Annotated in this window: 49 protein-coding genes and 12 pseudogenes (1 of these 61 running past the window's edge); 25 read left to right on the top strand and 36 right to left on the bottom strand. The window is 68.9% G+C overall.

What is annotated here, in order from left to right:
- Positions 1–182: 182 nt before the first annotated feature.
- From ACWCQS_RS41495 to ACWCQS_RS41520, 6 genes and pseudogenes are all read right to left on the bottom strand, one after another.
- A pseudogene (locus ACWCQS_RS41495) lies at positions 183–395 on the bottom strand (aldo/keto reductase); the annotation flags it as partial.
- A gap of 314 nt (positions 396–709) precedes the next feature.
- Entirely contained in the window at positions 710–1,843 is a 1,134-nt protein-coding gene (gene amcB, locus ACWCQS_RS41500) for a cyclophane-forming radical SAM peptide maturase AmcB (protein WP_451009310.1), read from the bottom strand.
- Positions 1,840–4,113, bottom strand: coding sequence for an ATP-binding protein (locus tag ACWCQS_RS41505; protein WP_451009311.1), 2,274 nt, complete (start codon positions 4,111–4,113; stop codon positions 1,840–1,842). The genes amcB and ACWCQS_RS41505 overlap by 4 nt, the downstream gene beginning before the upstream one ends.
- 5 nt (positions 4,114–4,118) lie before the next feature.
- Complete coding sequence (locus ACWCQS_RS41510; protein WP_451009374.1) at positions 4,119–4,412, bottom strand: winged helix-turn-helix transcriptional regulator; 294 nt, start codon at positions 4,410–4,412, stop codon at positions 4,119–4,121.
- A gap of 115 nt (positions 4,413–4,527) precedes the next feature.
- A pseudogene (locus tag ACWCQS_RS41515) lies at positions 4,528–5,765 on the bottom strand (IS701 family transposase).
- Between the two features lie 139 nt (positions 5,766–5,904).
- Positions 5,905–6,399, bottom strand: a complete 495-nt coding sequence (locus tag ACWCQS_RS41520; protein ID WP_451009312.1) for a GNAT family N-acetyltransferase — start codon at positions 6,397–6,399, stop codon at positions 5,905–5,907.
- A 255-nt stretch (positions 6,400–6,654) separates the two neighbouring features.
- On the opposite strand from ACWCQS_RS41520, the gene ACWCQS_RS41525 reads away from it, so the two are divergent.
- Both ACWCQS_RS41525 and ACWCQS_RS41530 read left to right on the top strand, forming a co-directional pair.
- Entirely contained in the window at positions 6,655–6,996 is a 342-nt protein-coding gene (locus ACWCQS_RS41525; RefSeq protein ID WP_451009375.1) for an NAD(P)-dependent oxidoreductase, read from the top strand.
- Positions 6,997–7,383: 387 nt separating this feature from the next.
- Positions 7,384–7,617 (top strand): hypothetical protein, encoded by a 234-nt coding sequence (locus ACWCQS_RS41530; protein WP_451009313.1) that lies wholly within the window; start codon positions 7,384–7,386, stop codon positions 7,615–7,617.
- 194 nt (positions 7,618–7,811) lie between these two features.
- On the opposite strand, the gene ACWCQS_RS41535 is transcribed toward ACWCQS_RS41530, so the two are convergent.
- A complete protein-coding gene (locus tag ACWCQS_RS41535) occupies positions 7,812–9,215 on the bottom strand; it encodes an MFS transporter (protein WP_451009376.1) in 1,404 nt (467 codons plus the stop codon).
- Positions 9,216–9,539: 324 nt separating this feature from the next.
- Here ACWCQS_RS41535 and ACWCQS_RS41540 point away from each other — a divergent pair, with 324 nt between their 5' ends.
- The gene (locus tag ACWCQS_RS41540; protein WP_451009314.1) at positions 9,540–10,481 is read left to right on the top strand and encodes a helix-turn-helix domain-containing protein; all 942 of its coding nucleotides are present in this window, start codon (positions 9,540–9,542) and stop codon (positions 10,479–10,481) included.
- An 876-nt stretch (positions 10,482–11,357) separates the two neighbouring features.
- Here the strand turns inward: ACWCQS_RS41540 and ACWCQS_RS41545 are convergent.
- Entirely contained in the window at positions 11,358–12,080 is a 723-nt protein-coding gene (locus tag ACWCQS_RS41545) for an ABC transporter permease subunit (protein ID WP_451009315.1), read from the bottom strand.
- 2 nt (positions 12,081–12,082) lie between these two features.
- Positions 12,083–13,003, bottom strand: coding sequence for an ABC transporter ATP-binding protein (locus ACWCQS_RS41550; protein ID WP_451009316.1), 921 nt, complete (start codon positions 13,001–13,003; stop codon positions 12,083–12,085).
- A gap of 122 nt (positions 13,004–13,125) precedes the next feature.
- On the opposite strand from ACWCQS_RS41550, the gene ACWCQS_RS41555 reads away from it, so the two are divergent.
- The 3 genes from ACWCQS_RS41555 to ACWCQS_RS41565 all read left to right on the top strand — a co-directional run bounded on the left by ACWCQS_RS41555 (position 13,126) and on the right by ACWCQS_RS41565 (position 15,802).
- The gene (locus tag ACWCQS_RS41555; protein ID WP_451009377.1) at positions 13,126–14,280 is read left to right on the top strand and encodes a sensor histidine kinase; all 1,155 of its coding nucleotides are present in this window, start codon (positions 13,126–13,128) and stop codon (positions 14,278–14,280) included.
- 14 nt (positions 14,281–14,294) lie between these two features.
- Entirely contained in the window at positions 14,295–14,957 is a 663-nt protein-coding gene (locus ACWCQS_RS41560; protein ID WP_451009317.1) for a response regulator transcription factor, read from the top strand.
- A 122-nt stretch (positions 14,958–15,079) separates the two neighbouring features.
- Positions 15,080–15,802: a TetR/AcrR family transcriptional regulator gene (locus tag ACWCQS_RS41565; protein ID WP_451009318.1), complete on the top strand. Its 723-nt coding sequence runs from the start codon at positions 15,080–15,082 to the stop codon at positions 15,800–15,802.
- A gap of 441 nt (positions 15,803–16,243) precedes the next feature.
- On the opposite strand, the gene ACWCQS_RS41570 is transcribed toward ACWCQS_RS41565, so the two are convergent.
- The 5 genes from ACWCQS_RS41570 to ACWCQS_RS41590 form a co-directional block, all read right to left on the bottom strand.
- Positions 16,244–16,534, bottom strand: coding sequence for a recombinase family protein (locus ACWCQS_RS41570; protein WP_451009319.1), 291 nt, complete (start codon positions 16,532–16,534; stop codon positions 16,244–16,246).
- 175 nt (positions 16,535–16,709) lie between these two features.
- On the bottom strand, positions 16,710–18,137 hold the full coding sequence (locus ACWCQS_RS41575) for an MFS transporter (protein ID WP_451009320.1): 1,428 nt from the start codon (positions 18,135–18,137) through the stop codon (positions 16,710–16,712).
- A complete protein-coding gene (locus ACWCQS_RS41580; protein ID WP_451009321.1) occupies positions 18,134–18,790 on the bottom strand; it encodes a TetR/AcrR family transcriptional regulator in 657 nt (218 codons plus the stop codon). Before ACWCQS_RS41580 ends, ACWCQS_RS41575 begins: the two co-directional genes overlap by 4 nt.
- Positions 18,791–18,932: 142 nt before the next feature.
- Positions 18,933–19,589 (bottom strand): CatB-related O-acetyltransferase, encoded by a 657-nt coding sequence (locus ACWCQS_RS41585; RefSeq protein ID WP_451009322.1) that lies wholly within the window; start codon positions 19,587–19,589, stop codon positions 18,933–18,935.
- 262 nt (positions 19,590–19,851) lie between these two features.
- A complete protein-coding gene (locus tag ACWCQS_RS41590) occupies positions 19,852–21,321 on the bottom strand; it encodes an MFS transporter (RefSeq protein WP_451009323.1) in 1,470 nt (489 codons plus the stop codon).
- 150 nt (positions 21,322–21,471) lie between these two features.
- Here ACWCQS_RS41590 and ACWCQS_RS41595 point away from each other — a divergent pair, with 150 nt between their 5' ends.
- The gene (locus ACWCQS_RS41595; RefSeq protein WP_451009324.1) at positions 21,472–22,038 is read left to right on the top strand and encodes a TetR/AcrR family transcriptional regulator; all 567 of its coding nucleotides are present in this window, start codon (positions 21,472–21,474) and stop codon (positions 22,036–22,038) included.
- Positions 22,039–22,790: 752 nt separating this feature from the next.
- Here ACWCQS_RS41595 and ACWCQS_RS41600 read toward each other — a convergent pair.
- The 8 genes and pseudogenes from ACWCQS_RS41600 to ACWCQS_RS41635 all read right to left on the bottom strand — a co-directional run bounded on the left by ACWCQS_RS41600 (position 22,791) and on the right by ACWCQS_RS41635 (position 29,722).
- Complete coding sequence (locus tag ACWCQS_RS41600) at positions 22,791–23,060, bottom strand: hypothetical protein (RefSeq protein ID WP_451009325.1); 270 nt, start codon at positions 23,058–23,060, stop codon at positions 22,791–22,793.
- Positions 23,061–23,081: 21 nt separating this feature from the next.
- Positions 23,082–23,657: a hypothetical protein gene (locus ACWCQS_RS41605; RefSeq protein WP_451009326.1), complete on the bottom strand. Its 576-nt coding sequence runs from the start codon at positions 23,655–23,657 to the stop codon at positions 23,082–23,084.
- A gap of 754 nt (positions 23,658–24,411) precedes the next feature.
- On the bottom strand, positions 24,412–25,290 hold the full coding sequence (locus ACWCQS_RS41610) for a metallophosphoesterase family protein (protein ID WP_451009378.1): 879 nt from the start codon (positions 25,288–25,290) through the stop codon (positions 24,412–24,414).
- Between the two features lie 323 nt (positions 25,291–25,613).
- Positions 25,614–25,811: pseudogene (locus ACWCQS_RS41615) on the bottom strand (IS5/IS1182 family transposase); the annotation flags it as partial.
- A 140-nt stretch (positions 25,812–25,951) separates the two neighbouring features.
- Positions 25,952–27,274: a protein-L-isoaspartate O-methyltransferase gene (locus ACWCQS_RS41620; RefSeq protein WP_451009327.1), complete on the bottom strand. Its 1,323-nt coding sequence runs from the start codon at positions 27,272–27,274 to the stop codon at positions 25,952–25,954.
- Positions 27,271–28,260, bottom strand: a complete 990-nt coding sequence (locus tag ACWCQS_RS41625; RefSeq protein WP_451009328.1) for an NUDIX hydrolase — start codon at positions 28,258–28,260, stop codon at positions 27,271–27,273. The genes ACWCQS_RS41620 and ACWCQS_RS41625 overlap by 4 nt, the downstream gene beginning before the upstream one ends.
- Positions 28,261–28,599: 339 nt before the next feature.
- A pseudogene (locus tag ACWCQS_RS41630) lies at positions 28,600–28,978 on the bottom strand (fic family toxin-antitoxin system, toxin component).
- A gap of 273 nt (positions 28,979–29,251) precedes the next feature.
- Positions 29,252–29,722 carry a hypothetical protein gene (locus tag ACWCQS_RS41635; RefSeq protein ID WP_451009329.1) on the bottom strand — a complete coding sequence of 157 codons (471 nt, stop codon included), beginning with the start codon at positions 29,720–29,722 and terminating at the stop codon, positions 29,252–29,254.
- Between the two features lie 155 nt (positions 29,723–29,877).
- Here ACWCQS_RS41635 and ACWCQS_RS41640 point away from each other — a divergent pair, with 155 nt between their 5' ends.
- The 4 genes from ACWCQS_RS41640 (at position 29,878) to ACWCQS_RS41655 (ending at position 33,106) form a co-directional block, all read left to right on the top strand.
- Positions 29,878–30,114 carry a hypothetical protein gene (locus ACWCQS_RS41640; RefSeq protein ID WP_451009330.1) on the top strand — a complete coding sequence of 79 codons (237 nt, stop codon included), beginning with the start codon at positions 29,878–29,880 and terminating at the stop codon, positions 30,112–30,114.
- Positions 30,115–30,597: 483 nt separating this feature from the next.
- The gene (locus ACWCQS_RS41645) at positions 30,598–31,839 is read left to right on the top strand and encodes an acyl-CoA thioesterase/BAAT N-terminal domain-containing protein (protein WP_451009379.1); all 1,242 of its coding nucleotides are present in this window, start codon (positions 30,598–30,600) and stop codon (positions 31,837–31,839) included.
- A gap of 256 nt (positions 31,840–32,095) precedes the next feature.
- Positions 32,096–32,599: a hypothetical protein gene (locus tag ACWCQS_RS41650; RefSeq protein ID WP_451009331.1), complete on the top strand. Its 504-nt coding sequence runs from the start codon at positions 32,096–32,098 to the stop codon at positions 32,597–32,599.
- A 78-nt stretch (positions 32,600–32,677) separates the two neighbouring features.
- Positions 32,678–33,106: a hypothetical protein gene (locus tag ACWCQS_RS41655; protein ID WP_451009332.1), complete on the top strand. Its 429-nt coding sequence runs from the start codon at positions 32,678–32,680 to the stop codon at positions 33,104–33,106.
- Positions 33,107–33,116: 10 nt separating this feature from the next.
- Here ACWCQS_RS41655 and ACWCQS_RS41660 read toward each other — a convergent pair whose 3' ends face one another.
- Both ACWCQS_RS41660 and ACWCQS_RS41665 read right to left on the bottom strand, forming a co-directional pair.
- The gene (locus ACWCQS_RS41660) at positions 33,117–33,419 is read right to left on the bottom strand and encodes a hypothetical protein (protein ID WP_451009333.1); all 303 of its coding nucleotides are present in this window, start codon (positions 33,417–33,419) and stop codon (positions 33,117–33,119) included.
- Positions 33,420–33,432: 13 nt separating this feature from the next.
- The gene (locus ACWCQS_RS41665; protein WP_451009334.1) at positions 33,433–33,708 is read right to left on the bottom strand and encodes a LexA family protein; all 276 of its coding nucleotides are present in this window, start codon (positions 33,706–33,708) and stop codon (positions 33,433–33,435) included.
- A gap of 72 nt (positions 33,709–33,780) precedes the next feature.
- Here ACWCQS_RS41665 and ACWCQS_RS41670 point away from each other — a divergent pair, with 72 nt between their 5' ends.
- The 3 genes and pseudogenes from ACWCQS_RS41670 (at position 33,781) to ACWCQS_RS41680 (ending at position 36,985) form a co-directional block, all read left to right on the top strand.
- Positions 33,781–34,218 (top strand): DUF6233 domain-containing protein, encoded by a 438-nt coding sequence (locus ACWCQS_RS41670; protein WP_451009335.1) that lies wholly within the window; start codon positions 33,781–33,783, stop codon positions 34,216–34,218.
- Between the two features lie 160 nt (positions 34,219–34,378).
- Complete coding sequence (locus ACWCQS_RS41675) at positions 34,379–35,656, top strand: MFS transporter (RefSeq protein ID WP_451009336.1); 1,278 nt, start codon at positions 34,379–34,381, stop codon at positions 35,654–35,656.
- Positions 35,657–35,708: 52 nt separating this feature from the next.
- Positions 35,709–36,985 (top strand): annotated as a pseudogene (locus ACWCQS_RS41680) (IS701 family transposase).
- 93 nt (positions 36,986–37,078) lie between these two features.
- On the opposite strand, the pseudogene ACWCQS_RS41685 reads toward ACWCQS_RS41680, so the two are convergent.
- Positions 37,079–37,869: pseudogene (locus tag ACWCQS_RS41685) on the bottom strand (class I SAM-dependent methyltransferase).
- Between the two features lie 159 nt (positions 37,870–38,028).
- On the opposite strand from ACWCQS_RS41685, the gene ACWCQS_RS41690 reads away from it, so the two are divergent.
- Together ACWCQS_RS41690 and ACWCQS_RS41695 are read left to right on the top strand one after the other, a co-directional pair.
- A complete protein-coding gene (locus ACWCQS_RS41690; protein ID WP_451009337.1) occupies positions 38,029–38,481 on the top strand; it encodes a hypothetical protein in 453 nt (150 codons plus the stop codon).
- A 299-nt stretch (positions 38,482–38,780) separates the two neighbouring features.
- On the top strand, positions 38,781–39,317 hold the full coding sequence (locus ACWCQS_RS41695; RefSeq protein WP_451009338.1) for a hypothetical protein: 537 nt from the start codon (positions 38,781–38,783) through the stop codon (positions 39,315–39,317).
- A 30-nt stretch (positions 39,318–39,347) separates the two neighbouring features.
- On the opposite strand, the pseudogene ACWCQS_RS41700 reads toward ACWCQS_RS41695, so the two are convergent.
- Both ACWCQS_RS41700 and ACWCQS_RS41705 read right to left on the bottom strand, forming a co-directional pair.
- Positions 39,348–40,293: pseudogene (locus ACWCQS_RS41700) on the bottom strand (winged helix-turn-helix domain-containing protein).
- Between the two features lie 154 nt (positions 40,294–40,447).
- On the bottom strand, positions 40,448–41,566 hold the full coding sequence (locus ACWCQS_RS41705; protein WP_451009339.1) for an FAD-dependent oxidoreductase: 1,119 nt from the start codon (positions 41,564–41,566) through the stop codon (positions 40,448–40,450).
- 53 nt (positions 41,567–41,619) lie between these two features.
- Here ACWCQS_RS41705 and ACWCQS_RS41710 point away from each other — a divergent pair, with 53 nt between their 5' ends.
- On the top strand, positions 41,620–42,312 hold the full coding sequence (locus tag ACWCQS_RS41710) for a TetR/AcrR family transcriptional regulator (RefSeq protein WP_451009340.1): 693 nt from the start codon (positions 41,620–41,622) through the stop codon (positions 42,310–42,312).
- A gap of 101 nt (positions 42,313–42,413) precedes the next feature.
- On the opposite strand, the pseudogene ACWCQS_RS41715 reads toward ACWCQS_RS41710, so the two are convergent.
- A pseudogene (locus ACWCQS_RS41715) lies at positions 42,414–42,545 on the bottom strand (transposase domain-containing protein); the annotation flags it as partial.
- Positions 42,546–43,629: 1,084 nt separating this feature from the next.
- On the opposite strand from ACWCQS_RS41715, the pseudogene ACWCQS_RS41720 reads away from it, so the two are divergent.
- A pseudogene (locus ACWCQS_RS41720) lies at positions 43,630–43,943 on the top strand (IS5-like element IS4811 family transposase); the annotation flags it as partial.
- Between the two features lie 156 nt (positions 43,944–44,099).
- On the opposite strand, the gene ACWCQS_RS41725 reads toward ACWCQS_RS41720, so the two are convergent.
- The 3 genes and pseudogenes from ACWCQS_RS41725 to ACWCQS_RS41735 all read right to left on the bottom strand — a co-directional run.
- On the bottom strand, positions 44,100–45,350 hold the full coding sequence (locus tag ACWCQS_RS41725) for an MFS transporter (RefSeq protein WP_451009341.1): 1,251 nt from the start codon (positions 45,348–45,350) through the stop codon (positions 44,100–44,102).
- 147 nt (positions 45,351–45,497) lie between these two features.
- A complete protein-coding gene (locus ACWCQS_RS41730) occupies positions 45,498–46,325 on the bottom strand; it encodes a maleylpyruvate isomerase family mycothiol-dependent enzyme (protein WP_451009380.1) in 828 nt (275 codons plus the stop codon).
- 90 nt (positions 46,326–46,415) lie between these two features.
- Positions 46,416–46,685: pseudogene (locus ACWCQS_RS41735) on the bottom strand (IS701 family transposase); the annotation flags it as partial.
- A 417-nt stretch (positions 46,686–47,102) separates the two neighbouring features.
- Between ACWCQS_RS41735 and ACWCQS_RS41740 the strand changes: the two are divergent.
- On the top strand, positions 47,103–47,357 hold the full coding sequence (locus ACWCQS_RS41740; protein ID WP_451009342.1) for a DUF6332 family protein: 255 nt from the start codon (positions 47,103–47,105) through the stop codon (positions 47,355–47,357).
- Between the two features lie 43 nt (positions 47,358–47,400).
- A protein-coding gene (locus ACWCQS_RS41745; protein ID WP_451009381.1) for an IS5 family transposase occupies positions 47,401–48,200 on the top strand; the annotation gives its coding sequence in 2 pieces (ribosomal slippage) (positions 47,401–47,749 and positions 47,749–48,200; 801 coding nt in all).
- Positions 48,201–49,399: 1,199 nt separating this feature from the next.
- Here the strand turns inward: ACWCQS_RS41745 and ACWCQS_RS41750 are convergent.
- Both ACWCQS_RS41750 and ACWCQS_RS41755 read right to left on the bottom strand, forming a co-directional pair.
- Positions 49,400–50,245, bottom strand: coding sequence for a hypothetical protein (locus ACWCQS_RS41750; protein ID WP_451009343.1), 846 nt, complete (start codon positions 50,243–50,245; stop codon positions 49,400–49,402).
- A 97-nt stretch (positions 50,246–50,342) separates the two neighbouring features.
- The gene (locus ACWCQS_RS41755) at positions 50,343–50,792 is read right to left on the bottom strand and encodes a peptidase inhibitor family I36 protein (protein WP_451009344.1); all 450 of its coding nucleotides are present in this window, start codon (positions 50,790–50,792) and stop codon (positions 50,343–50,345) included.
- A 400-nt stretch (positions 50,793–51,192) separates the two neighbouring features.
- On the opposite strand from ACWCQS_RS41755, the gene ACWCQS_RS41760 reads away from it, so the two are divergent.
- Both ACWCQS_RS41760 and ACWCQS_RS41765 read left to right on the top strand, forming a co-directional pair.
- Positions 51,193–51,906: a helix-turn-helix domain-containing protein gene (locus tag ACWCQS_RS41760; protein WP_451009345.1), complete on the top strand. Its 714-nt coding sequence runs from the start codon at positions 51,193–51,195 to the stop codon at positions 51,904–51,906.
- Between the two features lie 87 nt (positions 51,907–51,993).
- Positions 51,994–52,782, top strand: coding sequence for a helix-turn-helix domain-containing protein (locus tag ACWCQS_RS41765; protein ID WP_451009346.1), 789 nt, complete (start codon positions 51,994–51,996; stop codon positions 52,780–52,782).
- On the opposite strand, the gene ACWCQS_RS41770 is transcribed toward ACWCQS_RS41765, so the two are convergent.
- Positions 52,688–53,281 carry a transposase gene (locus ACWCQS_RS41770; protein WP_451009347.1) on the bottom strand — a complete coding sequence of 198 codons (594 nt, stop codon included), beginning with the start codon at positions 53,279–53,281 and terminating at the stop codon, positions 52,688–52,690. The two genes, ACWCQS_RS41765 and ACWCQS_RS41770, sit on opposite strands and share 95 nt — an antisense overlap.
- A 171-nt stretch (positions 53,282–53,452) precedes the next feature.
- Here ACWCQS_RS41770 and ACWCQS_RS41775 point away from each other — a divergent pair, with 171 nt between their 5' ends.
- Together ACWCQS_RS41775 and ACWCQS_RS41780 are read left to right on the top strand one after the other, a co-directional pair.
- On the top strand, positions 53,453–53,980 hold the full coding sequence (locus ACWCQS_RS41775; RefSeq protein ID WP_451009348.1) for an SDR family NAD(P)-dependent oxidoreductase: 528 nt from the start codon (positions 53,453–53,455) through the stop codon (positions 53,978–53,980).
- Positions 53,977–54,213: an SDR family oxidoreductase gene (locus ACWCQS_RS41780; protein WP_451009349.1), complete on the top strand. Its 237-nt coding sequence runs from the start codon at positions 53,977–53,979 to the stop codon at positions 54,211–54,213. The genes ACWCQS_RS41775 and ACWCQS_RS41780 overlap by 4 nt, the downstream gene beginning before the upstream one ends.
- A gap of 260 nt (positions 54,214–54,473) precedes the next feature.
- Here the strand turns inward: ACWCQS_RS41780 and ACWCQS_RS41785 are convergent.
- Positions 54,474–54,870 (bottom strand): annotated as a pseudogene (locus ACWCQS_RS41785) (transposase); the annotation flags it as partial.
- A gap of 237 nt (positions 54,871–55,107) precedes the next feature.
- Positions 55,108–55,555 (bottom strand): annotated as a pseudogene (locus ACWCQS_RS41790) (transposase domain-containing protein); the annotation flags it as partial.
- Between the two features lie 96 nt (positions 55,556–55,651).
- Between ACWCQS_RS41790 and ACWCQS_RS41795 the strand changes: the two are divergent.
- A protein-coding gene (locus ACWCQS_RS41795) for a hypothetical protein (RefSeq protein WP_451009350.1) crosses the window boundary here: on the top strand, positions 55,652–55,724 show its 5' portion. It continues 140 nt past the right edge of the window; only the first 73 of its 213 coding nucleotides appear in the window; it begins with the start codon at positions 55,652–55,654; the stop codon falls past the right edge of the window.

Here is a 55,724-nt window from a genome sequence, read left to right on the forward strand (position 1 = left end):
CTCCGGCGGATAGTTCTTCATGACCACGAGATGTCCGTTCTCAGATCCTCAGGATCCAGTGTCTCGTGTGTCCAAGATCAGGGGTCAAGGCCCGAAGATCGGTCCGGCGTAGGATCAACGACCGACGCGAGTATGCGGTGAACGGTGAACAACACGCCCGCTTCTCCTACTTCACGGCGATGTCATGCAGCCGGCCGAGGCGCGACAACTGGTGGGTTGAGGCGGGCGAAGCCTTCCTCGCGCTGGTATGGGAAGTACGGGTAGGGCGCTGTCCTGGCGCTCGCCGCATCGAGTTTCGCCGTCTGGTCGGGCGTGAGCGTCCAGCCGACGGCATCGAGGTTCTGGCGAAGCTGGTCCTCGTCGCGGGCGCCGATGATGACCGATGCCCGCGCCGGAAACCTGCCGTTCGGCAGCCGGCATCGACACCGACGGGATGACGACCCGGCCAGTGCCGCGCGAGGCCTCGATGCCAGCAGCCCGCTGCTCCCTGCGCGGCGCCACCCTGATGGGCGCGGTGATGTGGACGCCGCCTTCCGCGCCTGAGGTGGCGCGCGACATTCAGGAGTCACGCACCTGGGGGATGTCCGTCCCGCCCGAGAAGAGGGTGCCGGGGTGTGTGCATACGGCGTCGCCGCAGTCTGCGCAGACCGGGTCCGCGTCGGCGTCCGGCACAGCGAGCAGTTCCGCTCGCAAGGAGCGTATCCGGGCCTCAACGCCCGTAGTCTTCCCTGGCAGTTCGTTCCGCATCGCGCATCAGTCCTTCCATCAGAAGTTGCCTGCTGTTGCGGCAGAAGACGGTCTCGGTGACGTCCAGCCGTCCGGTCTCGAAGTATTTGTTGGCAGCCTGCCCGCCCCGGCAGTAGGCGAACAGATCGCATACGGCGCGACAGGCGTCGATTCCGGCGAGGGCCTCGGCGACCCAGGGGGTGTCTTCGGCCCGCGCCAGGCAGCCCGCGAGCCCGTGCTCCCGCACGTCGCCGACGGTGAAGCGGCCGTGGCGCGCGGAGGAGAACCCTGCGAGGTCCGGTCCGACGGGCACGACCTGCCCGTCCCAGGTGACCATCGGCAGCGGATCGACCGGCTCACCTGCCCACTGCCCTGCTGTGCCGGCGAGCTCCGCCCTGACGTACCGACGGGCGTGCTCCACATCGCGCAGGCGCATGCGCGGGTCAGCGCGCCCGCACGCGGCCAGCGCGGCCCAGAAGTCCGCGAGGTTCTCTTCGTCGTGGACGGCCCGGGTGTTCAGGCCCTTGCGTTCCACCAGGTTCACGCCCAGAACGCGGCAGCCGAGGTCGGTGAACCACTGGTGCAGTTCGGCCGCCCTGTGAGGGGTCGGGTCGGACACGACGGCGATGGCGCCGAACGCGATGCCGTGCTCCTTGAGCAGCCCGATACCGCGCAGCGCGCGGCCGGTGGCGTCCCGGCCGCCGCGGTCTACCCGGCTGCCGCCGGGGCCGGGACCGTCGACACTGACGGAGACCTCGATCCCCCGCTCGCGGAACAGCCGGCACCACGCTTCGTCGATGAGCGTGGCATTGGTCTGCACGGCGTGTCGTACGGGATGCTCGCGGCCTGAAGGGAACCGGTCGAGCAGCGCTGTTAGGCGGCGCACGCCCGTGGCGAGCGGCTCCCCGCCATGCCACAGCACGGTGACCGAGTGGCGTTCCGACCAGGCGCCGACGGTCTGCGCGACGGCGTCGGCGACCTCGTCGGACATGACGCGGGCGAGACCTCGGGCGGGCAGGTAGCAGTAGCGGCAGTCGAGGTTGCACAGCGGGGTCGGCTGGAGGAGGACGAGCGAACTCGTCCTCGCCAGCCGGGCGCGCGGGAACGGCGACGTCATCGGTTGCCGGCTTCCCCGAGCGGTTTCCCTTCTCGGTACCCGGCGGCGGTGAGGAGTTTCAGCGTCTCGCTCTCGCCATAGCGGTCGGCCAGCTCACGGTAGAGGCGCAGGGCCTGGAGATGCGCCTCGACGGCCTCCTCTCGGCGGCCCGCACGCCCGAGGGTGACGCCGAGGTCGTTGGCCGCGATCGCCTGACCGTGCCGATGGTCGAGATCCCGCTGCTCCCGGAGCGCGATCCGATGGGCGTCGACGGCCTCGTCGAACCGGCCCAGCACGGAAAGGGCGACACCGAAGTCGTTCCACGACGTGGCGAGGCGTTCGCGCTCCTCCAGTTCCTCGAAGACCGCACGGGCGGTGGTGTGCGCCGCCAGGGCCTCCTCCAGGCGCCCGGTCTCGCGGAAGGCGCGCCCCAGGTTGTTCCGCGCGGTGGCCTCGCGGGACCGGTCGCCGACCGAACGGAACATCGCGCAGGCCCGGGAGAGGGCGACGATCGACTCGTCGAACCGGCCGAGCTTGAACAGGGCGCGGCCGAGGTTGTTCCAGGTCGACGCCTCGAGCTGCGCGTCCTCGACCGCGTGCGCCAGCTCACGGGCGCGTTCGTGGGCCTCGATCGCCTCGTCGAACCGGCGCGCTTCGGTCAGGGAGACGCCCAGCATGTCCCAGGCCTTCCCCTCCTCGAGCCGGTCGCCGCGCTCCCGGTGGATGCCGCAGGCGCGGGTGTGCGCCGCGATCGCCTCCTCGAGCCTGCGGTTGTTGCGCAGGGCGAGACCGAGATAGCGCAACGCCCTGCCTGCGGCGGAGCCGTCGCACAGCGCGAGCGCCGCCTCGGCCGCGCACCGGTAGACGGACACGGCGTCGTCGAAGTATCGCCGCCGGTTGAGATACCCAAAAAGGCCCAGTGCCAGTCCCAGCCCGGCCCGGGCATGGGCCGGGCTGGCAGCCCACAGAGCGGCGGAGATGAGGCCGGTGCGCTCGCGATCGAGCCAGTTCAGCGCCTCCTCCCGGGTGCCGAACCCCGGGGACGGGACCCGGCCGGGAAGGTTCTGCGCATACCAGTCGGCCGCCTCGGTCCGCTGCTGGTAGTGCGCGAGCAGCCGGGCTCGCGCCGCCGTGCCCTCCGCGCGCAGCAGCTCCTCCCGCGCCACCTGGTCCAGAGCGTAGGCGCGGACCAGGTCGTGCATGCTCCAGCAGCCCCGCACACTGCCGGGGCCGACCAGATGGGCGCGCACCAGGACGTTCAGCTCCCGCCGCGGCGGAGTGTCGGCGCCGGATAGCACGGTGAGCGCCTCATCGCTCGTCTCCGACCCCGGTGCGAGCGCCAGGAGGCGGAAGAGGCGTGCGGGGTCCGGGCCGAGGCGGCGGTACGACAGGTCGAAGGCGGCCCGCACACCGCGCTCGCCGTCGTCCAGGTGATCGAGGACGGTGGCGGAGTCGGCCAGCTCCGCCACCAGTTCGGCCACCGGCTTGCCCGGATCGGAGATGAGCAGCGCGCCCGCGATCTGCAGCGCCAGCGGCAGATGCCCGCACAGCTCGCACAGCCGCTCGGCCCCATCGGGGTCGTCCAGGACGCGTGGGTCGCCGGTGGCGGCGGTGCGCAGGGCCACGCACAGGACGTCCCGTGCCACCTCGGGCCGGAGGATGTCGAGGTGGAGCAGATGGGCGCCGAGCTGCGGCATGGTGTCGCGCGAGGTGACGAGGACCCGGTGGGCAGGGTGGCCGGGCAGCAGCGGTCTGACCTGCCCGGGATGCGAGGCGTTGTCCACCACGATCAGCACACGGCCGCCGGTGCGGGCCCGCTCGGCGAGCACCGAGCGGTAGAGCCCGGCACGCTCGTCCAGCGTGCTCGGCACATGCGCGGCGGCCACTCCCAGGGCGCGCAGCAGGGCCTCCAGGAGCTGCTCGGGTCCCGCGGGCGTCTCGTCGTAGCCGTGGCAGTCGACGAAGAGGGCGCCGGCCGGGAACCAGCCGCGTTCGCGTGCCGTGTGGGCGGCCCGTACGGCCAGCGCGGTCTTGCCCACGCCGCCCAGCCCGGCCACCGCGAAGACCGGCGCCGCGGCGTTGTGTGCGCCGTCGGGGGCTAACGCCGCGAGCAGCGCGGCCAGTTCGTCCTCGCGCCCCGTGAACTCGACCGCCGCCGGCGGGAGCGCGTCCTCTACGTGAGGCATGGGTCCGTAATGGTGATGATGCTCCACCTTCTTCCCGATCGCCTCGCCCCGGAACGTGCCGTTCCTGAAGTCGATCCGGTCCCCGCCGTATGTGTCCCCACTCACACGGCTCATCCTGCCCGCGCGCTCGCGGGCGTCAACGAGTTCGCCCCAGTGTTCGGCGGGCCAGGCGTAGACGTCCAGGAGGACGCCGAGGAGGCTTTGCCCGAGTGGAGTGAGGCAGTAGCGGGGGCACCGGCGTCATGGATGATGAATCCATCGCGGTCACGTGACCGAAGTGCCTGGGTGAGCTCTTTGGGGCTGGCCCTCGGTAGCGCCCTGCGCAGCTCGCTGAACGGCTCCCTCGCGCTGAGCAGGCGCATGACCAACGGCGCCCATTTGTTCTGCATCCTGATCGGCAGCATCGAGGAGGGACACAGTTCGTCAAACGTCTCGGGCTCGAGCCGGCGCAGAACCCAAGTGTAGGTACCCAATTGGTAACCGGGGCCCGCCTAGTACTCCAGCCGTAGATCGTGATCTTTATGACTGATTCGCGGCTTGCCGGCGGTAATGGCTAGCTTGGGCTCGGGCTTGGTGGCGGCGGCGCCAGGCGGACCAGGCGAGCCGGTGGGCCGCGTCGTGCACGGGCTGGACGGCCAGCGTCGTGAATAGCCGCTGGATCTCGTTGCAGGTGAGCGGGATGAGCCCGTCAGGTGCGGGGTGCCGGGCGCGTTCGTCGGCGCGGACAACGGCGAGAAGGGGCTGGGCGAGCATGGCCAGGGTGACCCAGCGGGACCAGGAGATGTAGCGGCGGACCTGGTGCTCGTCGAGTCCGGCCAGGCCCTTTCCGGATTGGAAGGTCTCCTCCACTCGCCACCTTGATCCAGAGACGCGGACCAGGGAGGCCAGGGACACTGGGGCGGGTGAGAAGCAGCGGGAGTAGGCGAGTTCACCGGTAGTGCGGTTGCGGCGGATCAGCAGCTGACGGCTGCCCGGGCGGGGTTCGGCCGGGTCGATGACGGCCCAGTCATAGAGTCGGTGCCCTTGGCACCGGCCCCGGCCGACAGCTTCTGCCAGGCCCGCTTGGGCACCTTCGCGGTCAGGGCATCCGTGCGGAACTTCCTTGCGCTGGTGGTGACTTCATGTGAGCTGGCAACGGCGAGCACGTAGCCGACCTGGCGCTCTTCCCACGCGGTTCGCAGCTTCGGGTTGCCGCCGTAGACCTCGTCGCCTGCGACCCAGCCCACGCGGTGCCCGGCGTCGAAAAGCCGGCCGATCATGCGGGCGGCCAGTTCGGGCTTGGTTGCGAAGACGGTGTCCTCGCCCAGTCCCGCGGCCCGGCAGCGGTGCGGATCGCACGTCCACGAGCGCGGGACGTACAGCTCCCGGTCCACCGCCGCGTGCCCGCCCAGGCCCGCATAGACGAGGTAGACGGCGACCTGGGAGTTTTCGATCCTCCCGGCGGTGCCGGTGTACTGGCGCTGGACACCCACGGTGTGCGTGCCCTTCGTCACGTCCCCGGTCTCATCGACCACCAGCACCGCATCCTCGTCGTGCAGGTGCTCCAGGACGTATGCGCACACGTCGTCGCGCACGTCATCGGCATCCCACCTGGCCCGACCGAGCAGATGCTGCACGCCGTCCGGCGTGGCCTGTCCGGCCCACTCGGCGATGCTCCAGCAGTTCTTTGGCGGCAAGTCCGTCAGAAGCCCCAGCACCAAGTCCCTCACCCGGCGCCGGGGTTCAACTCCTGCGAATCGGACCGCTATCCGGCTCATCAGGACATCGAATGCTTGCTGCCAGCGGGCAGGGTCTACGCTGGGACCTGCGGCCGCCGCAAGATCGTTAGTCTTCACACCCCGATGATCAGCGGTGGCCGCAGCCTTCCTGCAGCCGGTCCAGCAGCAAGGTCACGGTCTACGGCTGAAGGTCGCGCTGGTACCAGGTGCCTGACTTGCCGCCGAGATCGGAGGGGGCGGCCGGGCCAACCGGGACGAACCCGGCCTTGGTCAACACCTTCTGGGACGCAACATTGTCGTGGGAGGTGGCCGCCCGTAGTGTGCGCAGCCCGTGCCGCGCCGCCGCCAGCTGGCAAAGCTCCTGGACGGTCGCGGTCGCCACGCCGCGGCCGGCGACCTGCTGCGCGACCCGGTAGCCGAGTCTCGCAGTGCCGTCCTCCAAGTCGTACAGGTTGAACCTGCCGAGTACCGAGCCGTCCTCGGCGACGAGCACGTAGAAGGCGCAGATGCTGGCCTCCTGCTCGGCCAGCGCGGCGTTGTACCGGTTCGTGAACTGGTCGAAGAAGTCGTCGCCGCGGTCGGAGATCGAGGCAGCGAAGTAGGTGCGATTCGCCAGCTCGAAGGCCAGGACCGCCGGGGCGTGGTCGGCATGCAGCCGCTTCAGCTCGGGCATTGCCCGACTCTACCCAGATCGTTCGCTGAGGCCACCTGAGTTTCCGCCAGCGGCAGACACCCCAAGGCCAAGGCACATAACGATCTACGGCTGGAGTACTAGCGTCGAGCGTATGACGAGGATCGTGATCTTTGGAGCAGGCGGCAGGACCGGCAGCACCGCCGTAGCCGAGGCGACCGCACGTAGGCACCAGGTGACGTCATTAAGAAGCGTGGATGCGGATATCACCAACCCGGAAGCAGTGGCACGGGCCGTATCGGCCACGACGTCACCATCGCGGCCGTGGCGCCCGCTGAGACTGACCCGAGAGACCTCTTCCAGGCTGCGGCCAACGGCTTGGTGACCGGCCTGCAGAACGCGGCGGTTACCCGGCTGGTCTGGGTGAGCGTCGCCTCGTTGCTGCCCAACGCCTCCGTCCCGGCCCTCAACATCGATGGCTTTCCGGAGGAGTACCGGCCGTTCTCCCTGGGACACCGTATTGCACTGGAGACGATCAAAGCCTCCGCCCTGCAGTGGACAGCCGTGAGCCCTGCAGGGAACTTCGACCCGGACCCATCACCCATCGGCGGATACGCCTTCACCGGAGACGGGACCTGACCAGCCGAATCACCCGCGCTGACCATGCCCGGGCGCTGGTCGACATGGCTGAGCGGTCCGACCTGGCGAACGGCGAGCGGCCAGCTTTCGGCCGGCTCGACGGCATGCGGGCCGGTGCTCCTCCCTACCCTCGAGCAGATGTTCCCCACCTGACTGCGTCCCTACCGCGCGGGGGCCGGCGCCAAGAACCACTGGGGCAGTAACCGCCCGCCAGCACCGCCTCTCCGGGCCTCCGGCACTGGGCCCAAGGACCCGCGCGTCGCCCGCGGCCTCCTGCTGCTGAAGGCCGCCGGCGTCGCCTCAGCCGAACTCGTCGCGCACCGCGACACCTGGGAGTGGCTCGCCGCGCTCGCCGTCGACCGCGGGCACTTCCGCACCCCGCCCGCGGTGGAGGACATCAAGGAGGGCCGCGTCCAGACGGTCCTGTCCGGACGGTCCCTCATCCCCCTGCTGATCGAGCTGTGGAACAGCCGCTCCGCCGCCACCCCGTTGGAAGGCGACTGGGCCCTGGCGACGACCTCCTGCAACCGCATCGAGGCCGAACTCGCCGACGTCACCGGCCAGGGCCAAACCATCCGCATCGTCCTGGACGTCGGCATGGCCCACGGCGCCGACGACTGACAACAGGACGGGCGAGAACACTCAAGGGCGGCCCAGTTCCTTCTCTGGGCCGCCTCCCCACGCGGACCATCAGGACATACGCCGGGGCAGAGTGGCCCGCACCGCCCCCGGCTTCCGCACCACGTCCTGGGCGCCCGGCCCATCCGGGTGAAGCCACGCCGGTTTCGTTTCCGCCACGTTCCGACTGTAGGGCGTCAACCACGGGGCAGGAGGAGTCGGGAAAGGACGGCGGTGGCGAGGAGGAGGGCTGCGACGGTGAGGAGGCCGATGCGCATGCCCGAGAGGGAGAAGCCCCCGCTGCCGGAGAGCAGGCTGCCGAAGAAGGCGACGGCAAGCGCACCGCCGGTCTGGCGGAACGAGTTGAGTAGCCCCGACGCTGTCCCCGCGCGCTCTCCCGGGACGGCGTCCATCAGCAGCGCGGTCAGCGCGGGCACCACGAGCGCCCCGCCGACGCTCAGCGGGAGCAGCAGGACCAGCACCAGCCACACCGGGGTGTGCGCGGCCATCGGCAGCATGGCCAGCATCGCACCGGTGAAGATCAGCTGGCCGGCGACGATCACCGGCCGCCGCCCGATCCGTTCCGCCAGGCGCGGCGAGACCAGGTTGGTCGCCGTCACCACCGCCGACATCGGGACGAACATCAGCCCGGCCGCGATCCCCGACATTCCACGCAGCTGCTGGTAGTACAGCCCGAGGAGGAAGATGCCTCCGTAGAAGGCCGCGTTGACGGCGAAACCGACCGCCAGCGGGACGGCCACCCGGCGGTCCATCAGCATGCCCAGCGGGACCATGGGCTGGCGGTGTCGGGCCTCCACCAAGCGGAAGGCGCACCCGGAGGCGACGGCGAGGGCGGCGGCGGCCAGCACGGGGCCGCTGGTCCAGCCCAGGTGGCCGCCCTCGATCACCGCGAAGGCCAGCCCGGCCAGGGCCAGTATGGCGGTCAGCTGGCCGCCGCCGTCCACCGCGGCGGGCCGGCGCGCGGAGCGCGGTACCCGGACCAGCAGGCCCAGGATCACCGCGCCCACGGGGAGGTTGAGCAGGAAGACCGCCCGCCATCCGGCCGAGTCGGTGAGCAGGCCGCCCAGCACAGGACCCACGGCCATCGCCACCGAACCACCGACCGTCCACAGCGCGATGGCGCGGGCACGCGCCCCGGCGTCCTCGTAGGCCTGCCGGATCAGCGCCAGTGAGGCCGGCATCACGACCGCGGCGGCGCCGCCCTGCGCTACACGCGCGCCGACCAGCACGCCGATGCCCGGCGCCAGTGCGCAGCCGAGGGAGGCGAGGGTGAACAGGGCCACGCCCCAGGCGTAGGCACGGCGAGCGCCCGCACGGTCGGCGAGGGCGCCGGCGGAGATCATCAGCGCCGCGAACATCAGGGTGTACGCGTCCACCACCCACTGCAGTCCGGTCATCCCGCCGCTGAGGGACTTTCCTATCGCGGGCAGGGCGATGTTGACGGCCGAGACGTCAATGGTGATCACCGTGAAGCCGAGCAGCGAGGCGACCAGCGCGACGCCGCCGCGCCGCGGCACGGTAGGGGCGTCGGCGGCCGGCGCGGCTGGTCGGGACCGGTACGGCTGTCGTCGCCAGAGCATGGGCGCCGACGACTGCTGACCGTGGCCGTGGGCGGCCGCGGTGGGCGCGGACGGGGAAAGGACAGGGGTGGACCGCATGACGAACTCCAATAGAGCGAGCGGAATCGACTGAAAATCGGAGGGAGTCAGCGGGCGGTTCCAGCCTGCCGGTGCCGCGGTCCTGTGCCTCGCACCCCCTGGGTCCCAACGGCCAGGCCGCCCGCTGTGGGCACAACTCTCCGCCCCCACGCGGCCGCCTGGCAGACCGGGCTGTTCCCGGGGTGCCGCGTTCCAGGACCTGACACGGCCCCCCACGTTCGCCGTCCAGCTGCCACAATGGGCGGAATGGCAGCAGCAGACGCACGGGGTACCGAGCTCGGCAGATATCTGAAGGCCCGCAGGGCGCAGGTCCGCCCGGAGGACGTCGGCCTCCCGGCCGGCGCGGGACTGCGCCGTACTCCCGGACTGCGCAGGGAGGAGCTGGCCGCGCTGGCCGGAGTGAGCGTCGACTACTACATCCGCCTGGAACGCGGCCGGGAGACCAACCCCTCCCCCGCCGTCGTGGACGCCCTCGGCCGCGCCCTGCGACTGCGCGGCGATGCTTACGAACGCCTGCACGAGCTCGTGGAGTTGGCCTCCGGTCGACTCGGTGAGCTGCCCGCCTCCTCCGATCACACTGTCCGCGACTCGGTGCTGCGGATGCTGGAGTCGGTACGTCCGCTCCCCGCCTACGTGGTGAGCCGCTACAACCGCATACTGGCCGCGAACCCGCCCGGTCGGCGACTGCTGCCCGGACTCTGGGACTGGCCGCAGGACCAGCGCAACCTGACCCGCTATCTCTTCCTCCACCCGGTCGGCCGGACGCTCTACCAGCCGTGGGAGGAGACGGTCGCGCTCTCGGTGGCGCACCTGCGGGCGGTCGCCGGAGCCGACCCGGACGACCCCGAGCTGACCGCACTCGTCGGTGAACTGGTCCTGAAATCACCCGAGTTCGCGCGCCTGTGGGAGCGGTACGACGTCTGCGAACGCGGCGGCGGGCAGAAGTCCTTCCGACATCCGAAGGTCGGACCGATGACCCTGACCTACGAGGTCATGCAACTCGCTCGGACGGGCGGCCAGCGAATGGTGGTCTACCAAGCAGCCCCCGGCACCCCGGACGAGACGGCCATGCTCCGACTGGACTCCGCGGACGCCCAACCGGAGTCGGCGCCCTCGGACCACCCGGAGCCGACCGCTGAGCCATGCCCCGCCAGCATGCTTTTCCCGACCCACGCCTCCGCCAGCTGAAGCTGGACCACCACCCTCGTCTTCTTCGGGAACATCTGGTGCATGGCGTGCGCATCGGGTCCTCGGGGTCGTCGGGAAGGCTTTCGCCCTGGCCAGGGTGTCGGTAAGAACCGTGTCATCAGCCGCAAACGGTGCGGCGGCCACTCCTCCAAGCCCGCACTCTCCCCCTCCGGGGTCGGCGGCTGCCGCAACGTCCGGATCGCCGCCGCATGGAAGTTGAACCGCGCCATGTTCGCCCGGGCCAACACCGGGTGCCACTCGTCCCAGTGCGGGCAGGTCGCGCCGCTCAGCGCTTGAGTTGTGGTCACGTCCTGCATCTCGCGGAAGGCGTCTTCCATCGCCCGTAACGCCAAGTCGATCCGCTGCGGGCCCAACAACTCCACCCGCTCGAGATCCCTACGGACCGCGCCCCATGCATCTCCCATCAGACGACTTGATGTCTCAGCCGGGTCTTCCAGTCGGTCGCCATGCTCGTACTCCCTTGCCCATAGCTCCCAGGACCGCTGCAAGCCCTGAAGGCTCTCTACCGCCGTGTCCCACGTGTCGACGTTCATCGCCCTCTCCCAGCTCCTGGGCCACTTGCGAGAGGCGACCCAGGAAGTCCGTGCCGATGTCCTGCAATGTCCCCAGTAGGAGAGCCCCGTGCGCAGTGAGGTCCTGGAGGCTCTGGAGCGAGTCAGGGCTGCGCGGGCACAGCTGAACACCTCGGCCAACTCACCCGATCCAGGACCCCGTTCGAACCAGACCGAGCACACGAACGCATAGAGAACGGCCAGTTACACACCCAACAACGTGACGGCGCCCGTCGATGAGGGCGATGTGCTGCGCGATACTCAAGGTCAAGCAGACCCGTCGCCACTGGCAGTTGGCGCACCGTCATGCGTCCCGGCGCCGGACGCTCCACGCTCCCGCGCCCAGTGCCGCCGCCGTCCAGAGCGCAGTCACGGCGAGCCCGCTCCAGGGCCCCAACGTCCCCTCCCGGTTCCCGTGGAGCACCACCTGGCCTGCGCGGTCGGGTAGAAAGTCGGCGACGCCGCCCGACATGTCGCCGATCACGAAGGACACGATCAGGAGGAACGGTACGAGGATACTCAGGGTGGCGACTCCGCTGCGCAGCACGGCACTCAGCCCGGCGGCGAACAGCGCCATCAAGGTCAGGTAGATCCCGCAGCCCACGACGCCCCGCACCCCCTGGGCCCAGGTGATCCCGTCACCGGCGGCCCCGAGCACCGCCTCCCCCACCGCCAGGCTTACGAACCCGGTGAGCAGTCCGACCGCCAGGACCGGTGCCGCGATCGCCGTCGCCTTGGCCGCGAACCACCGCCCGCGCCGCGGCACCGCCGCCAGCGAGACCCGCAGCGCCCCGCCCTGGAAGTCCGACGAGACGGCCGTCGCACCGAACGCTATCGCCGCGACCTGTCCGAAGCTGATGCCGAAGAATGCCGCGAAGAGGGGGTCGCCGGTGCTGCTGCCGGGGTCCGTCGAGGCGAGGGCGGAGAAGACGGTGGTGGCGAGCAGGACGGCGCCCAGGCCGCCGGTCAGCGACCGCAGCGTACGGATCTTGATCCACTCGGAGTGGAGCACGGGCGTGAAGGACATGGTCAGGCCTCCTGGGGCTGTGCGGCGAACTCGGCTTCGGTCGCGGTCAGATCGAGGTAGGCCTCCTCCAAGGTGCCCGCCTCCGCAGCCAGTTCGAGGATCGGCACGCCCGCTGCCGACGCGAGGCGGCCGATGTCGTCCACGCGCGCGTGGGGCACGGTCCAGTGCCCGTCCTCGTGTTGCTCGGCTTCATGGCCGTGTCGGGCGAGTGCGCTCCGGAGGGCGTCGGTGTCGGTCGTGCGGATCCGTACGCGGGGCTGCACGCGCGCGTGGATGAAGTCCCGCATCGGGGTGTCGGCCAGCAGGCGGCCGCGGCCGAGGACGACGAGATGGTCGGCGAAGGACGCGGTCTCGTTCATCAGATGGCTGGAGACCAGGACCGTACGGCCCTCCTCGGCCAGTCGGCGCAGCAACGCGCGGATCCAGACGATGCCTTCGGGGTCGAGGCCATTGGAGGGCTCGTCGAGCAGGACCACCTCGGGGTCGCCGAGGAGCGCGGCGGCGATGCCGAGCCGTTGCCGCATGCCCAGGGAGTACGTCTTTACCCGGCGCCGCGCCGCCGGCGCGAGGCCCGCCTCCTCCAGCACCTCGTCGACGCGGCGGAGCGGGATGCGGTTGCTCGTCGCCAGGGCCCGCAGATGGTCGCGGCCGGTGCGGGAACCGTGCGCGGCCTGCGCGTCGAGCAGGGCGCCCACATGGCGCAGGGGTTCGGTGAGCGTGGCGTAGGGGCGGCCGCCGACCGTGGCGGTCCCGAATGTGGGCCGGTCCAGGCCGAGGACAAGCCGCATGGTGGTGGACTTTCCGGCGCCGTTGGGGCCGAGGAAGCCGGTGACGCGGCCGGGGCGGACGGTGAAGGTGAGGTGGTCCACGGCCCGTCGCGTGCCGTACTCCTTGGTGAGGTCTCGTACGTCGATGCTGGTCATGGAAACAGCCTGGCCGTTCAAGGTCGTTGGCTCCTCCCCCGCTGGTGGAGATCGTCTCCCCCGCGCGGGGGAGGTCCGTTGTCAGTGGCGCCTGTCACGATGACGGAATGGACGATGTCGGAATGGCCCGCTTCCTCCGTCCGCTGCTCCGGGGGACGACGTACACGCGCTTGCTGCACCTGTGGGTGCCGATGCTGATCGTCAGCGTGTGGCTGTTCATCGACATGTCGAGGCCGTGGGTGCCCGCGCTCCTTCTGCTTCCCGTGGGTCTGATCCCGGCGGTGCGGATGGGCGAGGGCGTACAGGCGCGGCTGCTGCTCACGCCGGGCGAACCGGAGTCGGGGATCTCCGTGGCTCCGTCGGCGACCTGGCGGGACCGGGGGCGCACCATGCTGTGGCTGGAGGTGCGCATGGCCCTCGGAGTGCCGGCCACGTTCGCCTGCGTGTGGCTGCCGCTGATCGCCTTTGAGCTGGGCCGGATCGCCTTCGGACACGTGCCCGCCGAGATCCCGGTCCTGGGGGAGGCGCAGCCCCACTGGGCGTACGCCCTCCTGATCCCGCTCCCCCTGGTCGCGCTCTACGCCGTCGTCGTCGGCCTGGGCGAGCTGGTCACCGCCGTCGCCAGGCAGCTGCTCGGCCCATCGGCCGCGGAGCGGCTGGCTGCCATGGAAGAGCGCACGGAGCAGCTCCTGGAGCGCAACCGCATCGCGCGCGAGCTGCACGACTCGATCGGGCACGCCCTGACGGTCGCGGTGGTCCAGGCCGGCGCGGCGCGCGCGGCCGGCGATCCGGAGTTCACCGACCGGGCCCTGGACGCCATCGAGGAGACCGGCCGCGCGGCCCTGGAGGACCTGGAGCGGGTGCTCGGCATCCTGCGCGAGTCGGAGCGGCCGGTGAGCAGCAGGCCGACGCTGGCCGAGGCCGATCGGCTGCTGGAGTCCGCGCGCGCGTCCGGCGCGAAGGTCGACGCCGAGGTGACCGGAGCGTTGGAGACGGTGCCGGGTCCGGTGTCCCGCGAGGGGTACCGCATCCTCCAGGAGGCGCTGACGAACGTGTTGCGGCACGCGGGCGCGGTGCCCGTCCGGGTCCGCGTCACGGTCGGCGGGGGCAGCCTCGACCTGGAGGTGCGCAATCCGCTGAACGCGGCCACACCCGGCCCGGGCCGGGGCAGCGGCCTGCGCGGCATACGCGAGCGGGCGGCCCTGCTCGGCGGGCGGGCGCACACCGGTCCGCACGAGGGCGACTGGCAGGTGCACGCCGAGCTGCCGCTGCGCTGATCTACGCTTACCGGATGCCGGTCACCGTTCTCCTAGTCGACGACGAACCTCTCGTACGCGCCGGTCTGCGGGCCGTCCTGGAAGCGCAGCCCGACATCGAGGTGGTCGGGGAGGCGGCCGACGGAGCCGCGGTGATCCCGCTGGTGCGGCAGCTGCGGCCGGACGTCGTCGCCATGGACGTCCGCATGCCGCTCCTGGACGGGATCGAGGCGACGCGCGCGGTGCTGAAGACCGTCGACGAGCCGCCGAAGATCCTCGTGGTGACGACGTTCGAGAACGACGAGTACGTGTACGAGGCACTGCGCGCGGGCGCCGACGGGTTCCTGCTCAAGCGGGCCCGGCCCGCCGAGATCGTGCACGCCGTGCGGCTGGTCGCCGAGGGCGAGTCGCTTCTGTTCCCGGCCTCCGTGCGGCAGCTGGCCGCGCAGTACGCCGACGGGGGCGGGAACCGGGCGGCGCGCGCGGTGCTGGAACGGGCCCGGCTGACCGAGCGGGAGGCCGAGGTACTGCGGCTGATGGCGCGCGGGATGTCCAACGCGGAGATCGCCGCCCGCCTCGTCGTCGGCACCGAGACCGTGAAGTCGCACGTGAGCGCCGTCCTGGCGAAACTGGGCGCACGGGACCGGACGCAGGCGGTGATCGCGGCGTACGAGTCGGGATTCGTGGCGCCGGGCTGATCCGGCAGGGGCACAGGGCAAGGGCGCCCGGGGCGTTGTCAAGTTGTTCGAGCGATGACTGGCTGACGGTACGTCTGGTTGTGGGGGCCGTTGCTGCCCTTGGGTTAAGCCCTGGTGGGCATGTGCGACCGGCCGCCGAGTCGGAGGTCGGTGCGGCCGCTCGCGAGCCGGTCCGGCAGCGGGTGGTCGACGCCGCGGCGGACTTGCTCGCGCGCGAAGGGCGCGACGCGGTCACCACCCGCGCGGTGGCGGCGGCGGCCGGGGTGCAGGCGCCGGTGATCTACCGCCTGTTCGGCGACAAGGACGGCCTGCTCGAGGCGGTGGCGGACCACGGCTACGCCACCTTCCTCGCGGCCAAGCAACTGGTAGGCGAGGAACTGGACCCGGTAGAGGACCTGCGCGCGGGCTGGGACCTCAGCGTCGAGTTCGGACTAGCCAACCCCGCGCTGTACGTGCTGATGTACGGCGAACCCAAACGCGGCACGACATCGGCCGCCTTCCAGGCCGGCATGCAGATCCTGATGGGGCGCATCCGCCGCCTGGCCGCCGGCGGCTGGCTACGCGTCGACGAGAAACTCGCGGCCGCCCTCATCCACGCCACCGCACGCGGCGCCGTGCTGACCTGGCTCTCACTGCCCGAGGACGAGCGCGACCCCGCTCTGCTCACCGCCATGCGCGAATCGATGGTCACCGCCGTCACCCACCAGCAGCCTGCCGTGCAAGGCGCAGGCCCCGCCGATGCCGCCCGGACCCTGCGCGCTCTGCTGCCCGAGCAGACGGCACTGAGTGGCGCAGAACAACACCTCCTGGGCGAGTGGCTCGACCGCCTCTCATCGCATGGTTAGACGTCAACTGGTCCGCCAGCCAGGATGCTTGCGGTCGGTGCACAGCCAGGGCCGGGTCGCGGGTCCAGCCGCGCATGACCTGCCCACTCCAACCGGCAAGGGATGCTACACCCGTGTACTCACTTACGCGGGGGCCCGATCCGCTGTTCTCCCGAGGCGGCAACAAGGCGCCGAGGACGATACTCGTGTCCCGCAGGTCTTCGGGGAGATGAGCCGCCGGCCCCACACCGTCGACCACGCCCAGCTTTCCCAGCCGGCTCCAGCTGAGGCCGAACTCCCCGCTCAGCTGGGCGCCCTTCACGAGGGCGAGCAGGAACAGCATGTGCGCATCCAGCGGACTCTCGCCCTGGCAGACGGCCTGCCGGTGGCCGATCAGCGCATCGCGGACGGGCGAGTTCGGGTGGTGGCGCGGCCTCCTGAGAATCGTGCTGTGTCCGGGGCTCAGCTTCCGTACCCGAACATTGCGCGGCCCTCCATCGTGGCGGTGTCGATGCCCTGCTCAATGACGTGCAGCCCGATGCCGCGCTCGCCCGTCACCAGGTGCAGCACGGAGCGGGAGAGCCGGTCGAGCCGGGTGACCTTCAAGGTGTCGCCCTCGCGCAGCAGCTGCATGACGAGGTCGAGCTCCGGGCGGGACGACTTCGCGCCGCTGGCGACGTCGACGTGGATGTTGTCGCGGTCGACGCCGTGGCGGAGTAGTCCGTCGATCTGACGATCGGGGTCGATGAGCATTGTCGGAAACGAGCCGAAGAACCGTTCTCCGACGTTGATTTCCGAAGCGAGTTACCGACACTGCTCACCTGCGGGTTCGTGAGCACGGGCCGAAGTGTCGGCAGACGGTAGTTTGCCGACACTGAAGACCGGTCTGGCATGTGACCGGATCAGCCTGGGTATGGACGGCGGTTGTTCAATTGTTTGTGTGTCGAGCCGGTGACGCCTGCGGTGTTGGTGCTTGCGTCGGGCACGTGGAGGTCGTGCCGTGTCCTTCCTGGTAGGCCGGGCGCCGGGGTAGCTGCGACGCAGGGAGCAGGCCGAGGGCGGCGAGTGCGGCCAGGACCAGCAGGGCAGGGCTCATCGTTGAAACAGCGGACCCGGTTGCGCTGGCCGCGACGGCGATACCGAGGGTCGGCCCGATGTTCATGGCGGTCTGCTTGAGCCCACCGACGACCCCGGCGTACCCGGGCGGCGCGTCGCCGACGACGGTCCCGGTGGCAGTGACCATCACGGTGGCGAACCCGGCACCGATGACGGCAAAGGTTGCGGTCATGGCCATCCACGGGCTGGTCGGACCGAGCCGGGACAGCCCCGCGATGCCGACCGCAACGAGTGCCGTACCGGCGATCGCGGTGCGGCGCGCACCGTACCGGCGCAGTGCGGCGACCGCGGTTGGTGCGCCGAGGACCATGAGCGCGGTCAGTGGAAAGACGCGCAGACCGCTGGCGAGCGGGTCGAGGTGAAGTGTGTCCTGGAGGTAGAACGTGGCCCTGAACAGTGCTCCGAACAGGCCGGCGGTGGTGACCAGCAGGATTGCCATCGACGCGGTCACGGGTGCGGACTGCGCCACGGCCGGCGGAATGACCGGGTGCGTGGTGCGGCGTTCGTGCCAGGCGAGGACCGTTGCGATGCCTGTGACGGTGAGGAGTTCGAGCAGCGTCGGCGGGGCGGTCCACCCCCGCGCGGGTACGTTGGCCAGGGTGTGAACCAGGAGTGCGAGTGCGATCGCGAGCAGGCCCGCACCGGTGAGGTTGAGCCGCGAGGAGTTGGCATGTTCAGGTGTCGGCGTCCGCAGGGCGAGGACGAGAGCGGCGATGACGAACGCGACAGGCACGTTGACCCAGAACACGGCGCGCCAGCCCAGATGTGCCACGAGCACACCGCCGAGGATCGGACCGGACCCCCCCGCCACCGCGATCGCGCTGGTGCGGATGGCGATGGGCGTGCTGAGCCGGTCCGCGGGATACGCCAGCCGCAGCAGCGCCAGCGTCGCAGGCTGCAGGAGCGCGCCGAACCCGCCCTGCACCGCGCGCAGGACGATCACCCAGCCGACGGTCGGCGCGAGCGCGATCCCGGCGGAGGCGGCCCCTAAGCCGAGGACGCCGACGAGCAGCAGGCGCGGATGCCCGTACCGATCCCCGAGGCGCCCGGCGATGACGAGCAACGCGGCCACCGCGACCAGATAGCCGGTGCTCGTCCACTGGATCTGCGCCATGCTCGCGCCGAGATCACGCTGCAGGCTGGGCTGTGCCACGAGCAGGAGGGTGCCGTCCAGCGCGACGATCATTGCGCCGGCCACGCTGACCAGAAGTGCGAGCTGCCGCTGTACGAACGCTGTCATGAGGCCACCGGGCCAACATGCGCGTCCAGAACTGCCGTGATGAGCCGCTCGCGTTGGTCGTCGCCAGGGTCACCGCCCAGCGGTGTGGCCCCGAGGGCGAGTTGCAGACTGCCCCAGGCCCACAGCTGGGCGATGCCGTGCAGGTTCGACCACAGGGCGGCGGCGGTCACGGCAGGCGGCGGTGCGGCCTCGTCCTGCCCGTCGGTGCGTTGCGTGGCAGCCCGCTCCGATCGGCATCGGGCGACGAGTTCGGTGATGTGTCCGAACAGCGGGAGGGTCGACTCGCGCAGCCGCGGTTGGTCAGGTGGCTGCGGCGCGCTGTCGAGCAGGTCGTGCCGCCACATGAGCTCGAACATGCCGCGGCGTTCCAACGCGTACCCGACGTACACGCGCGCGAGGGCCTCCAGCTCGCCGCGCGGTGTGGTCGTGCCGGCGACCGCGGCCTCGAACCGGGCTCCGAGGTCCTCGAAGCCGCGACGGGCGATAGCCGACAAGAGCGCGTGGTGCGTGGGGAAGTACCGACGCGGCGCCCCGTGCGACACCCCCGCTCGACGGGCTATTTCCCTCAGGCCCACGGACGCGGAGCCCTCGGTCAGCACGAGGTTGACCCCGACATCGATCAACCGCTCCCGAAGGGAGCCCTCATCAGTCATAGACAGTGTCTACCATCGCCCGTAGACGCTGTCTACTTGTCTTGTGCGTGCAGGGCGCCGTCCGGTCCCGTGGTAAGCGCGTAGGGTCCGGCCGCATGGTCGGCCACTGTGTGCTGTTCGATGGATGTCTGGGGCACGTGGTTCAAAGGGATTTCCCCTGTCCGTGCTCGGTGGCGATGCGCGCGATGTCGGCCGGGGTTCCGGCCATGATGGTGCGGACGTGTTCGGTGACCAGCTCGGCGGGCCAGTCCCACCAGGCTGCGCGCCGCAGCCGCTCGACGTCGGCGTCGTCGAAGCGCTGCCGGATCGGTTTGGCCGGGTTGCCGCCGACGATCGTGTACGGCGGGACGTCGGCGGTGACTACGGCGCCAGCCGCGATGATGGCGCCGTCGCCAATCCGTACGCCGGGCATGACGGTCGCCCGGTACCCGAACCAGACGTCGTTGCCGACGACTGTGTCGCCGCGGCTGGGCATGCCGGTGACAATGTCCAGCGTCTGCTCGGCCCACCTGCCGCCGAACATGGTGAAGGGGTACGTCGAGACGCCCATCGCCGGGTGCTCGGCGCCGGCCATCAGGAAGGTGGTTCCGGTGGCGATCGCGCAGTACTTGCCGATGGTGAGGCGCTCCGGCCCGTAGGCGTAGAGGACGTTGCGGTCCTCGAAGTCCGTGGCGCCATCCGGGTCGTCGTAGTAGGTGTACTCGCCCACGGAGATGTTCGGTGAGGTGACCAGCGGGTTGAGGAACACCACGCGGTCGTGAGCGGGCAGCGGGTGCACGGTGGTCGGGTCAGGGGACAAGGTCGAGGTCCTTTGCGTGGTTGCGGGATGTCGCACACGGCCCTGGTGGGGCGTCGGCGGGCCAGAGTCGGATCACCCTGGCCCGGTGGGCTTCAGGTGTTATCGGGGCTGGGCGGGGTGACCCACTCGATGAACTGGACCATCGCACCGCTGGGGTCGGTGACCTGGAAGTCGCGTTCGCCCAGGGGTCCTCGGCAGCGGCATGGTGATGTCGACGCCCTCGGCGCGCAGCCGCTTCTCCCGGCCAAGGCGGTTGTTACTGTCAACGGCTGTTCACGGATGCCTCGTTCGAGGTGGTGGCCGCACCTGGATCATTGGAACGTTGCGGCGCCGCGGAGCCTGCCGCGGGCTTGGACCTCGCCAGCCACAGGCCGGTGAACACGGCGGTGGCCAAAGTGATGGCGCCGGCAGCGAGGAAGGCGCTGTTGAGGCCGGTCTCGAAGGAGGCGCCGCCGGATTGCCGGGTGCGGACGATGGCTCCGAGCACCGCCACGCCGAGCACCGCACCGATCTGCCGGGTGGTGCTGCTGATGCCTGAGGCGAGGCCGCCTTCCTGCGGGCTGACTGCTTGGATGGCGGCGCCTGTCAGTGGGGACATGGCCAGTGCGAAGCCGATGCCGACGAGTCCCAGCCGCCACCACACGCTCCCGTAGCCGGTGTCGGCGTGCACCATGCCGAGCGCCAGCAGTCCCAGGCCGGCCAGGGCCAGGCCGGTAGTGACCACGATTCGGAAGCCGTACCGGGCGGCGAGTCGGCCCGCGTACGGGCTGACGATCACCATGGCGAGGGATACCGGCAGGGTCTGCAGTCCGGCGAGCAGGATTGAGCTGCCCTGGACATACACGAAGAACTGGGAGAAGAAGAACGACGAACCCATGAGCGCGAACCCCACCACGACCATGGCGGTGTTGGACACGGTGAACAGGCGCTGCCCAAACAGCCGCAGCGGCAGCATCGGAGCGGAACGACGGGCTTCGACGGCGACGAAGGCGGCGAGGAGGATCACCGCGGCGGCGAAGCTGCCCAGGATGACCGGTGAGGTCCAGCCGCGGGCACCCCCCTCGATCAGCCCGTAGGTCAGTACCCCCACCGCCAGAACGGACAGCACCGTGCCCGGGATGTCGATCGCGGGGGCGCTCGGGTTGCGGGACTCGCCGAGGTCGCGCAGGCCGACCAGCAGCAGGACCACGCCGATGGGCAGATTGACCAGGAAGATGGCGGGCCAGCCGAAGGCTTGTGCCAGCACGCCCCCGGCCACGGGGCCTGCGGCCAGACCGATTCCGCTGAGTCCGGCCCACAGCCCGATCGCCTTGATTCGTTCTTGCGGCACGGGATAGGCGGCGGCGAGCAGGGCGAGCGAGGCAGGGCTCAGTGCCGCGGCCCCGATGCCCTGCAGTACCCGGCCGGTGACCAGCCAGGCGAGCGAGGGCGCGAGGCTGCACAGCAGCGACGCAGCGGTGAACACCGCCACGCCGGTCAGGTACACCCGCTTGCGGCCGAATCGGTCGGCGAAGACACCGCCGGACAGCAGCAGCATGGCGACCAGCAGTACGTACGCGTCGACGATCCATTGCAGTCCGGTCAGCTGAGCGTGCAGCCGGTGCTGCATATCGGGCAGTGCCGCCCCAACGATCGTGTTGTCGAGCAGGACCATGAATTGGCCTAGGCAGGTCACCGTGAGCAGCACGGCCCGGTTTGATCGACTGCCTACGGTCGCATGCGATGCAGCCATGGGATCCCCCTCATTCGTTAGTTGCGCCCGGTCGCGGTCGAAGCGGGTGGCGATACACCTGAGCGCCCTAAAGCAGTCAGTGACTGCGTTAGGCGACTGTAGGGAGGATCGCCTCACAAACGCAAGTCTTAACTGCGTTAAGGTGGGGGCATGAACGAGCGACAGCGAGCCCGGCGGCCCGGCGGGCGCAGCGCCCGCGTCGGCGCGCAGGTGCACCAGGCCGTCACCGAGCTGATCAGTGAGCGCGGCTACGGCAACTTCACCGTCGGCGAGGTCGCAGCCCGCGCAGGCGTAGCGGACAGCAGCATCTACCGCCGGTGGGGCAGCCTGGAAACCCTGCTCACCGACGTGGCGCTCACCCGCCTCAATGCGCAGTCGCCGATGCCCGACACCGGGAGCCTCGCCGGCGACCTGCGCACTTACGCGGCCCAAGTGGCCCGCGAGATCACCGGACCCGACGGTCCAGCGGTGCTGCACCTGGCCGTCGCCCTGTCGAGCGGCGGCCAGCAGGGCCTGCAGGCTGGTGCCGACCTCCGCGCCGAACGCACCCGGCAACTGCAGTCCATGCTCGATCGCGCCCGCGACCGTGGCGAGCACGCACCCGACGCGTTCGACGTGCTGGACCACATCCTGGCCCCGATGTATATCCGCGTCTTGTTCGGCATCGTCCCGCTCACCCCGGACTACATCGACGGGCTCGTCGACCGACTGCTGTGACCTCAACCCGCTTCCCGCGATCAGCCCTCGGACGCGGTGCCAGGGCTCCGCGAGGTGCTCGCCGACACGCGCCCGGCCAGCTCAGGCAACTGGCCCTTGGCTGACTCACGCGGCCTGGCTGAATCCGCCGGTCGGTGGGCCGTCGCCGCGGATCAGAGTGAAGTCGACGTCCAGGTGAGGGTCGGAGGCGCCGGGTTCGTCGGTGGCCATCCGGACTCCAAGATCATCCCGTGGCGGGTTTCTGGCGTATCTGGGTCATTCCCCTTGTAGCGGCGCGGGGCGACTCAACTCTCGTAGCGCTGGACCGTGCTCGACGGCGCGGGATGCCGGCAGCTCAGTGGCCCCGGTCTCGGGGTGGCTGGGTCGGTCGGGCCCGGACCGGAGGATTGGGCTGGGACGGCGCGTGGAGGAGCTGTCGTTGTGCGTGGTCAGTTGGCTGACGACGCGGACGAGATGCTCGACGTCCGTCCGCAGCTGGGCGATTTCGGTGGCGTCCTTGGCGCGGGGCTCCTTCAGTCTGCCGATCTGCCGGCGCAGGCGGATCTCAGAGTCCGGCGTCTGCCCGCTCGCCCTCACTTGCGCGTAGAAGTAGTTCTTGAGGTCCAGGCGGCGTTGGGTGAGCGCGTTGCGCGGTACGCCGACTTACTGGGCCACGGCGACGATCGTCAGCGCGCCGTTGGAGTGCTGCGCGGTTCCCTGCAGGATGCGGTCCATGACCGCGCGAATACGGTCGCGTTCGTCGGGTGCGGGGCTCATGCGATGCCGTCCTGGAGGGTGGAGCGGGTGCGGTGGTGGGCGTTGGCGAGGTCGCGCAGCCGGGTGGCGTTGTCGGGCAGTCGCTCGCCCAGCGGGCCGGGGGCGTGACCAGCCTGCTGGTCAAGCGCGGTGGCGCGGCGACGGAGGCCGGCGGCGTGCTGATCGGTGCGGGCGATGTTCGCGCAGGCGGGGACGCACTGGTCGAGGCTAGGGGTGTCCTCGAGGCCGCGGTGGCACAGGGCCTTGTCGCGGTTGTAGACGCACATCAGCAGCGTGTGGGGATTGCCTTAGACGGCCAGGTGGGGGTCGCGGGCTTCGGCCTGGTCGAAGGCGGCGACGATGGTGTGCTCGGGCGGGTGGACGACCGAGCCGGTCAGCCATTTCGCCGAGGCTTTCGGCCCGGGCCGGGATCTTCGTTCGCGGCTGCGGCCCTCGGGTGGGGCGATGATGTCGTGGGAGCGGTGGGGCGCGGGATCGGCGTCGAAGACGCAGGCTAGGTTGGCCATCCGTTTGCGGTGCGGCTTCTCGCCCGGAGCGAGCCAGGTGCGCATCGCCCGCCGGGCGGCCCTGTGGGCTTTGAGGGTGGCGGGCCGCAGGGCCTCGGGCCGCATGACGATGCCCTTGCCGTCGAACTGCAGGACCAGGAGGGCGTCGGCGGTCGCCGGCAGCGGGATCTGGCGCTGATAGAAGGCGTCGATGTCCCGGGCCGCCTCGGTAACGAGGTATTCGGCCTGGCGTTTGCCCAGTACCTTCCCGCATCGCCTCTCGATCGACGCCTTGGCCTGGTCGTAGGAACCGCGGACTGCTTCGGCGACCGCCAGTCGGCGCAGGCCGTGCGAGTGGCGGCCTGCGGGCAGGGACAAGGGCCCGTTCGGCAGGGTGGACGCTGGGCAGCCCCTTCTGCCGCCAGGCGCACCGCTCGACGGTGACCGTTCCGAACACGCAGGCCAGCTCGCGGTGATGGCCCGTCTCCCAGCGCGGCCGAACCGGCCCATCCGCCCCGGTCACCACAGCCGTCGGGCGGGGCTGCGCGCGCTCCCGGCGAGCCCGCAGGTCGAGATGGCGCTGGAATAACAGGCGCTGCAGCTCACGGACCCGCTCCTCGATCAGCTCCTCCACCTCGTGATGCGCCAGCCGTGCGATCGCGGGGTCGGCCAAGTCGCCTTGCAGGCAGCCGAAGGCGCTGACTGCGGCAGCGAACTCATCGATGGCATCGAAGGGGTCGTAGGGTTCCATCGCGCTCTTCTTTCTGCGCTATGTCTTGGTTGGCACCTACGAAGGTAGAAAGAAGAGCCATTATCGTTCTGCCCTCTTCGCCGCTTTCCACCATGGCCCGGTGGGCCAGCGCGAACATCCCCTGGCTCTCTCAGCCAGCCTCGCTCCACCAGCCGCTTCAGCTTCCCCCGCGTCCCCTCGATCTTCGCCGTCACCGCCGGCAGCCCGATCCGCGGCACGATCTGCTTCGCCTGCATCGGAGTCGACGCGTCCACCACCACCTCCACGATGTCCCGGTACACATCCGGCAGCGCATCCACCGAGCCCCTCCCGCCAGTGCGGCACCATGATCGCCCCGACCCTCCGCAGCAAGCCAGTGAGCGGCGGAGCGGAGCCCTGGGCTCAGTTCGGGTTCACCGCAGAGGGGCCGAGCCTCTCGATGACCTCGCGCATCTCCTCCTCGTCGGCCTCGTAGACCGTCTCACCCATGCGCGGATCACGGACATGCAGCGTGTGGATAAGTGGCCCGTGGGGTGTTCCGAGCTGCACGAGGGAGGCTGACGGGCCGTGGACAGCACGCTCGGTGCCGGGCCGAGCCGTCAGATCGATGCGGCTGACGACGCCGGGCGTCACCCAGACGGTTGCCTGTTCCAGGTGCCCCAGAATCTGCAGGTGGAAGTGCCCGCTCAAGATGAGTTGGACGTCGGTTCCACGTATGGTCTCGGCCAGCTCTGCATCGTTCTGCAAGCCCAGCGCCCGCTGGACGTCGACGTCCAGGGCGACCGGCGGGTGGTGGAAGGCCAGGACGGTGCCCAACGGTGCCGGGCTGCTGAGTAGTTCGCGGAGCCAGTCGAGTTGACCACGGTCCAGTCGACCGTAACCCTTGCCCGGAACGAGCGTGTCCAGCGTAATCAGCCGCCATCCGTCGATGGTGCTTGCCCCTGCTCGCTCACCCGCCGCTCCCTCGTACACCGCCTCGGGCTGGACGTGGCCGCTGCCGAGTACGTCGGCGAATGCGGTGCGGTCGTCGTGGTTGCCCGTCGTGTAGAAGACGTCCGCCCCTCGTTGGCCGGCATATCTGGACAGGAGCCCATGCGCCCGCGCATATGCCTCGCGAGAACCGTCGTCCGCGACATCGCCCGTGACCACTACTGCGTCGAGGTCGCGAAGGTGGCCCAGTTCGGCAAGCAGGCAGCGGAGTGCGGCAGTGCCGTCGGCCCCGTCGGCGTCGGGACCGCCAGAGCGGTCGAGATGAGTGTCAGAGAGATGCAAGATCCGCATCATCTGAAACTAGCTTCCGGCACGCGCGCCGAGCCATGGCTTTTCCGGTCATGCGGTCGGCACCCACTGGCCGTTCCCGACTGTCCCTGATCACGAAATCGAACGGGGCCAGCGATCGGTGCCGTCCGAAGTGCTGAACAATTGCTGTCCAATCTCGCGTACAGAATCAGGTGATGGCGCGTGGTGGAGTGCAGCCAAGCAGGCCCTGCGCGGGACTGGTGAAGCGGATGAGTGAGACCTGTCCAATTCGAAAGGGGGCATGGCACCTGCTTCCTGCATCCCCGATGGTGCCCCGAGGCGAACTTCGGTCTGCCTGCAGCTGATCAATCGGCTGCCAAGAGGCTGGTGATCCAGATGGTCGCTGCGCGGAGGTGGAGTCCGGCAAGGTAGCTCGCGGGTGTCTTGTCGTAGCGGGTCGCGATGCCCCGCCAGTCCTTCATCTTGCTGATGGCCCGCTCCACCGTGTTGCGGTCTCGGTAGAGGTTGACATCGTGAGCGAGGGGTCTCCCGCAGTTCCCACCCATAAGCGCTGATCTGCGGCGCAGGACTTCCGAACAAGCCCCCCACACGCCACGGCGTTCATGGCGACGCTGGGCGCCGTGAAGGCGCCGAAGGGGGCAGCCGAGTCGTTGGCACTCGGCTGCCCCTTCAGGGTACTCGGCTACCGACGAAATGCTGTTTGCGGAGGGACGGAATGAGGCGGGGCTTCCCGTGGTGGGGCGTCCGCCTCGTGGGCGGCGGCGTGCTGCAGGCCTGCACCGACCGGGCTGGGCAGGGACCAGGCCAGCCCCGCTCGGTCGGTCCCCGCGCTGACCCACTGCTCGCCGTGAGCATCGAAGTGGAGCTGGTAGCACGTGGGTTCACCGGCCGCCCGCCAGCGGGCAGCGACGCTCTGCAGCTCGTCCCAGATGTCCCGGGGCCCGAAGGCCACGACATCCCACTCGCCGGCCCCGGCGGCGCGAGCAGTGAGCCAGGATCCGCACGCCGGCGCCCCGATCACCAGGTGTTCGGCGTTCCAGTTCCGGACCAGGCCGGGTCGCAGATGGTCAACGGCGATCCAGAAGGCGCGCGCTTCATCGGGCGGCGGCGTCTGGCGGCTGCGGAACGTGCGGCCGCCGTCGCAGGCCTCGATCCGGTCCAGGAACGCCCGCGAGATGAAGACACGCTCGAACCCGTGGCCGGGCCGGTGCCCGAACCGAACCCCCCGCAACTCGCCCCGGACCTCCCCGCTCCCACTGCGGGTGATGACCGCGAGGCCGGGCCAGGACGGCGAGGTGCCGCTGACGTTGACCAGTGTTCGTCCCCCTGGGGCGAGTTGCTCGATCCAGGCGAGCGGGACGCACGGCACCGTGTAGGAGACGAAGACGCGGTCGTAGGGACCACGCTCGGCCCAACCGGCCGCGCCGTCGCCGCTGACTGCGGTCGGCCGGTAGCCGAGGACGGCCAGGCGGGCGCGTGCCGCGGCCGTGATGTGCCGGTCCCGATCCAGCGTGACCATGCCCGCGTCGCCGCAGATGCGGCAGGCCACGGCCGCGGTCACCCCGGCGCCCGTGCCGATGTCGAGGACACGGTCGCCCGGGCGCAGCTCCAGCTCGTGCAGCAGGCCCGCGGTCATCCCGACTGTGCTGGACATCGAGGTGATCGAGCCCCCGCACCGGGGGCTTGGGATGCGGCCGAGGATCGGCTCACCGTCGTGCTGAATCAGCACGCTCTCCCCGCTGTACAGCACATCGATCAGTTCCTCCCGGTGCGAGGGTGTCGCCCAGTCCAGCAAGTCCCAGCGCGGCGGCTTCTCCTCCGGCCGGCTGCGCCGTACGTACGCCTGCGGCATCAGATCCTCCCGCGGCAAGCTGAGGAGCGCCTCGCGTACAGGGCCGGGACGCAGATCCCCCGCGGTCTCGAGCCGGGCGACCATCGCCGCCCGCGCGGCGGCGGCACGCTTCGCAGGCTGCCCCGAACCGGCGGCCAAACGACCAGGGCTCATGCCCACCCCATCTCGGTGTACCGGTGACCCTCGCGGGAGCGTTCGATAGCCGTGCGGGTGTAGGCCACGATCGGCTCCGGCAAGGCACCCGGGCTCCACCAGCGCCAGGCCAGGCACTTGTCGCGCTCGCGGATCACCGGCTGTCCCTGCCACCGCCGTACGCGGAAGACCAGCTGCAGGCGCGGCTGGGTGCCCCGCACGTCACAGAGGTGCACGGTGTGCACGAGCTCCGCGTCCTCGGGGCGAATCAGCAGGCCCGCTTCCTCGTACGCCTCCCGCACGAGGCACGCGATGGCGCTTTCCTGCTCACAATGCCCGGCCAGGAAGTGCCAGGTGTCGCCGGCGTACGCGGAGTCGGGGTGGCGCAGGCCCAGCAGGACTTCGCCTTGCACGTTCTCAAGGTAGAGATGGACCCCGACCACGTTGAGGACGGTACCGCGGTCTGTGCTCGGAACATGCCGCCGCGCCGGGGGCAGGGCAGCAGGATCCGGTGCGGCGGCCTGCGGGCCGGCCGGCTGACGCACGGCGTGGTCGCGCACCAGGTCGAGGGTCGATGGGCTCATCCGCAAACGCGTCATGATCTCCGGGGCGAACCAGCGCAGCATGATCCCTTCGGTGAGGTGAAGAGCCTCAGGGTCGCCGTTCCAGCGGGCCACGAAGACCTGAATGGGCGCGCTCGCCCCGTCGGGGCCCGCCACGCACTCCTGTCGGAAGGGCTCGAGAACCGGTACCACGAGTCCGGCTTCCTCCCACAGCTCCCGGCGGGCTGTCTCCTCCAGGGACCGATCGTCGGGCTCACGCCCCCCGCCGAGCAGGGACCACGCTCCCGGCTCCCAGATGCCAGGGACTTGATCTCGCAGGTGCAGCAGGTACTCGCTGCGATCGTTGACGATCAGGACCGATGCGTTCTCCGGCTCCGGAATGGAGGAGTCGGAGTCGAGTGGTCCGCTAGTTGCCGGTGCTTCTTCGTGAGCCGAGGCCAACATGTCCCCCAGAAGTCGCGCGAGAGTTCGACGTCGCCCAGCTCAACGACACAGCGGGTCTGCCGAACGCACGTTTTTCAGACGTGCTGAGATCCACACGTGGAAGGGAGCCGCGGGGGGTGCCGGATGCAACGCCCCTGTCCGGCGCAGCCTTGGGCGGCAGTGACGTTGGCCGAAACGACGCGACGAGTTGGCTCGAATGGAAAGGTGTCGCCTACTCATCCCCAGGTGTCACCGATGACCACGTCCGAGATCCCCCAGCCGAAGTCCCCCAGCGCCGAGATGGACGCTCCTCAAAATACCGCGCAGGATTTCGCGCAAGCCCCGCGCTCGGCTGGGGATTCAGGTCGCCCTGGGCCAGCCGCGCAGCAGGGTGGCGATCCTCGCAGCAGTGCGGGCGGGATCCCTCAACAGGTCGCGCAGGGCGATGGCATCCTCCCTGGCGGGCTTGACCGGGAACCCAGAAGCCTCCAGATACATCACGCCCGTCGCAGCGGCCACGGCCATGTTGGAGCGCTCCAGCCATCGGCAGCGGCCGAGGATGTGCACCAGGGCGGCGGCGCGGGCGTAGGGGCCGTCGTGGACATGCTGGTCCAGCAGCTCGGACCGGTGAGCGGCGACCGCGGCCACCGGCACTCCGTAGTCCTCGGGGGGCGGGATCCCCAGCCCCCGCGATCTCCGCGACCCGCAGGAGCCAGGGGACGTCGATGTGCAGGTTCATTACGCGGCGTGTGTTCCGGGGGTGTGGCCGCCTGCGTCTTCGGCTTCGTCGAGGACGCCCTGGTACTCGGTCCTGATGCGCCCACACGCCCGGCGTCTCCTGAACTCACCAACAAACGCTGCTACTGGAGGTGCACGAAGCCAACCAATCGATATATCTTCGCCGACACCACCACCGGCAACCGGATCATCCCTCCGCCTGCTCCTCCTGAAGCTTCGCGCACGGCCTGAGAAATCGTGACAGACCGGAAGCACCGGTCCGTCAGGAGCACCCTTACCAGCGCCGCAGAACCTCGTGCAGCCGGTCGTACCAGGCTCGTCGACGCTGATCGGTGTCTGACGGTTTGGCGCCGAGGGCGACCACCTGATCGGTGACGCCGTAGGTGAGGCGATACAGCAGCACCTCAGTGGCGGTCTCCAGCCACTCTTGAGTGGCCCTGGTCGGCGGCGCTGATACGAAGACGGTGACGAACCAGACGGGCAGCAGGGCCCTTTCGCTGACAGCATCTGCCAGCCGGCTACGCAGTTCCGGCGTGAGGCGCTTCTCGGCCCTCGCCGCGGCAGCCATCACCGACTGCTTGTCGGCGCGCGTCTTGGCGTCCGCGGCCAAGGCGGTTTCGGCCTCCGCCGCCAGCCGTGCCTGCCGTTCGAGGTCCTGGCGCAGCTGCCGCTCGCTGGCGAGCGCCTCACGGAGTCCTCCGGCGGCCTCGGCGTGCGCACGGGAGCCGTACCGCGTGGAGAGCAACGCGCCCACCGTGTCGATGACCCTGGTGCGCAGTGCACGGAACTTTTCGGCGCTCTCGCGGTGATACCGCAGCCGATGCTGGAAGGTGGAGCGCTCGTGGTCGCTGAGCAGGAGGCTGCGGGCCTGCCGGCCGCGTTCCTGCTGCGAGCAAGGTGATGCTGGTCCTTGGTGAAGGTGTCGAGATCCGCGTCCTGGGCACCGCCGGAGGACATGAGCTGGCCTTCAAGGAGCCGCATCTGCTGCACCGGGCGGGCGACGGTCCGCTCGGCGTCGTCGACGCGGTCGCGGAGCCCTTCGTCGACTTCCTCGACCTTGTCTTCGCAGCTTCTGATGGCACTGCGGATGCTGCTCAGCTCGTGGTCCAGGTCCTCGGTGTATCCGAACTCGCGTGAGAGGCTTCCCTGTTCGCTCTCGAGATCACCGACCCGGCCGTCGAGATCCCGGCGGCGGCGGTCGAGGTCGTCCATCACTTCGTCCCCTGCTCGCTGCTGCCTTCCGAGGCCGCGCCGACGACGATCCACGGCGAGGTCACCCTCTACACCAACGACGGCCAAGGCCACTTCATCTCCGAACGGCAGTTGCTGGCCCCGAACTCGACCTGGACCCACGCGGAGACCATCACCGCGGGTGACTTCACCGGGTCGAACCAGTTCGACCTCATGGTCCGCTGGTCCGACGGCGAGATCACCCTCTACGGCGGACGTCGGCACCAACGGCCTCAACGTGCCCTCCAAACTAGGGCGCCAACGTTTACACGAGGTACGGGGCATCAAGACTCCGCCGCCCGCGCGCCCACGTATGGGCCCCAGGGTTGACTCGGCGGACACTTCAAGATCAGTGTGGTGGATCAATTCCTGGTGGTGGTGGGGGGCAACATGTCGTTACGGCGGTTGCGGGGATCGGCCCTGGCCGTGGCCGTCGTGATCGGCTGGGGGGCGGCGGGATGCTCCTCGGGGACGCAAGCCAGTAGCAGAGCGGTCATCGGGGTCGATGCGCCGATAGCTCTGGCGGATCAGGCCGTTCACTTGAGGATCAGCGGTCTGGAGCCGCACGACGAGATCACTGTCGGGTCGTCGGCGACCGCACGCGACGGCAAGGTGTGGCACGGCCAGGCAACCTTCACCGCGGACGACCACGGCCTCGTTGACCTCTCCACGACGAGGCCGGTGTCAGGGACGTACAACACCGTCGACGGTATGGGCCTGTTCTGGTCGATGCGACCCCCTACCGGCGACCCGAACAGTGACTACTTCTCCCTCCATGCCCCTGAGTCCTCCCCCTCGTACGCCGTGAAGATCACCGTGACGGCGCATGGGCGGCAGTTGGCGAGCCGCACGCTCACCCGCGAAGGCGAGGCCAAGGGAGTCAGCGCCCGAACGCTCACCCTGGCCCACGACAAGGTCGTCGGAGAGATGTTCCTGCCCCGGCCCGGCACTCCCCGGCATCCGGCCGTGTTGGTCTTCGGCGGATCCGAAGGCGGTGTCAGCATGAAGTGGGAGGCGGCTCTGCTGGCCTCCCACGGCTACCCGACGCTGGCCCTGGGCTACTTCGGGGAGCCTGGCCTGCCCGCCACCCTGCGCAACGTCCCGCTGGAGTACTTCGCCACGGCCGCCCGCCTGCTGGCAGCCCAGCCCGGCGTGGACCCCGCACGCATCATCGCCATGGGCTACTCCCGAGGCAGCGAACCCGCCCTGCTCCTCGCCGAGGACTATCCCCGGCTGATCCACGGCGTCGTCGTCTACTCCCCGTCGTCCAACGTCAACCAGGGATTCGGCGGGGGCAACGCCTGGACCAAGGACGGGCATCCCATCCTCCAGGGCAGCATCCCGCTGGACCACCTCAGCGGACCGCTGCTGGCCATCGCCGGCGCAGACGACTCGCTATGGCCATCACCGACTTACGTCAAGGCGATCGCCGGGGAGCTGCACGCGGCCCAGGACGGGTATCCGTACCAGGCACTGATCTACCCGGGGGCCGGGCACGGTGTCGGAACCTTCCCTTTCCTCGCGGAAGGCACAGTTGACCCATCCATGGGCGGTAATCGCGTCGGCAACGCTGTCGCCAAGGAGCAGGGCTGGCCCAAGGTCCTTGCCCTCCTCGCCGACATCTCGAGGTGAGTGCCACGGTGCGCAGGTCGGAACAGGCAGCCCCTGTCAACACCACGTGCGACGGCTGACACCAGCGGCTGACACCAACACGCATCTCGGCGACGGCTGCTCCCGCACCCGCGGGGATGGTCCCTGATTTCGGGCACGATCACGCCGAGTTCGAAACTGCTCTCCCCGCACCCGCGGGGATGGTTATGAGTGTGCTCTCCGCGCCCGCGGGGATGGTCCTTGACGGAACTTGCCTGTTCACGAGGTCGCACTCCCGATGACCGCCTCGAACCTCTCCGCAGACTGGCTCACCGCCTGGCAGCAGGAGATCACCGCCGCACTCGAGACGACGCTTTGCACCTTCGAGGACACCTTCGGCTATCCGCCAGGCGACGACGAAGTGCTCCTGGCCGATGAGGAGAGCCGAGCCGCGGCGGCACGGCTCAAGGAGGTCGTGGACATGCCCCAAGGGCTGATCAGCCTCTATGCCACGATCGCCGAGCTCTCGCTACCTGATATCGACCACGGATACTTCGTGCACACACCTGCTCAGGTACTCAACGACATCACCCAGTACGGTCCCGTCCGCGTCACCGATCACGCCACTGGCGTCGTGTTCGGCAGTGACGGCGGAGGCATCCTGTTCGCCCTCGATGGTGACGGAAGAGTCCACCGGTCCACCACGCCATCCTGGTTCGACGACTTCGAGATGTCCGCACCAATCCTGATCCGCTTCCTCGAACAGCTTCACCAAGCCGTCACGGACTTCGCGAGCCGCTGAGAGCCCTCATCCATGCCCATAGGTCCCCGCATGGGCGGGGCATTCGGACAGTTCCAATACCCGACTCCACCATTAGCGGTGTTCGACGAAGACGTGATCCGGCACTATCAGAAGCACCCTGAGCATCGGCGCCAGGTCCGCCCCGCGGGCGAATACCGAGAAACCACGCCCGACGAATGGACCGAGTTCGAGGAACACTTCGACCGCCGCAAGGTCGAACTCGGCTCCTGCGGACGCCCCTACGGCACCCCCTGCCAGCTCGAGCACGCCTGCGTCCGGTGCCCGATGCTGCCCGTCAACCCCAAGGTGCTGCTCCGGCTCGCGGAGTTGGAAACTGATCTCCTCGACCGCCGCGCACGCGCCAAGGCCGAGGGCTGGGTGGGTGAGGCGGAAGGCATCGGCCTCACCCTCACATTCCTCCGTGCCAAGCGCGACGAGACCCAACGCCGAGCCAAGCGGCCGACCGTCGACCTGGGTATCCCGAGTCCACGCATGCACGGGAGATGACAACCAGGGGTCAGTCCCGAAAGCTGGCTCGCCCCTCAGTGAGGTAGATCATCCAGGGGCGAATCGGCTCACCGCCCGCCACGGGCCGCAGTTCCACACCGAGATCTCGCACAGCGGCGATCGCCCCGATCAGGTGCTGAGGAAAGTGCTGGCGTCGCGCCTCTTCTTGAGCTGCGAAGAGCGGACTGACTTCATCCCAGCCGACTCCCGGCACGAACCGACAGAGAATCCACGGTTGATCGACGCTCACGTCCCAGAGCGCCCCGATCAAAGAGTCGCCATGCCAGACCTCGTATGCGGCCGTTTCCCCCACGCGTCCTCCTCAGTCACCTGCCCGGACAGTAACCAGCGGTGCACGCGAGTCGCCAGACGCCAGCCCGCCATGAAGGCGGCCCATCCAGAACGGAGAACTCTTTGGCAAAACGAATACCCCGCACCACCCGTTCGGGTGAGGTGCAGAGAAGGACGCTGGACTGGCTGCGCATACCGACCGTGTCCCCGATCTCCTGCACCGTCGGTGCCTCGCCGGGGTCGGCGATCGCCTGCCGGATGCAGCGCAGGATGCGCTTCTGCGTGTGGGTGAGGTGCTCTACACGGTGCACACTGAGATTAGAGCGTGTGCTCGATTTCTGGGCAAGGCGAAACACACCGGCGCAGCGCGGAGGAACACCCAAGTGCACGACGATTCCCCGCTGACCCGTCTCGACATGCTGCGGTTCGTCCGCCGCGTCGTCGAGCAGCAGACCACGCGGCAGCTGACCCTGATCGACCGGTGGATCGCCGATGAGGAACGCCGGGAGTACGAGCGGCGGCAGGGCGAGCAGCGCCGGCCGCCGAAGCCGAAATGGCTGATCCAGTTCGGGCTCAATCGCCAGAAGTGTGGATGCCGTTCACACCGGCGGCTGCTGGGCCGCGGCCAAGAGCGGGCGGTGCCGCCCGGCGCCCCGGCAGCAGGCGCTCGACGCGCTGCGGCGTCAGGTACCAGCGTGTGTCCACTGCCGGCCGGACACCGCCCTCGGCATCCTGGACTAGCGTCAGCGCGGTCAGGCGCTGCGCGGGCGGCGGCCCGTGGTCTGCACAGCCCTGTGGTCGGGGTGACTGAACTCGGGTGAAGCCGCTGGGATGGTACGGCTATCTCCCAAAAACCGATTGCAGTCCGACGCGGGCACTGTCTACGGTTCGCGCATGTCTGTTACGCCCCGTGTTTCTTAGCTCGGGCACCAGCTTTGACGTCACTCTTGTGCCCTTGAGCTGCTACGGAGCGTAATTCCAATGAATACTCTTCGCGGTCCCGGCCTGTTCCGGAACCGGGACTTCTCGCTGCTGCTGAGCGGTCAGTTGGTCTCTGCTATCGGTGACCAGGCTCATTTCATGGCCCTGCCGCTGATCGTGCTGGCCCTCACCGGGTCGGCCACCCAAGCCGGGTTCGTACTCGGCCTCGGCACCCTTTCATTCCTGGTGTTCGGTCTGATCGCCGGCGCCCTGGTCGACCGGTGGGACCGTAAAGCCACCATGATCTGGTGTGAGCTCGGCCGGGCCGCGCTCACCGCCGGCGTCGCCGTCGCACTGTGGCTGAACAGGCTCACCATGCCCCAGCTGTATGCGACAGCGGTGCTTGCCGGGATCCTGGCCACTCTCTGCCAGGTGGCGAACACAGCGGCGCTGCCCAACGTGGTTGGTCCGCGACAGCTGTCCGCCGCGCTCGGCTACTCGCAGTCCGCCGCCAGCGCGGTGGGCATCTTCGGAGCTTCACTCGCCGGTGCGCTCTACGCCGTCGGCCGGACCGTGCCGTTCGCCGTCAACGCGGTTTCCTTCGCGGTGTCCGCAGCATCGCTGCGTTTGATGCGTGCTCGATTCCAAGTGGACCGGCAGGACCTACGGACGACGTCCCGACTCACCACCGAGATCCGAGAGGGGCTCGGCTGGCTCTGGCGCCAGCCGGTCATCCGCTTCCTCACTCTGGTCTCGGCCGCTGACAAGGTGCGTTACGGCGCGGGGTATCTGCTGATCATCACCCTCGCCCAGCAGATGGGCGCCCCGCCGCTGTGGATCGGCGTCATCTTCAGCGGCGCGGCGGTCGGTGCCATGGCGGGGGCGCTGGTCTCGGACAGGGCCACGCGCCGCTTTCCGCTGGGCCGGATCGCCGTGGTGATGCTGTGGTTGGAGGCATTGATGTTCCCGTTGTACGCGCTCGCGCCCAACCCGCTGCTGCTGGCAGCAGTCGCGGCCGCCGAGTCGCTGGTGGCTCCGGTCTATGCGGTGGCCATGACCACCCACCAACTGGCCATCACCCCCGATGAGCTGCGGGGCCGGGCAACCAGCGCGGTCTCAACGCTCACCACGGGAGCCTTGTCGATCGGCACGCTCGCAGGCGGCGCGCTGATCACCACACTGGGTGCCAAGCCGCTGGTCTGGCTCTGCGGAGCATGGCTGCTCATCCTGGCCCTCCTCACCACGGCCAACCGGGCCGTGCGGCAGGCGCCGCCAGCGGGTGCGCTTCCACAGCAGCAGACCACCAGCACGGCCGAGACCGCCGACATGACGGGCTAGTAGAACTCCGTTAGGTCTGTGTGGCGACCTTGTTCAGGGGCACGGTGAGTGTGTGGACGCACATGAAGTGAGCCGTGTTCGGGCGAAGTTGGCGCTATTCGTGGCGGACGTGTTCGCCTCGGTGCCGCGCAAGGACCAGCGGGCCAAGAGCGACTGCTATCTGCGGGGACTGATGATGGACGGTCGCCGCAAGTCCATCCAGGCCATGGCCTCGCGACTGCCGGACGGCAATGAGCAGAACCTGCAGCAGTTCGTGAACCAGTCCACGTGGGATCCGGTTCCGGTGCGTCGGCGGATCGCCGAGCGGATGGTGCCACAGGTCGGCCCGGACGCCTGGGCGGTCGATGACGTGTCGTTCCCCAAGGACGGCAGGATGTCGGTCGGTGTCGCCCACCAGTACTGCGGTGCGCTGGGCAAGCAGGCCAACTGCCAGGTCGCGGTCAGTGTCCACGCCGTCTCCGAGACGGCGTCGTGCCCGTTGAACTGGCGGCTGTTCCTGCCGCGGGAATGGGCCAAGGACACCGTCCGGCGCCGGCAGACCGGCGTGCCGGAAGACGTCGGACACCGGGAGAAGTGGCGCCTCGCACTGGACGCCCTGGACGAACTGGCCGGATGGGGACTGGTGCCGCCAGTGGTGTGGCCGATGCGGGCTACGGCCAGAACGTGGATTTCCGTGCCGCACTGACCGAGCGGGGACACGCGTACGTGGTCGGCATCCGCGGCGATCTGATCGTCCAGCCGCATGACGCAGTCCCTGATGCCCCAGCCTGGTCCGGGAACGCCCGCCGACCGGTTCCCCGCTACCGGCAGCCACCACTGACGGTGGCGGAACTGGCCGCGGCCGCCGGATGGGAAGCCTTCCAGGAGGTGACCTGGCGGGAGGGCTCCCGCTCCCCGATGACCTCCCGTTTCCTCGCGATGTGGGTCCGGCCGACCGGAGTGCGCCCGCGTCGGCTCGCCCAGCAAGCCGCGGTGGCCGAGCACGGCCGGTGGGACGGCATCCTGCCCCCCGGTGCAACTGCTGGCCGAATGGCCCGACGGCGAGGACGAACCGACCCGCTTCTGGCTGTCCGACCTGCCCGACGACACCCCGATCCCGGACCTGGTCCGCCTGGCAAAGATCCGCTGGCGCATCGAGCACGACTACCGGGAACTCAAGTACGGCCTGGGCCTGGACCACTTCGAAGGCCGCTCCTGGAACGGCTGGCACCACCACGCCACCCTGGTCACCGCCGCCCATGCCTTCCTCACCGAGCAGCGGCTGGCCCCAAAACCGACACAACGGCCTCACCCTCTAGCAGATCCTCGACGCCCTCCAGGACATCTTGAGGTGCTGGACCGGCATCTGCACCATCTGCCACCAACCCCTGCCCAGCAGGACACACACACCACCAAGATCACGACAGACCTAACGGAGTCCTACTAGTCGGCCTGCAGGACGAAGAACAGGAAGCACAGGAAGCGCGGCTTGGCCGCGATGACTTCGGGGAACAGCTCGCGGGCGGCTGGATCAGGCTCTGGCTCGCTGATGACCGTTATCCGGAAGCCGGCCCCGGTGAAGGCCTCGATCATCGCGTGCAGCGGCCTGTGCCAGATACTCATCAGCGCGGTCTGGCCGCCCATGGCCCACTCTTCCGTCCAGTTGGTGGTGTCGAAATACTTGTACTCGGCCTCGCGGCCGGCCTGGCGGTGCATGAGGTTGATGGCAAAGGGATGGTCGACAGACGCAATCAGTCGACCGCCGGGCTTGAGTATGCGTCGAAGCTCGGCCAGCGCTCGCCCCCCCAGTCCTCCAGGTAGTGCAGCACCAGGGACGCGACTACATCGTCAAACGTTTCATCAGAGTAAGGAAGCGGGCTGCCCAGGTCGGCCACCTGCAGGTCCGCACCGTCGCCGAGCCGCCGCCGGGCCAGCTCCAGCATCCCGGCACTCGCGTCGAAGCCGCTCACGATGGCGCCACGGTCGCGCAGTGCGGCGAACAGAGGCCCGGAACCGCTGCCGGCGTCGAGGATCCGTCGGTCGCCGACGTCTCCGGCGAGGGCCAGCATCGCGGGCCGCTCGTAGTAGGCATTGATGAGGTTGGTTTCATTTTCGGCCGTGTACGCCTCGGCGAAGCTGTTGTAGTCGTTGACCCGCGGCCGATCCCCAGTCACCGCGGACGACGAGGTGAGTCCGGTGGAACTCGCGTGCTCCTGGCGCTCGTTGGAGATCATGGTGCGGGAGACGTGTGCTGCATCGGTTCGGTTCCTGGCCGCTCCCGATCGTCCTCACATCCTTGAAAACCAACGAGCCGTTCGTTCAAGCGTCACGATCACCACTACGTCATGTTGACCTCAGGAACAGGCACTTAAGACCCCGGCCATACCAGGGAGATGCCCAGCTCAGAGCCTTGTGCAACACCCTTTAGCGCCGCCGGGTTCATCGCCGGCGCCTCCCTGTACCGGCAGGCCGGTTGCCGGGTGCAGCTGGTGGTCCTGGCGGTGCGCGCGGCCGATTCCCGCCAGGGCACAGCCTCCCGCTACGCCGAGGTGAATGAGCTGGACGTGCCCGCTGAATTCACCACGGCCGCGGGGCACGACAGCCACTTCGCGGTCCTGCCCGAGGTGGTATCGGCGGCCCAGCAACTACGGAACAAGACCGCCCCCTACACCCCTGAGGAGGCCGCTCGGTTCTGGACTGTCCAGCGCTGGCTACATGGGGCGATGCCTGAGTACCTCGACTACCTCATCGCGATCGCCGGGCTGGCGTGCCCGATGATGCCGGCCCAGCAACCACGCCAGCCGCACACGCACGTGCCCACGGCCGCGCTGCCCATGCCGGCTTAGGGCCATTCGCTGGACCACCGGACCGTTGGGTGGCACCGCCCCTGGTCCTGGCGGCGGCGAGGAGCCCTCTGCCGCCCCGGCCGGGGCTGGTAGGCTCCCGCTGCCGATCATGAACATGACCATTCGGTGTATATGGAGACGGAGTGGGGCCCGTGCGAGCGATTCCGATGACTATGGCACTGGCGTGTCTACTGAGCGGGGCCGTACTCACCGGCTGCGCGGCTGGTGACGGCGGTGCTACGAAGTCCGCGGCCGACTTGCTTGACGAGGCCAACAGTACAATGCGCGCACTGCGTTCCGTGACCGTGGAGACGACCAACACCACGGCCCACGGCACGGTGGCGACCCGACTCAGCACTGATCTTAAGAGCCGATGCAGGACAAAGACCACCTGGGCCAAGAACGGCAGCCTCGAACAGATCCGGATCGGTGAGACCGACTACGTCCGTCCGGACGAGACATACCTCAAGAACTGGAGCGGCATGAAGATCGGCGGCCTTCGGCTGAAGCAGTGGGTGAAGGAACCCGCCGACGAGGCGCAGCCAGGCGACGGATTGACGGCGTGCACCTGGACGTTCGCCTCGTTCGGCAACGTGACGAAGGGCGAGGCAACCCGCCTAGGTGGCCGGGAGACGGTTGCGCTGCACGTTACAGATAAGACGGACAAAGAAGGAAAGTACACCTTCTATGTGGCCACTGAGGGTAAGCCGTACCTGCTGAGGACCGTCTACAGAGGCGGCGGAATCGTCACCACCACGTCCTTCAGCGCGTTTGACGAGCCGTTCAATGTCCAGCCTCCCTCGTCAGCAGGAGTGCTGGACGCAGAAGGACGTTAAGGGCTTGGGCGTGTCTCATTGATGGGCTGATTACTGCCACTGTTGGCGTGATGTCGTCAAGGTGTGGCCGGTCTCGGCGAGACATCCATCGATGAGGTGCGCGCCCTCCGCCAGGGCCTCCGCGAGCAGGCGATCCAGTCATGAGTGTCGATGAATGCCTGCAGCCGGGCGTCTTTGTGCACGTTCAGGTTGTCCCACATGAGTACGATCGGTGCGCCGAGCTGTTGGTGGGCGGCAGTCAGCAGGTCGCGGTATTCGGTCCAGGTGAAACTGCGTCTGCCGCCCCGCTTGTGATCGGCCTGCCGCTTGGGCCGGCACATCAGGCGTGAGCGCTCGCCCCGCTTGTAGCAGGCCAGCGCGGCGATGGCGAAGCGGCGCTGGGAGCGTCCTCGCACCCGGATGACGGGTGTGTGTCCGCGCCTGGCCCACGTGCGGACGGTGGGCGGCGCCATCGAGAAGCCGACTTCGCCGTCGAAGCACAGCCAGGCCCCGAGCGCCGCCACGGCATTTCCACCCGGGCAAGGTCTCCTTCACCCAGCCGCTCACCGCTTCCTCGTCGCGCTCGATCGCGCGTCGGGCAGGGGCCTGGAGGCTGAAGCCGTGCCGGTGCAGCATCTGCGCAATGGCCGACAGAGTCAGGCGCTTGTGGAACCGGCGGCCGGTCAGTGTCATGATCCGCGACAGCGTCCAGGTCTGGTCCGGCCACCCGTGCGCCACCGGCCCCTTGACAAGCTCCTGCACCTCGAACGGTGCCTCGCTCAGTCTGGGCCTGGATGCCGGCCCCTTCGACTCCGGCGCAGCCGTTCCGCCATGCTCCCACGCCTCGCGCCACCGCTGTATTGACCGCACGCTGACACGCAACTCCGGCCGCGGCATTGTCGTGTCCCAGAGCGAACAACCCGGCTGCCTGCGTCCGGATGTGCTCGCGAAACACCCGTCGCTCTGGGGTCAGCCCGCCCCCTTGCGCATACCTCAAGCAACCGGCCACCGCGACAACCACCGCTTGTCAGCCACGACATCACGCCAACAAGGTCGGTAAGGGTGGTTTTGCCCGAAGGGACCGCGGCGGTGCCGTACTTTCCTGTGAAACCGTGACGAGCTGTTGGTCCTGGTGCTCTCGCGCTTGGCAGTCAGGATGGCTGGACTTGGTCGAAGAGGGCGAGGGCTTCGGCGGGGTTCGGGCTCACCAGGCGTTCCAGACCGGCCGTCGTGATCTTCGCCCACCTGCCGGCCCGTGCCCACATCCGTTCCTCGAAGGCGCGGACGGCCTCGTCCAGGTCTCCGGGGCCGGTGGCGATGGACTCGGCGAGTTCGGCGCCATCCAGCATCGCGAGGTTCGCGCCCGCTCCCAATGGGGGCATCAGATGGGCGGCGTCGCCCAGTAGCGTCACCCCGAAGACGTGGGTCCAGGTGTGGGTCACGGGCAGGACGTAGAGGGGGCGGTGGACGAAAGCGGTGCCGTGGTGGAGGAGGTCGAGGACGGGAGCGGCCCAGCCGTCGAACAGAGCCAGCAGGCTCGATCGCACGGCGTCGACGTCGGCCAGGTCCAGATTCGTGTGCCAGTCCAGCGGAGCGCGGAACTGGGCGTACACCTTGACATGGCCGCCGCTGTTGCGTTGGGCGACGAGCTTTCGGTTCACGCCGTACACAGCCACGGAGCCGTCGCCGATCAACCGGGCGAGGTCGGGGTGGCGGGTGTCGACGTCGTGCAGGGAGGTCTCGACCGTGGTGACGCCGGTGTAGTGCGGCGTCACCGGCGAGACTGCCGGGCGGGTCCGGGACCAGGCGCCGTCCGCGCCGACTACGAGGTCGAACGTCTCCTGTCGCCCGTCCGCGAAATGGACGAGTACGCCGTCCCGGGTCCCCGGCACCACCTGTGTCACGCCCCGCCCCCACTGGACGTCGAGAGGGCCGAGCAGCAGGTCACGGAGTTGCCCGCGGTCGATCTCGGGATTGGCCCGGTCATCTGGACGGGGTCGCCAGTCGCGCAGGACGGTCCCGGCCGTGTCCAGGATGCGCATGGCCTGCCCCTCGGGACGGGACAGCGCCTGGAACTCCGCCAGCAGCCCCGCCTTGTCCAGCGCGAGCTGCCCCAGGCCTTCGTGCAGGTCGAGCGTGCCGCCCGGAGGGCGGGCGTCGGGCGCGGGATCGCGTTCGAGGACGTCCACGGGGTAGCCATGGCGGTGCAGGACACGGGCGAAGGTAAGGCCGCCAGGGCCGCCGCCGACAACGGCGATGCGATGTCTCATGCCGATACACTGTATTTCTCCAATACGATGCATCGCAACAGTACGATGTCACCATGACTGTGTGGGACCGGCCGGAGCCGCCGACTCGCCCCGTGCCGCTCGACCGGGAGCGGATCGTCGCCGCCGCCATCGCGCTGGCCGACGAAGGCGGGCTGGAGGCGGTGTCGTTGCGCAAGGTCGCCGCCCGGCTGAACGCCGGCCCGATGCGGCTGTACGGATACATCTCCACCAAGCAGGAGCTGTTCGACCTCATGGTGGACGAGGTCCAGGCCGAGATTCTCCCCGAGGCGCAGCCCCGTGACTGGCGGGAAGCGTTGCGCGTTCTCGCCCAGCGCACCAGGCAGGCCGCTCTCCGTCACGAATGGCTGGCCGACCTGCTCGGCGGCCGCCCGGCCCTGGGCCCGAACGGCCTCGCCGTGACCGAGGCCACGCTGGCCGCCCTCGACGGCCTCGCCGACGTCGACACCGTCATGCGCGCCGTGGAGACTGTCAGCGCCTACTTCACTGGCGCGATCAGGCGCGAGATCGCGAACCTGCGGGCCGAGCGCGCCACGGGCCTGTCCAAACGGGAATGGCAGCGCGCCTCCGGCCCGCATGTGACGAGAATGTTGGCCACGGGCCGCTTCCCTGCGCTGACCAAGGCCGTGTACGACGGCACGGACGTGGACGCCGAGGAATCCTTCACGACCGGCCTGGACTGGGTCCTCGATGCCGTGGCCGCCAAGCTCACCCGGCCGCCGGCGTGAGGCTCGGTTTTGTACTCGGTATCGGCAAACGAAGGCGGGCTCGCATGTGCCAGCGACGAGGGGCACGGGCGGGCCACGGGCACACTGTCCAGTCCCGCCGTGAGCTTGGCCCATACCGCCTTGTAGGAGGATCGCTCGAAGAAAGCGAGGGCCAGCACGAAGTACACCACAACGCGCGCCGGGAGCAGCCGCTGCGTGCGGACGCCGGTGTCTTCCAGGACCGCGTCGACCAACTCGGGTCGATGATCTCAGTCAACTCGCCCAGACGGCCAGGCGCGTAGACGTCCAGGGCTGTCGCGCCGGACCTGACGCTGACAGAATTCTGCGGCAACGGGACCTCCGGGACACTCGCAATGGCTTCGACACCACGCGAACCACCATGAGGTCCCGCCTTCTTGACAAGGCGCACACACCTTTGACGCACTGGCGTTGCACTCGATGGGACACGATCAGGCGGCGGGGGAAAGGCCACGGACGGTGTGCGGCCAGGCGGCCACAACGCGGGTTCCGTGGCCCTTGTCTCTCCCTGATCGGTCAGGAGCGGTGGGAAGCAGTCGGATCATCACAGACCCGGCCCCGATGCGGGGCGGGTTCGTCCCTCGGTGGTCGTCGCATGACGCTGCCCGGGGCCGAAGTTACGTGCTCCATTCGGGGGTATTGCCGTTACGGACCATGCGGTGGGGCGTTGGACGTGTATGAGCGGAAGTCATAAGCGGAAGCGGTCACGGTCGCGAGGGTTCGAGCAGGTGCAAGCGCAGCTGGCTCGTGCGGCTGCTGCGATGGCTGTGGGGAAGAAGTCGCGTCGGCGGGGAATGGAAGAAACGGTTCGCCCGGCGGGTGCAGAGCCGGACAACGGCCATGGCAAGGCGGCGCCGCCCGGCTTGAGCTGAGATCATCCGCCTGCCTTCTCGCCGTCTCACCAACGGCGGTCGTCGGCGGCTGCCCCGGTGAGGGGCCGGCCCTTGCCGAACCCGGCGAACGCGGCGAGGACGTCCCCGAGGTCTGCCTCGGCCCTCCCCTGCATGCGTTCCTACTCCCCGTCCTCAACGACTGGGGTGGGCGCCACCTCGCCTGCAGGCCGGCCAGTAGCCGCGGGAGACCTGGCGGAGGGCGGCGACGCCGGTCGCGGCCGGCTCCCTCCCCGGCCCTGCGCTGCCACATCCCGCGGCCCGCTCCGAACTGCCCGAGCCGTGCCGGCCTCCGGGGTCGCGCATGCCGCGCCTGCGGCATCGCGCAGCAGGCCGGCCCACGCCTCGTCGGATGCGCACAGACCCTCGGTGTCATCGGCCCACACGTACAGCCGACATGACCGACCGCGACGCGGCCAAGGAAGTGCCGTTCCGGCTGCGGCTGATGCACCCGAGATCACCATCGTCTGGGCCGACTCTGCCTACGCCGGGCAGTTCGTGACCTGGGCGAAGCAGCACCTCGGGCTGACCCTCAAAGCCGTCAGCAGGCCGAAGAACACTCCCGGGTTCGTCGTCCTGCCCCGCCGTTGGATGGTGCAGAGGCCGCTGGCGTGGATCATGCACGCGCGCCGTCATGCCGGTGACTGGGAACTGCTCGTCCAGCACTGTGAGTCGCTGATCACGCGGGCTGCGATCACCCTCATGACCAGGCACATCACCCGCCGAAGCACCGGACAACCGGCATCCCGCGAAACCGAACGGGACTGATCGTTATCAGGGACAGCGTCATCTCCTCGGCCCACACCCGCAGGACCAGCCTCTTACGCGGTCCAGCCACTGGCCCAGTGCCCATGGCCGCCCGTCTTCAATCACAGGTCACTACGTGGCGCTGACCCCATCGATTTCGGTGAGACGGTTGATGCGGTACACCTCCCGGACACAAAGATTGAGGACGACGGCAGCAGCGATCAACCCGGCGCATGCCAGCAGCACGCTCTGGCTGTCCCACGACCGGGCCGCGAGGGCGGTGATCAGATAGCCGAGAGGGATGGCGAGGCGCTCCCCTACACCGTTGAACGCGCTCATCCGGCCCTGTTCGCCTTGAGGCACGTGCTGTTGAAATGCGGTGCTCCAGGCAACGATCGCGACATCGAGTCCGATGCCGGCCAGCAAGGCGGTCACCAGCACAAGAGGGAGCGGCAAGCCGCAGGCCATAGCCGTCAAAGGGAACGCAAGAGCGCCTCCCGCCGTGACCGCGACCATGAGCAGCCGGTACGGTCTCCAGCGCAGGCACACCAAGGTCCCCGCCAGCAGGCCGGAGGCGAAAGCGGCCTGGACCAGGCCCCAGTCACGTGCACCCGCATACTGGCGAGCGGCGACGAGAGGGCCCAGAAGCTGGAAGCCTGCCAGCCACGCCGCGACGAGCACAGTCCCGGCAGCCGTATAGGTCCACAACCAGGTACGCGACCAAAAGCCCCTCCACCCCGCCTGCAGGTCCGCGAGAACGCCGGCGGGCCTGGTGAGCGGGGCGCCCAGGCGCAGACCGAGAAGCAGGACAGCCGCAGCGGCGAACGTGAACGCGTCCCAGGCCAGGGCCCATGACGCGCCACTGGCCGCGACGACGAATCCGCCAGCGACCGGGCCCAGGACCTTCACCGCATTGCTCGGCAGTCTGAGCAGTGCGTTGGCCTGCTGCAACTGCTCCGCTGGAACGATCTGCGCGATGGCCCCCCGCGTGGCAGGCACGATGAAAGAAGCTGCGGTACCCGAGAGGAATCCACACGCCGCGATCGACACCGTCGTCGCAAGTCCAGAGGCCACGATGACCGCCAGTGCCCCCTGCGCGCCGGCCGCCAGCAGATTACCGAGGAAGAGGACCCGGCTTCGGGACACGCGGTCCGCGAAGAGGCCGCCCACGAGAAGGAACACGATCGTGGGGATGGTGTTCGTGGCGAGGACCAGGCCAAGGGATCCGGCCCCTCCTCCTTGCTCGATGACGGAGTAAGCCAGCGCGAGAGGGGCCATGGCAGACCCGGTGGCTGAAATGAGATTGGCCAGCACGAACCGTCGGAAAGCCGCAACCCTCAACGGCGTGCTGATGACCGTCGGCGACTCGTCGGCAGTCTGCATGATCTCCCTCCTGCTCGGCGCAGCGAGCACCCTAAAGCAGCAGTGCACCGTGTCGAGCCCCCATCGACAGAGATGGCCGACAGCCGTCCATGCCGCGCTGGCACGGCGAAACTGCGGCTGACTACGGCGTCCGGCCTGTCAGCCGGGTCAGGGTGCGGTGAACAGGGTCGGGAAGCGAGAGGCCAGCCAGGGCCGGGGGCCCCAGGCGAGGACCTGCCCCTGGGCGATGGCACGCCAGGGATTCAGCCGACCGAGCGCGATGAGCAGGAAGGCGACGGGGTCGAGCAGGATGGTGCAGTCCGCGCGGTGTCGCATCGCACCCGGGGTAACCTGCACGGCCCCGTCGGCCAGGGCCACGCCGAATGTCTCGCCCCCGCGCAGCCGGATCCGGTAACGGGCCGTGAGCCCAGCCGTGGCTGACGGGTCCGCGACACGCGGCATGACCGAGAGCATGAATGGCATGCACAGCCCCACCCGTCCCCGGTCGACCATGTGCGGGCGTTTCAGGGCGCGGGCCAGGTCGTATCCATGGCCGAGCATGTGCGTGAGCAGATACGACGCCAGAACCGACCGGTTCATCGTGCCCAGGGGTGTGGCTGGTACCGGGCCGTGGGCGGCAGGGCGCGAGACAGCGTCCAGGAATGCCTCGGCCTGCTCCGCGATCATCGTCGCGAGTGGCTCCGCCCTACGTTCTGTGAAGACGGCGAGAGACTGTGCGTTGGCCTCGGCCAGGCTTTGGGGCGTTCCGTCGCCGTAGGGGCGCTCCCGGCCGGCCGCCAGGTCGGCCATCAGTTCGTTGGCTGTGGCCAGGTGGGCGGCGGCCTCGCCGACGGTCCATTTTGACCCCGGCACGGCAAGTGCCGTGTCGCTCGCGCTGCGCACCAGCGCGGCGATCTCCTCAGCAGTGGCACGAATCGCCTGCGCCAGCCCGTCGGGCAAGGGCCACGAGCCGTCCTGCCGTACCGTCGTGTGCACGCTGCTCGCTCCGCTCCCCACCCTGCCCGGCACGCCCCATGTGTCGGGGGCGGTGGTACCCAACCAGACCCGCGCCGCACCCGGCAAGCCCCTGCGGCCGTGAGCCCCGTTGCCGCAGCTTCCAGTTCTGCCGGGCAAGGCCATTGAACAGGTCGTGGACGAGACGGTCGATGCCCCTGCGGGTGACCACGGTGTCGTGCCGGGCGGTGGCCATGACGTGGAAGAGCACGAATCGCCTGCGCCAACGCGGACCGCCAGCCTTAACTGAAACCCATAGGCGGCATCGGCTGTCACCCAGCGAATCGGGATCTCGTCCAGGACCGAGCGGTTGGTGCACGCCTTCGCTGGCGCCGGGCTGGTGCGCTGCCTGTACCGGTCACCGTGCTACAACGTGGGGGGTAGGCGTAGCCGACCGGGTGGCCCTCCGCGTAGGCGAGGATGCTCACAAACCCGTGTCCGGTGCCGTGTCCAAGCAACCGCTCACCGAAGACACTAACGGTGTAGTTCGGCAGGCAGAGAAGCGGGGCGCGCACAGCGGCGCACGCGTCGAGCAGATCACGCGGACCGGATGGAGCGTTGTAGCGGTGCGGAGGCCGATGGGGGTGCCATGTTGCTCGCGAACGGCTGCTTCGAGTTCCTCATCGATGGGCACGGTCGCCTCGCGCCTCATCTTGGTATTGAGAAGTCATCTCAATTGGCAAGTGGGCCTCAGCAGGTGAGAGTCAGGTGCTGTTCGGCCCAGGCGCCATGGCTTGACCGTGATGTGAGACTTGCAGCATGGACATGGGGCGTGAGTCGCGGTGGGAAAAGGACGCAATGACGGTAGAGATCGTTTTCGCCCTGGTGACTGCCGTCGCGCTGGCTGCGGCGGTCTTCGCCGTCGCTCTGGCTCTCGCACTAGCCTTTGGCATCTCTGGTTCAGCGGAGAAGGGTGTGTTGGTGGGGGGTGCGCTGCTCGGAGCGGCGGCCGGAGTGTGGCGTCTGGTACGAGTGCTGCGTCGGTTCGACGCCCAGCGCCGAAGAGGCCACTGACTGCGGGCCTTCTCCTCCAGGTCGGTAGCCTGCCGACGTGGGGATCGTTCAGCGGCTGGTGCCGGATGAGTTGTGGGAGTTGTTCCAGCGGGTGGTTCCGGAGGCGCCGTCGCGGCCGCAGGGTGGGGGCCGGCGCCGCCACGGTGACCGGGAGGTCCTGGCCGCGATCGTGTTCGTGGCCACGTCGGGCTGCACGTGGCAGCAGTTGCCGTCCGCGTCGTTCGGGCCCTCGGGAGCGACGGCCCACCGGCGATTCGCCGAGTGGTCGAAGGCCCGGGTGTGGGCGAAGCTGCACCGCCTGGTGCTCGACGAGCTCGGCTCTCGCGGAGAGCTGGACTGGTCGCGCTGCGCGATCGACTCCGTGAACATGCGGGCCCTGAAAAGGGGGAACTGACGGGTCCGAATCCTGTCGACCGCGGCAAGTACGGCTCGAAGATCCACTTGATCACCGAGCGCACCGGACTGCCTCTTTCTGTGGGGATCTCCGGCGCGAATCTGCACGATAGCCAGGCACTCGAACCGCTCGTACGGGGGATCCCGCCCATCCGCTCCCGTCGCGGACCACGCCGGCGACGTCCGGCCAAGCTGCACGCCGACAAGGGCTACGACCACGATCACCTGCGGCGATGGTTACGCACACGCGGCATCCGGCACCGCATCGCCCGTAAAGGCATCGAGTCTTCCGAGCGGCTCGGCCGTCACCGCTGGACCATCGAACGCACCATGGCCTGGCTCGCCGGATGCCGCCGACTGCACCGTCGCTACGAACGCAAAGCCAGCCACTTCTTGGCCTTCACCAGCATTGCCTGCACCCACATCTGCTACCGCCGACTCACCAAATGAGATGACCTCTGAAGTAGCGCAGATAGGGAGCACCTTGGCCGTCGTGCAGGGGGCAGTCGAAGTCCAAGGCCAGAGCGCTGGAGAAGCGCAGTCCGCAGCGAGGTGAGGATGAGCCTGACCAGCCGACCCGCCGCGTCGGGCCAGCGGTCCAGGTTGCCGGGCGACTCGACCTGGGTCATGACGTACTCGGGGAGGCGGCGGTCGACTTGTTCGGGGACCGGAGGGACGTAGCCGACGTAGAAGGCCGCAGTGCTGGGCAGCGTTTCCTCGCAGCCGTACTGCCGGATGTTCTGGAAGAACAGGTTGAGCGCACCGATCCGCGTCTTCTTCATGCCGTACCCGCACGGCTGTGCCATCACATGGGCGAGGTAGTGCTCCAGCAGCGGCCGGTCGACCTCCGCGAGCGCAGCGACGCCGGCGAACGTGAGGAAAGCCGCCGAAGCAGCTGAGCGCGTCGACCCCGGCGCGGGCCGCGCCGATGCTCAGCCCGGACGTCAGCCGCAGCCTGGTCCATCGTTCGCCCAGCTCACAGAGTCAGGGCTGGGAGATGCGGTCGAACCGTAGCCGAGCGGGCGGGCAGGGACGCCCGACCGGCGTGGTGATGCCGGGCAGCTTGTGGAGCCGGCACACATCCCTGGGTACGCGATCTCACCAACTTCCGGGTTCTGGCACGACGCGCGCGAGGCCGGTGGTCACCTTGGCGCATATCTGCCGCGACTCCTCGCACGCCTTCGGGTAGTCCCGGTAAACGTCCCTGGCCGTCGTAGGGTCCGACTCGCCGGAACCGTTGGGCAGGTATGGCCCAATCCGATGGGCAGCACCGTGAGCACGCCAGGGTCCGGGGTGAGGACCACCAGCGCGCAGGAGAGCGCGAGTCGGGCGGGAGGGGCAGAGATGCGGCGGAGCCTGAGACGGTACCGTGCCGGTCGGGCGCATCCGGGGTCCAGAGCCAACCGGAGGAGCTCACCGCTGGCCACCGTGTGGCAGTTGGACTCCGTGTCCGGCGGCCCCCCTCGCGATCCAGCCATGCGGCTCGTTCGCATAGATCGGCACATAGATCGGCGGGAATCCACGTCCCCTGGCGCAATCTCAAGATCTCGTTCCGCTCCTGGCCTGGAAAGCCCGTGGTGGCCCCGCAGGCTTCCCCTGCTGTCCGCTGGCACCTACGTCAGCCGCCAACCGGCCGTTGGCGCCGGCGGTCAATTCGCGTACTGCGGCATCAGCGTGCGGATGCGCGCGGCGTCCTTGTCGAGCGCTCGCTTGACTGCGGCGAATGTCGATTCCGAGTTGTCAAGTGCCTTTCGCTGGTATGCAGACTCGATCGTGAACTCGATCTCGACCAGACGGTTCCGCGCCTTGCAGGCGACGTCGGCTCTCGCGACGCCGATCTCCAGCGTGGTTGGCTTGGACTGTTCACCCGACCAGCGGACGTCCTTGGCGGCGTCAATGGGATTGGCATAGCGATAGCCGTATGCTTTCAAACACGCCGACCACCGTGCGAAGACGGCCTTGACCCGAGGGTCCCGCTGGGTCGCCTCGAAGGCGTCCCTCGTCTTCCGTGCCATCGACGCACCCGGACCACCCGTCTGCTGTGCATCGCTGCCGTATACGATCGCGTCGGCCCGAGTGGAACAGGCCGCTAGTCTTTTTCGCTCCGAGGCAGTGAATGTCGACAGCGACTTCGGGCGCGACACTCCCAGCGTCCGGGGGCTGAGATGGTAACCGTAGGCGCGGGCGAGTTGCGGATCACTGATGCCGTAACGCCGGGACGCGAACTCGCGGCTGATCGCCACGGACTCCTGTATCTGCCGTTTGATACGTTCCGGACCAGGGGCGAGAATTCCCAGGCACCTGTTCCTGATCACGGCGTAGAGGACTGACTGCTCCGCTTGCTGCGTGGGGCTGAGTTGGTAGGCGTCGAACGGCATTCGGTTCACATTCGTGGCAGCGGCGCCGGTATCGGTTGTGAGCACAGGGGCTGACGGCTTCGTCTCCGAACAGCCGCCCGCTGCCGCTGCTGCAGTCAGCGCCAGCAGCAGCGCCACTGCCTTGGTCCACCGTGGGGTCACACCTATTCCCTTCCGTTGCCGGCGGTGGCGGGGGCCACAGGGCGCGTGGCCCCCGCCTTGGTCACATGGCCGGTCAGGTGCAGTTGTTCACGTTGATCGACGCCTCGTTGTTGCGCAGATAGCTGTTGAGGTTCCCGGCGTGGCCCGGGTGGAGCCAGTTGTTGTTCAGCGTGTTGTCGGCGTGGGGGCCGGTGAAGCCGGGCGAGATCCAGGTCGTCACGTTGCAGTTGGTGGTGTTGTTGCCCATCGAGGCAGCGTTGTTGCGGACGGCCTGGCCGTTGCTGAACGTATAGCCGCTGAGATTTGAGTAACTGGTGCCGCTGGGCCTCCAGCTACCTCCGGTGAGGCCGGGGCTGTAGAAGAGGCACATGTACGTCCCGCAGGACTGGGAGAAGCTGGACCACGTGTCGATGTTCGCAGCCTGCGCGGCAGGGGCCAGCCCCACACCCAGGCCGCCGACGCACACGGCGGCAGCGGCGGCCGCTACCGCGCGCCTGCTTATGGAGCCCATCAGCTCAGCCATTCGGTTTCCTTCCCTCGTTTCCCTGTCGGACGACATCCAGTCGGCAACCGTAAGGCGACCGGAGCCGCCGGGCGCCCGCACTCCTTTGCGGGGCGCGCCGCCGCCGGAGCGCGGCTGTGGGCAGGAGCCTGACCGACGAGCGAGAGGTCTTGCAGACCCACCCGTCAGTCGGAGACTTCCCGGGAAATCCCCAGCGGTGACGTGCAGAATCCCAGCCAGCAGGGAAGGCATCCCGGGACGCTCAAAGAGGACCGGGTGCCGCATGTCCATGTCCGAATTGGATCTGGACGCCGGTCCGCGGCGGCATGTTCCATGTGAGTGGTGTGGCTAGGGGGCGGCCGGCACCTCTTCTGCGAACGAGTCCCCCGCCAAGGGGAGCTGGTGCTGTCGTGGAAGCAACATGAGGTGGAAGGAACTGCCGCGAGCACTCGGCGAGGATGAGTGCCAGCTGGTGGCGGAGTTACGGCGCTTGAAGGACAAGAGTGGGCTGAGCCTGAAGTCGCTCCAGGCGAAGACACCTTTCAGCACTTCGTCGTGGGAACGGTATCTGAACGGAAAAGTGTTGCCGCCAACCGCTGCCGTCGAAGCTCTGGCAAAACTGGTCGGTGAGGACCCGGCTCCATTGCTGGCATTGCGTCACGCGGCCGGAATCAAGGATCCGTCCGTCCGAGATTCGGGCGACGGCAGTGCGAAACGACAAGGCGGTGAAGCCAGAATTCGGGTGGGGGCACTGACCGTGTCCGGAGCCGCCTTGCTGTTGTCGGCGGTGACCTCCGTTCTATTGATAGTGGATGCCCACACTGGAGCCTCTGAAAAGTCAGAAGGCGTCACCGGGGTGGGGAAGTACACATGTAGGTACACCCGGCGCGGCGACATGCTGTACGCAGGAAACAGTGACACCACGTCGCAGCTCGTCATGCGCAACAACACGGGTCGGGCAGCCGCGGAAGTGCAGTGCCTGCTCCTGCGTCACAGGCTGTCGCCCGGTGATATCGACGGATACTTCGGCGAGCACACAGAAACGGAAGTCAAGCAGCTCCAGCATCAAGATCACGTGCCTGTCGACGGGATTGTCGGCGAGCAGACTTGGGGGCTGTTACGTCATGTGGACTGAGGTGCGGTGAATACGAGGAGTCGAGGGAACGGCAGTGCACTGAATTCGAACTGGCAGAGGCCGCCACAGACGCTGCCCGACGCATGTGTGCGCCTTGTTGCCGAGTTGCGCATACTGAAAGACCGCACCCCCGTCACCCTGGCCGAACTGGCAACGGCCACAGCCATCAGCAAATCGTCGTGGGAAAGATACCTCAACGGCAAGCAGTTTCCTCCGCTGCATGCGGTGAGGGCGCTGTGCCGGGCGACGGGTGAGGACGAGGCCCGACTTGACCAGCAGTGGGAGGCGGCAGATGCGGCGTGGGGACGACGCGGACACGGTTCCGCCGACCGTCATCTCCAACCGTCCGCGAATCCTGTCGAGGCCTCCGTGGCTCGGTTCCCACGCCAACTGCTCCTGGCCGCATCTGGTTTGATCGACAGGCGTCCCAGGATCGCTGCTGCCGCAGTCTTCCTACTGTGCGCCATGATGCTGGTGCCCGCCGCTGTCATTCATGCCTCCAGCACGTCAAGCCCAGCACCGGCCACCCACCCGCCCGTTTGCCGACTGGGGACCTGCGAGGGCCGCAACCCGCGCACCACGGCCTGCGAGGATCCGATGACCCTGGCGAAACACACGGCTGCTGACGGCACCCGACTGGAGATCCGCGCCAGTCCAACGTGCCGAGCCGGCTGGATCCGCGCCTGGCCCACCCATCCCGGCTTCCGCATCGAAATCACCGGCCCTCAAGCGCACACGCAGAGTGTCGTGAGCACCGGCCGACCAGTGGATCAACAGCTGATCACGACGACCATGATTGCCGCACCTCGGCCTTCGAGCCTGCGCGCGTGTTATTACCCTGCAAACAACAGTCCTGGCCGGGAGTGCTTCGAGTAGGGCGCCGGCACCATCGTTGCATGGTGCGCAAGGACAGGCGTGGGACTGGAAAGTCGCGGACCGGGCGGTTGCGGTGCCGAAGGCGGTGGTGGATCCCTCGCCGTACCGGTTGTTGTGGGCGCCGAACGGCCACGAGCTGCCAGTGAGCGAACAGGCCCGGATCCTCTAGGTGCCCACGAGGCCGCGACGTCGCAGTATCTGGCGAAGCTTCAGTCGGTCGCGCTGGTGACCAGGCGGCGGGAAGGCACGCGGAACTGACCAAGGACAAGTCCGCCTGCCCGCGGCGGGCGGACTCGACGATCACGGTCTCCATAACGGCGGCGAGCACCCCGGCCGGGCGCCACTGGGCGAACCGGTCGGTGAGCCAGGGGCCGAACACCTCCCGCACGTCCCGCCACGGGCTTTGGCTGCGGAACCGCAAGATGATCCCGTCCATCGGGTCGCGCAGGTTCTCCGAACAGGGTCCGCACTGCCCGGTCGTCTGGTGAGGGCTGATCAACTACAAGTTTGCATCGCTCAGCACGTCGCGGCACACGGGCCTTTTATCAGTTCGAGCCGAGTTGCCGGAAGCGACCACTGGGACCGAGCTCTCGAATTCGTATTACGAGTGTAGAGCACATACCGCCCTCGTCCGCAGGGTGCGGACACACCCCACCCAGAGGAGAAAACAATGAGCCTCCCGCTCGAAGGCAAGGTCGCCGTGGTCACCGGCGGCGCGTCCGGCGTCGGCCTGGGGATCGCCCAGGAATTCGTGGACCAGGCCGCCCGCGTGGTCATCACCGACCTGCACCAGAAGGCGCTGGACGAGGCTGTCGCCACGATCGGCCCGGACTCCTCGGGCATCGTGGCCGACGTCACCGAGCTCGCGGACATGGAGGCGGTCTACCAAGAGGTCATCGCACGGCACGGACACCTCGACGCGGTCGTGGCCAACGCCGGCATCGGCGCGCACGCCCCGCTCGGCGCGATCACCGAGGAGCAGTTCGACCGGACCTTCAACGTCAACGCCAAGGGCGTCCTGTTCACCGTCCAGTCGGCGATCGGGCTGCTGCCGCCCGGCGGCACGGTCGTCATCATCGGCTCGACCGCGTCCATCCAGCCCCCGGCCGGCATGGGCCTGTACGGCGGCGCCAAGGCCGCGGTACGCGCCTTCATCCGGTCCTGGATCCAGGACTACAGGGCTCCGGCATCCGCATGAACGTCCTCAGCCCCGGTGCGGTCGACACCGAGTCCCTGCGGCGCGCCCTCGCCATGGCGCAGGGCGCCGACGCCGTCCCCGCCGCGGTCCGCAAGATGGGCGAGGGCAACCCCACCGGCCGGATCGCCGACCCGCGCGAGATGGGCAAGGCCGCGGCGTTCCTCTGCAGCGACGCCTCCAGCTTCATCACCGGCGTCGAGCTCTTCGCCGACGGCGGCATGGCACAGGTCTGAGCAGCCAAGCCGTGACACGCGCGCCCGGCGACCAGGCCCGCCGGGCGCGCGTCACCCCCGCCGACATCCCCTTCCCGGGCCTGGCTTCGACCGGGCCGTTCCCGCCGGCGCGCAAAAGCCCGCGATCACGACCCTCCCCGTCGGGGTCAGGCGCGATGGCCGCCCCGCACACTACTAGCCACCGGCCGTGGCAGGGTCGTGGTGGGCGAAATCCCCCACGAGTCACCCGCCTTCGTGTTGCGTGGGGAGTTGGCTGATGCCGGCAGAACCCCGTCCCACCAGCCCTGCTCGGCCGAAGCAGCGGCCTTGACCGGACGCTCGACGGCCTTGCCGGCAGGACGGACACGCACTGCGGCGAAGCGGGAACGTAACTCTCCTCGCGAGCCCTGCCGCCAGGCGAGGGATGTGAAGGAGTTCCGTCCGAGGCCGGCGGCCAGGGCCGCCACCGACGGTGCGGGGTGGCGGTAGCGGGGCTGGGGCCAGCAGCCGATGGGTCCGTTGCGGTCTGGCGTCTCGGGCTCCGCGTCGAAGGGGTGGGCGGTCACATCCGCGCGGACGGCCGGCACGTAGTCGATTCCGCGGTCGGGCAGCGCAGCTCGCAGGTGTGCATTGGGTGCCATAGGCGGCGTCGCCCACCACGACCGGCGGCCTCATGCCCGTGCCTGACTGGCTTGGGTTGGTTCAGGGATCTGAGAGCTGGGCCTCATGGGTCCCCGCACCTTGCGCCCGAAGGGCGCCAGCCCCAGCCTCGGGGCGGCCCGAACGGCAGATGAGATGCGGCCGCCTTCTTCAGTCCCGGGAATCAGCAGCATCGTCCTGGCACGACGCCAGGACGTGCTTCGGGACAGACCAACCTCTGCGCCTGCCGGGCAAGCGGGCCCGGCGCGCTCGACAGAAGGAATCCGCTATGAACGCAAGGGTGCCGGTTTCGCACAGGGCCATGAGCCGCAGATGCGGATAACCCCCCATGACGTGCCATCCGCTTGCCCAGCACTCCTGTGACGCGAGGGTCGTCCAGTGCCTTCATGGAACTGCAGCCGTCGAAGGTGACGGTCCGCCAGCTGCGGCAGCACACACCGGGAGTCGACGGCCACGCCAGGGGACCTGCGACCGTCTCGAACAGCATCTCGAACAGGGCGGCGCCGCGACGGCGACGAAGATCGCGCAGTGCCTTCTCCGATACGAAGGGTACGCACTCTCGTCACAGTCCGGCCGTCGGTTTGTCTCACACCCGCGCGTAACCGAGCTCGGGGAACAGCCAGAGCGCTAGGACGAAGTACACGCCGACGCGGGACGGCGGCCTGCACAACCGACGCTGCATGGTACGGGTGCGCCCCAGCACTCCTCGACGTCCCACAGACTGTGTGCAAGCCCCAGGATCTCCGCGCCTACCATCACCCGGCGGCCACTTTCGGGGCATAGTCACACCGCGACCGCGATGAACGACGTGGGCCCGATGGCGGAGGAGGTCGCCCCCGCCACTGGGGAACTGCTGGGCAATTTCCCCCAGG

The sequence above is a fragment of the Streptomyces sp. NPDC002076 genome (genome assembly GCF_053593835.1).

What these genes read in the sequence shown, in the direction of transcription:
- ACWCQS_RS41535 (WP_451009376.1), bottom strand. Translation starts at nt 9,215, where the DNA reads ATGCTCTGGCGACGACAGCCGTACCGGTCCCGACCAGCCGCGCCGGCC.
- ACWCQS_RS41545 (WP_451009315.1), bottom strand. Translation starts at nt 12,080, where the DNA reads ATGTCCTTCACGCCCGTGCTCCACTCCGAGTGGATCAAGATCCGTACG.
- ACWCQS_RS41575 (WP_451009320.1), bottom strand. Translation starts at nt 18,137, where the DNA reads ATGACAGCGTTCGTACAGCGGCAGCTCGCACTTCTGGTCAGCGTGGCC.
- ACWCQS_RS41760 (WP_451009345.1), top strand. Translation starts at nt 51,193, where the DNA reads ATGAGGTGGAAGGAACTGCCGCGAGCACTCGGCGAGGATGAGTGCCAG.
- ACWCQS_RS41710 (WP_451009340.1), top strand. Translation starts at nt 41,620, where the DNA reads ATGACTGTGTGGGACCGGCCGGAGCCGCCGACTCGCCCCGTGCCGCTC.
- ACWCQS_RS41580 (WP_451009321.1), bottom strand. Translation starts at nt 18,790, where the DNA reads ATGACTGATGAGGGCTCCCTTCGGGAGCGGTTGATCGATGTCGGGGTC.
- ACWCQS_RS41675 (WP_451009336.1), top strand. Translation starts at nt 34,379, where the DNA reads ATGAATACTCTTCGCGGTCCCGGCCTGTTCCGGAACCGGGACTTCTCG.
- ACWCQS_RS41780 (WP_451009349.1), top strand. Translation starts at nt 53,977, where the DNA reads ATGAACGTCCTCAGCCCCGGTGCGGTCGACACCGAGTCCCTGCGGCGC.
- ACWCQS_RS41650 (WP_451009331.1), top strand. Translation starts at nt 32,096, where the DNA reads ATGACCGCCTCGAACCTCTCCGCAGACTGGCTCACCGCCTGGCAGCAG.
- ACWCQS_RS41550 (WP_451009316.1), bottom strand. Translation starts at nt 13,003, where the DNA reads ATGACCAGCATCGACGTACGAGACCTCACCAAGGAGTACGGCACGCGA.
- ACWCQS_RS41645 (WP_451009379.1), top strand. Translation starts at nt 30,598, where the DNA reads ATGTCGTTACGGCGGTTGCGGGGATCGGCCCTGGCCGTGGCCGTCGTG.
- ACWCQS_RS41705 (WP_451009339.1), bottom strand. Translation starts at nt 41,566, where the DNA reads ATGAGACATCGCATCGCCGTTGTCGGCGGCGGCCCTGGCGGCCTTACC.
- ACWCQS_RS41625 (WP_451009328.1), bottom strand. Translation starts at nt 28,260, where the DNA reads ATGTTGGCCTCGGCTCACGAAGAAGCACCGGCAACTAGCGGACCACTC.
- ACWCQS_RS41640 (WP_451009330.1), top strand. Translation starts at nt 29,878, where the DNA reads ATGCTGGTCCTTGGTGAAGGTGTCGAGATCCGCGTCCTGGGCACCGCC.
- ACWCQS_RS41590 (WP_451009323.1), bottom strand. Translation starts at nt 21,321, where the DNA reads ATGGCTGCATCGCATGCGACCGTAGGCAGTCGATCAAACCGGGCCGTG.
- ACWCQS_RS41725 (WP_451009341.1), bottom strand. Translation starts at nt 45,350, where the DNA reads ATGCAGACTGCCGACGAGTCGCCGACGGTCATCAGCACGCCGTTGAGG.
- ACWCQS_RS41755 (WP_451009344.1), bottom strand. Translation starts at nt 50,792, where the DNA reads ATGGCTGAGCTGATGGGCTCCATAAGCAGGCGCGCGGTAGCGGCCGCC.
- ACWCQS_RS41520 (WP_451009312.1), bottom strand. Translation starts at nt 6,399, where the DNA reads ATGCCCGAGCTGAAGCGGCTGCATGCCGACCACGCCCCGGCGGTCCTG.
- ACWCQS_RS41510 (WP_451009374.1), bottom strand. Translation starts at nt 4,412, where the DNA reads ATGCTGCCGATCAGGATGCAGAACAAATGGGCGCCGTTGGTCATGCGC.
- ACWCQS_RS41555 (WP_451009377.1), top strand. Translation starts at nt 13,126, where the DNA reads ATGGCCCGCTTCCTCCGTCCGCTGCTCCGGGGGACGACGTACACGCGC.
- ACWCQS_RS41540 (WP_451009314.1), top strand. Translation starts at nt 9,540, where the DNA reads ATGGCAGCAGCAGACGCACGGGGTACCGAGCTCGGCAGATATCTGAAG.
- ACWCQS_RS41620 (WP_451009327.1), bottom strand. Translation starts at nt 27,274, where the DNA reads ATGAGCCCTGGTCGTTTGGCCGCCGGTTCGGGGCAGCCTGCGAAGCGT.
- ACWCQS_RS41560 (WP_451009317.1), top strand. Translation starts at nt 14,295, where the DNA reads ATGCCGGTCACCGTTCTCCTAGTCGACGACGAACCTCTCGTACGCGCC.
- ACWCQS_RS41570 (WP_451009319.1), bottom strand. Translation starts at nt 16,534, where the DNA reads ATGCTCATCGACCCCGATCGTCAGATCGACGGACTACTCCGCCACGGC.
- amcB (WP_451009310.1), bottom strand. Translation starts at nt 1,843, where the DNA reads ATGACGTCGCCGTTCCCGCGCGCCCGGCTGGCGAGGACGAGTTCGCTC.
- ACWCQS_RS41610 (WP_451009378.1), bottom strand. Translation starts at nt 25,290, where the DNA reads ATGCGGATCTTGCATCTCTCTGACACTCATCTCGACCGCTCTGGCGGT.
- ACWCQS_RS41775 (WP_451009348.1), top strand. Translation starts at nt 53,453, where the DNA reads ATGAGCCTCCCGCTCGAAGGCAAGGTCGCCGTGGTCACCGGCGGCGCG.
- ACWCQS_RS41690 (WP_451009337.1), top strand. Translation starts at nt 38,029, where the DNA reads ATGCCCAGCTCAGAGCCTTGTGCAACACCCTTTAGCGCCGCCGGGTTC.
- ACWCQS_RS41740 (WP_451009342.1), top strand. Translation starts at nt 47,103, where the DNA reads ATGGACATGGGGCGTGAGTCGCGGTGGGAAAAGGACGCAATGACGGTA.
- ACWCQS_RS41595 (WP_451009324.1), top strand. Translation starts at nt 21,472, where the DNA reads ATGAACGAGCGACAGCGAGCCCGGCGGCCCGGCGGGCGCAGCGCCCGC.
- ACWCQS_RS41600 (WP_451009325.1), bottom strand. Translation starts at nt 23,060, where the DNA reads ATGTGCGTCTACAACCGCGACAAGGCCCTGTGCCACCGCGGCCTCGAG.